Genomic DNA, 52,824 nt, shown 5'->3' with positions numbered 1-52,824 from the left:
CGGTTTCCGCGTCGCCCTCGGCGGTGCGCAGGCCTATTACGGCGTCACCCCGGACTTGTCGACCTTCGGCAAGATCATCGGCGGCGGCATGCCGGTCGGCTGCTTCGGCGGCAAGCGCGCGATCATGCAGTGCATCGCCCCGCTCGGCCCGGTGTATCAGGCAGGCACGCTGTCCGGTAACCCGCTGGCGATGGCCGCCGGCCTGACCACGCTGAAGCTGATCAGCCGGCCGGGCTTCCACGCCGAGCTGAGCGAGTTCACCAGCCGCCTGCTGCAGGGCCTGCAGGAGCGCGCCGATGCCGCCGGCATCGCCTTCGTCACCACCCAGGCCGGCGGCATGTTCGGCCTGTACTTCAGTGGCGCGGACGACATCGTCACCTTCGACGACGTGATGAGCAGCGATGCCGAACGCTTCAAGCGCTTCTTCCACCTGATGCTGGACGGCGGCGTGTACCTGGCCCCGAGCGCCTTCGAGGCTGGCTTCACCTCGATCGCCCACGGCACGCAGGAGTTGCAGATCACCCTGGATGCCGCCGAGCGCGCCTTCGCCGCACTGCGCGATTGAGCATGCAGTACAGCACTGCCTTGAGTGATGCCATCCTCGCCCTCGCCTGCCTGGCCTGCCTGCTGCAGCCGGGCCTGCGCCAGGTGCTCGGCGCGGCGGGCGCAGGCCCGCGACGATTCTGCATCCAGCTCGGCTTTGCCCTGCCGGCGGCCGCCGCGGCAGTCGGGGCGGTGCGTTTCGGCCTGACTGCGGATGCCCGCGAACTGCATGGCTGGCTTAGCCGCGCCAGCAGCTTCCTCGGCCTGCCGCTGCTGGGCCTGGCGGCACTCAGCCTGAGCCGTGGCTGGGACTGGCAGGGGCCGGCCTGGGGCCGCTTGCTGCTGGGCCTGTGTGCCGGCTTCGAACTGTTCCGCCAGCTCGGCTGGAGTGACGAGTACCGGCTGCTGCTGCAACTGGGCAGCCTGCTGCTGATCCTGTATGCCGGCCTGAGCCAGTGGCCGTGGCGCCGCCCCGCGCTGCTGGCCCTCGGCGTGACCAGCCTGTTCATCGTCGCCGGATTGCTGGTGGGTACCGAGGGATTTGCCGGCCCGTTTCGGCGAGTCGACCTGTTCCATGCCCTGCTCACGCCGGCCTATCCGCTGCTGGCCTGGCTGCTGGGCGGGCTGGCTGCTGGCAAAAGCCCGGCAAAGCCTTTGTAAGAAGGCCGGCGCTTCATCCATAATGCGCAACACAGCGCACCGCGCCGGCCGGGCAGGCAGGCAGTCCGCAATCGCTTCCGAGGCACCAGGATCACATGAACCGCACCAGTCGCACCCTGCTCACGGGTTGCCTGCTGCTTCTGGCTTCGCTGCCAGTCAAGGCAGCGGATAACTCGTTGCTGGTGCCGATCACGGGCAGCTGCATGCTCAACACCCCGCCCGAGCAACTGGCCGAAGCCGTCAACGCCTGCCAGCGGGCTGCCCAGGCTGGCGACATCGAAGCTCAGTTCGAACTCGGGGTTTTTCATTACAACGGCGAGTACAAGGGCGAGCTGCGGCAGCGCGACCTGTCCCAGGCGCTGTTCTGGTTCGAGCAAGCCTCGCTCAAGGGCCACGCCCAGGCCCAGTACTATCTGGGGCTGATGTTTTACCGCGGCGAAGGCGTACCGGAAAACCCGGTCCAGGCCTACATCCTGCTGAAGATGTCCGCGGTCAATGGCGCGGAAGAGGCGCTGGACGCTGCCGACCAGGTCTATCAGCAGATGTCGCGCAGCCAGGTCGAGATCGCCAACCAGGTGCTCGGCGAGATTTTTCGCGACTACCTGCTCGAACTGCAGGGCCTGGAGCAATCCACCCAGCCGGGCTTCCCCGCCGAGCCGCCGCTCAACTAGCGTTCAACTAGCGCTCAGGCATCGGCATGGGAAACGGCATGACATTGCCGCTACCCTTGGCCTCGCTGATCTTGGGGGTGCCCAGGCGTTCCACTTCATCGATGCGCACGATGGCATGCATCGGCACGAAGCTGCGCACCACGCCATCGAACTGCGCCTTGAGCTTTTCTTCGCTGGGGTCGACGACCATCTGCGTGCGTTCGCCGAAGACAAATTCCTCGATTTCCAGGAAGCCCCACAGATCGCTCTGGAAGATTTGCTTGGCGTACATCTCGTACACCTGGCCCTGGTTGAGGAAAATGACCTTGTAGAGTGGCTCTGGCTTGCTCATGGATGGCAGTGGACTGAAGAAAGGGGGTGCGCAGCTTAGCACAGGCTCCCGACGCACGACGCTAGGAAGCTGCCGGCGACGCCCCTATAATCGCTGCCCCTTGCACACTTCCGACGACCAGCATGACCAAGAAGCTCTATATCGAAACCCACGGCTGCCAGATGAACGAGTACGACAGCTCGCGCATGGTCGACCTGCTGGGCGAGGATCAGGCGCTGGAAGTCACGCAGGATCCGGCGGAAGCCGACCTGATCCTGCTCAACACCTGCTCCATCCGCGAGAAGGCCCAGGACCGGGTGTACTCGCAACTGGGGCGCTGGCGTGAGCTCAAGCTGGAAAATCCGGACCTGGTGATCGGTGTCGGCGGCTGCGTGGCCAGCCAGGAAGGCGCGGCGATCCGTGACCGCGCCCCCTATGTGGACGTGGTGTTCGGCCCGCAAACGCTGCATCGCCTGCCGGAAATGATCGCTGCCGCGCGCAGCACGCGCCTGCCGCAGGTGGATGTCAGCTTTCCCGAGATCGAGAAATTCGACCGCCTGCCCGAGCCGCGCATCGACGGCCCGAGCGCCTTCGTTTCGGTGATGGAAGGCTGCAGCAAGTACTGCACCTTCTGCGTGGTGCCCTATACCCGTGGCGAGGAAGTCAGCCGGCCACTGGCCGATGTGCTGCAGGAAGTGACCCACCTGGCCGAGAACGGCGTGCGCGAAGTCAACCTGCTCGGGCAGAACGTCAACGGCTACCGCGGCAGCCGCCCCGACGGGCAGATCGCCGACTTTGCCGAACTGCTGTATGCGGTGGCGGCGATCGACGGCATCGACCGCATCCGCTACACCACCTCGCACCCGCTGGAGTTCTCCGACGCGCTGATCCGGGCGCATGCGGAAATCCCGCAGCTGGTAAAGTTCGTGCACCTGCCGGTACAGGCTGGTTCCGACCGCATCCTGGCGGCGATGAAGCGCAACCACACGGCACTCGAATACAAGTCGCGGATCCGCAAATTGCGCGCAGCGGTGCCGGATATCTGCGTCAGCTCCGATTTCATTGTCGGCTTCCCCGGCGAGACCGAGAAGGACTTCGAGCAGACCATGCAGCTGATCGAGGATGTCGGTTTCGACTTTTCCTACTCTTTCGTCTACAGCGCCCGCCCCGGCACCCCGGCGGCTGACTTGCCGGACGAGACCCCGGAAGAGCTGAAGAAACAGCGCCTGCAGATCCTGCAGAACCGCATCAACCAGCAGGGCTTCGAGATCAGCCGGCGCATGGTCGGCAGCACCCAGCGCATCCTGGTCACCGACTTTTCCAAGCGCGACCCGGGCAAGCTGCAGGGCCGTACCGAGAACAACCGCATCGTCAATTTCCCCTGCAGCAATGCACGGCTGATCGGCCAGTTCGTCGACGTGCGCATCGACGATGCCCTGCCGCATTCCCTGCGCGGCACGCTGCTCGCATAGCGCGACGCGCCGCCAATCCGCCCGGCCGGGCACGCCTGTGACTTCCCGCAGGGCCCGCCGAGGTTTATTCTTGCCACTCCTTTTCTGCCTGCAGGCGGCCAGCACACCACCTTGAACGCGACCCTGGAACTCCACAGATTCACCCTAGAACCCTTCGATGCACAGCGCTTCGCCAACCTGTGCGGGCAACTCGACGAGCACCTGCGCCTGATTGAACAGCGCCTGGCCATCGAGATCCGCAACCGCGGCAACCAGTTCGAACTGATCGGCGATGCGCGCCGCACCCAGGCCGCCGAGTTTCTCCTGCGCCGCCTGTACCGGGAAACCAGCGCCAGCCAGCTGAGCCCCGACCTGGTGCACCTGTTCCTGCAGGAGTCTGCCGTCGAGGACCTGGGCAGCGAAAAGAACGACGCCAGCGTCAGCCTGAAGACGCGCAAGGGCATGATCCGCCCGCGCGGCACCAACCAGCAGCGCTACGTCAAATCGATCCTCGAGCACGACATCAATTTCGGCATCGGCCCGGCCGGCACCGGCAAGACCTACCTGGCGGTAGCCTGCGCGGTGGACGCCCTGGAGCGCGAGCAGATCCGCCGCATCCTGCTGGTGCGCCCGGCGGTCGAGGCGGGCGAAAAGCTCGGCTTCCTGCCCGGCGACCTGTCGCAGAAGATCGACCCCTACCTGCGCCCGCTGTACGACGCGCTCTATGAAATGCTCGGCTTCGAGGCCGTGGCCAAGCTGATCGAGCGCCAGGTCATCGAAGTCGCGCCGCTGGCCTACATGCGCGGGCGCACCCTGAACAACAGCTTCATCATCCTCGACGAGAGCCAGAACACCACCGTCGAGCAGATGAAGATGTTCCTCACCCGCATCGGCTTCGGCTCCACCGCGGTGATCACCGGCGACATCACCCAGGTCGACCTGCCGCGCGGCACCAAGTCCGGGCTGAGCCACGTGATCGACGTGCTGCGCGACGTGCCCGGCATTGCCTTCACCCATTTCCAGCCCAAGGATGTGGTGCGCCATCCGCTGGTGCAGCGCATCGTCGAAGCCTACGAGCGTCACGAGAACCGCCTGCACGGCAAGCACGACAAACAGACGGGCACCCCGGAAGCAGGCAGCGGGCATGCTTGAACTGGACCTGCAGCTGGCCAGCACGGCGCCCGACCTGCCGAGCGCTGCCGACTTTCGCCGCTGGTGCGAACTGGCCCTGCGCCAGCGCACGGCCGACTCGGAACTGACTATCCGCCTGGTCGACGAAGCCGAAGCCCGCGAGCTCAACCACACCTGGCGGCACAAGGACTACGCCACCAACGTGCTGTCTTTCCCGGCCGACATTCCCGACGGCCTGCTCGACATTCCGCTGCTCGGCGACCTGGTGATCTGCGCCCCGGTGGTGGCCCGCGAGGCTGCCGAACAGGGCAAGACGCTGCCCGCGCACTGGGCCCACCTGGTGATCCACGGCTGCCTGCACCTGCTCGGCTATGACCATATCGACGAGGCCGAAGCCGAGGAAATGGAAACCCTGGAACGGGAATTGCTGGCTGAACTGGGCCACCCTGATCCGTACGATGACGAATAACCACCAATACAGTAGGTACCCGGGTAAAACACCATGAGCGAAGACCGATCGAGCAACGAGCACAAATCCTGGCTGGGCAAGCTGAGCCAGGCCTTTGCGCACGAGCCGAGAAACCGCAAGGAACTGCTGGACATCCTGCGCGACGCGCATCACAACAAGCTGCTCGACAGCGATGCGCTGGCGATTGTCGAAGGCGCCATCCAGGTCGCCGACCTGCAGGTCCGCGACATCATGGTGCCGCGCTCGCAGATGATGAGCATCAAGGTCGAGCAGAGCCCGGCCGAATTCCTCCCCGCGGTGGTCGAAGCCGCCCACTCGCGCTATCCGGTCACCGGCGAAAGCCTGGACGAGGTGCTCGGCATCCTCCTGGCGAAGGATCTGCTGCCGCTGATCCTGCAAGGCTCCGAGCAGCGGTTCGACATCCGCCAGCTGCTGCGCCCGGTAACCTTCGTGCCCGAATCCAAGCGCCTGAATGTGCTGCTCAAGGAGTTCCGCGCCAAGCGCCAGCACATGGCCATCGTCATCGACGAATACGGCGGCGTGGCGGGCCTGGTGACCATCGAGGACGTGCTGGAGCAGATCGTCGGCGAGATCGAGGACGAGCACGACGTCGAGGAGGACAGCTACATCAAGCCGCTGCCCAGCGGCGACTTCATCGTCAAGGCGCTGACCCCGATCGACAGCTTCAACGACTTCTTCGAATGCGACTACTCCGAAGACGAGTTCGACACCATCGGCGGCCTGGTCATGAGCGCCTTCGGCCACCTGCCGATGCGCAACGAAGTGACCGAGATCGGCGCCTTCCGCTTTCGCATCATCAACGCCGACAGCCGCCGCATCCACCTGCTGCGGGTAACCCCGCTGAACAGCTGAGCCGCCGCGCTGCCCCGCTGTGACAGCGCCTCCGCGGCCGGCAGCGGGCTGGCCCGGCCAAACCGACCTCTCCAAGGATTTCCAATGCAGTGGATTACCAGACCCGGCTGGCCGGGCAACCTGCTGGCGCTGGCTGCCGGCGCGCTCACCCCGCTGAGCATGGCCCCGTTCGACTACTGGCCGCTGGCCCTGCTGTCGCTCGGCCTGTTCTACCTGGGCCTGCGTGAACTGGCGCCGAAGGCCGCCCTGTGGCGCGGCTGGTGCTATGGCTTCGGCCTGTTCGGCGCCGGTACCAGCTGGATCTACGTCAGCATCAATGTCTATGGCAATGCTTCGCCGCTGCTGGCGGGCTTTCTCATGCTGCTGTTCAGCGCGGCCGTGGCGCTGTTCTTCGCCCTGCCGGCCTGGCTGTGGAGCCGCTGGCTGCGCAACGGCCGCGGGCCGGGCGATGCGCTGGCCTTCGGCGCCCTGTGGGTGGCACAGGAGGCTTTTCGCGGCTGGTTCCTCACCGGCTTTCCCTGGCTGTATGCCGGCTACAGCCAGCTGGACGGCCCGCTCGCCGGGCTGGCCCCGCTGGGCGGGGTCTGGCTGATCGGCTTCGTGCTGGCCGGCAGCGCCGCGCTGCTGGTCAATCTGCCGCGCGTGCGCACCCGGCCGCGCGCCTTCAGCGCCAGCCTGCTCGTTCTCCTGCTGTTCTGGGCCGGCGGCTGGAGCCTGCAGCAGCACAGCTGGACCACGCCAGCCGGCCCGGCCCTGTCGGTGGCGGCGATCCAGGGCAATGTCGAGCAGAACATGAAATGGGACCCGGCACAGCTCAATGCGCAACTGGCGCTGTACCGCGACCTGAGCATCGGCGCCCGGCGGGTCGACCTGATCGTCTGGCCGGAAACCGCCGTCCCGGTACTCAAGGACTATGCCAGCGACTACCTGGCCGGCATGGCCGGCTTCGCCCGCAGCCGCAACAGCGCACTGCTCACCGGAATACCGGTGCGCGAAGTCGATAGCGCCGGCAACAAGCGCTACTACAACGCCATCACCGTGGCCGGCCAGGGCGACGGCACCTACCTCAAGCAGAAGCTGGTGCCCTTCGGCGAATACGTGCCGCTGCAGGACCTGCTGCGCGGATTGATCGCCTTCTTCGACCTGCCCATGTCCGATTTCGCCCGCGGCCCGGCCGACCAGCCATTGCTGCAGGCCCGCGGATACCAGATCGCCCCCTACATCTGCTACGAAGTGGTCTATCCGGAATTTGCCGCCGGCCTGGCCGCCCGCAGCCAACTGCTGCTGACGGTGAGCAACGACGCCTGGTTCGGCCGCTCGATCGGCCCGCTGCAGCACCTGCAGATGGCGCAGATGCGTGCGCTGGAAGCCGGCCGCTGGATGATTCGCGCCACCAACACCGGGGTGACCGCGCTGATCGACCCGTTTGGCCAGATCAGTACCCGCCTGGCGCAATTCGAGCAGGGCGTGCTGTATGGCGAAGTCCTGCCGATGCAGGGCCTGACGCCCTACCTGCGCTGGCGCAGCTGGCCGCTACTGCTGCTCTGCGCCGTGCTGCTGCTGACGGCGGCGCGGGGCCGCAAGGCTTCTAGAGCAGCCGATAAGCCAGCTGGCCGAGCGCCTCGTTGAGCAGCAGGCTGCTCTGCCAGAAGGCCCGCGCCTCGGGCAGCCAGCCGCCCAGCGGGCGGCCATTGGGCACGCCCAGATAACCGAAGGGGGCGGGCAGCACCTGCAGTCCGACCTGCTCGAAACTCCGGCGCGCCCGCGGCATGTGCCAGGCCTGGGTCACCAGCACCACGCGGCTGATACCTTCGGCCTGCAGCAGCCGCGCCACTTCCCGGGCATTTTCTGCGGTGGTGCGGCTCCGCCCTTCCTGCCAGCGCACCACCAAGCCGTAGTCACGCTGCAGCACCTGTGCCAGCAGGGCGGCCTCGCTGGGCGGCGCGCCGAAATGCAGGCCGCCGGAAGTCAGCAGCGGCAAGTCGCTGGCCCTGGCCAGGCGTGCCGCATAGCGCAGGCGTTCCAGCGACAGCAGGCTGGGCTGCTCGCCGCCCCAGGCCGGATCGGCCATTTCCCGCCCGCCGCCAAGCACCACGATGACCTGTGCCCGCTCCGCCAGCTGCGCCCAGCCCGATGCGACCAGCGGCGGCTCCTGCTCCAGGGCGCGCGCCGTCCACTCGACAGCTACCGGCAGGCTCATCAGCCAGAGTCCCGCCAGACCGCCGATAAAGCAGCCGCGTGCCAGGCCCGGATAGCGCCGGCGCAGCACCCAGCCGGCCAGCAGCAGGAGCAGCAGGCCGGAAGGCGGCAAGAGTAATTGCTTGAAGATGTAACGCAGGGGCATTGGCCACCTCCCCACAGGAGGCCGCCAGACTAGCGGGGATTGCCTGCCCGGAACAACTGCGAGCCGCAGGTCTTGCAGGCTTGTGCGCCTTTGCCGTACTTCCAGTCGGCCAGGCTGCCGCACAGGGCACAGCTCAGTGGCTGGCGTTTCCTGGCCAGTAGCGGCCGGCGCACGCTGGTCTTGAGCGGCTGTCGGCCCTCGGCCGGCGGGCGCAGCGAACGCGGCTCCGCCTGCGCCAACTCCTCGGCCGCCGCATGCCAGCCGCGCAACCACGGCAGGTCACGCTCGGTGTAGGCGCGGATCAACTCCAGCTCGGCGCGGCTCAGGCCGCTGAGTTCCAGCTCGACCGGGGGCTCGCGGTGCAAGTGGCTGGCCGTATCCACCTCTTCCAGTGCCAACGCCAAGCGCTGCAGCAGGTGCCCATAAGGCCCTGTCTCCGCTGCGTCCAGCCTTGATCGCCGCATCCCGCACCCCCAGTTGCATTCGCCATGACTCTTTTCTGAAGCGTAGTCGCCAGCGCGGGCATACCAATGCCTCGCGACCAACGGCGGCCACCATTCGTCGCAGACAATCAGGGTTTCCCCCGGGCAGGGGCGCTCATGTATGCTACGGCGCTTCCCGCAAGCCATTATTCCCAGCAAGAATCCCAGCAAACCGCCATGCACGAACAGTATCAACCCCGCGAAATCGAAGCCGCCGCGCAGTCCCTGTGGGACGCGCAGAAATCCTTTGTCGTCAGCGAGCAGCCGGGCAAGGACACCTTCTATTGCCTGTCGATGTTCCCTTACCCGAGCGGCAAGCTGCACATGGGCCATGTGCGCAACTACACCATCGGTGACGTGATCGCCCGCTACCAGCGCATGCAGGGCAAGAACGTACTGCAGCCAATGGGTTGGGACGCCTTCGGCATGCCGGCGGAAAACGCCGCGATGAAAAACAACGTCGCGCCGGCCAAGTGGACCTACGAGAACATCGACTACATGAAGAGCCAGCTGAAAAGCCTGGGCCTGGCAGTCGACTGGACACGTGAAGTCACCACCTGCAAGCCGGACTACTACCGCTGGGAACAATGGCTGTTCACCCGCCTGTTCCAGAAGGGTGTGATCTACCGCAAGAACGGCAGCGTCAACTGGGATCCGGTGGACCAGACCGTACTGGCCAACGAACAGGTGATCGACGGCCGGGGCTGGCGCTCCGGCGCGCTGGTCGAGAAACGCGACATCCCCATGTACTACTTCAAGATCACCGCCTATGCGGATGAACTCCTGAGCGGTCTGGACGACCTGGACGGCTGGCCGGAACAGGTCAAGACCATGCAGCGCAACTGGATCGGCAAGTCGCGCGGCATGGAAATCAGCTTCCCCTACGACGAGGCCAGCATCGGCAGCGCAGGGGTGATGAAGGTTTTCACCACCCGCCCGGACACCCTGATGGGTGCCACTTACGTCGCCGTGGCGGCCGAACACCCGCTGGCCACCCTGGCCGCGCAAGATAATGCCGAACTGCAGGCCTTCATAGACGAATGCAAGCGTGGCGGCGTGGCGGAAGCCGACATTGCCACTCAAGAAAAGAAAGGCGTGGCCACCGCTTTGCGCGTGCAGCACCCGCTGACCGGCGAACTGCTGCCAGTCTGGGTCGCCAACTACGTGCTGATGAACTACGGCGAAGGCGCGGTGATGGCTGTGCCGGCCCACGACGAACGCGACTTCGAGTTCGCCAGCAAGTACGGCCTGCCGATCAAAACCGTGGTGCGCACCAGCGCTGGCGATGAAACTCCAGCCCCGTGGCTGGACGCCTATGGCGAGCATGGCCAGCTGATCAACTCGGGGGATTTCGACGGCCTGGATTTCGACGGCGCCTTCGATGCCATCGAAGTAGCGTTGCAGAAGAAGTCCCTCGGTCAGGCACGCACCCAGTTCCGTCTGCGCGACTGGGGCATCAGCCGCCAGCGCTACTGGGGCTGCCCGATCCCGATCATCCACTGCGATAGCTGTGGCGATGTGCCGGTGCCGGAAGACCAGTTGCCCGTCGTGCTGCCCGAAGACGTGGTGCCGGATGGCGCCGGTTCGCCGCTCGCGCGCATGCCCGAGTTCTACCAGTGCCAGTGTCCGAAATGCGGTGCCGACGCCAAACGCGAAACCGACACCATGGACACCTTTGTGGAAAGTTCCTGGTACTACGCCCGCTACGCCTCGCCGCACTACACGCAAGGTCTGGTCGACCCGGCTGCGGCCAACCACTGGCTGCCGGTGGACCAGTACATCGGCGGTATCGAACACGCCATCCTGCACCTGCTGTACGCGCGCTTCTTCCACAAGCTGATGCGCGACGAAGGCCTGGTGTCATCGAATGAGCCGTTCAAGAACCTGCTGACCCAGGGCATGGTGATTGCCGACACCTACTACCGCACCCTGGAAAACGGTGGCAAGGACTGGTTCAACCCGGCCGACGTCGAAGTCGAGCTGGATGCCAAGGCCAAGGTGATCGGCGCCAAACTGAAGTCCGACGGCCTGCCGGTGGAAATCGGCGGCACCGAGAAGATGTCCAAGTCGAAGAACAACGGTGTCGACCCGCAAGCGATGATCGATGCCTACGGCGCCGACACCTGCCGCCTGTTCATGATGTTCGCCTCGCCGCCCGACATGAGCTTGGAATGGTCCGACTCCGGCGTCGAGGGTGCCAGCCGCTTCCTGCGCCGCGTCTGGCGCCTGGCCCACAGCCATGTCAGCGCCGGCCTGCCGGGCGCTCTGGGCAAGCACGCCCTGAACGACGGGCAGAAGGCCGTGCGCCGCGCCATCCACCTGGCGATCAGGCAGGCCAGCCAGGATATCGGCCAGCACCACAAGTTCAACACCGCCATCGCCCAGGTGATGACCCTGATGAACGTGCTGGAGAAGGCTCCGCAGGACAGCCCGCTGGATCGCAGCCTGCTGCAGGAAGGCCTGCAGACCGTGGCCCTGCTGCTGGCGCCGATCACCCCGCATATCAGCCACGCCATCTGGCTGCAGCTGGGCCATAACGACGCCATCATCGATGCCCACTGGCCGCAGGTCGACGAATCCGCCCTGCTGCAGGACAGCCTGACCCTGGTGATCCAGGTCAACGGCAAACTGCGCGGCCAGATCGAAGTGCCGGCCAGCGCCAGTCGCGAAGCCATCGAAGCCGCGGCACGCAGCAACGAGAACGTACAGCGCTTTACCGAAGGCCTGAGCATCCGCAAGGTCATCGTGGTGCCGGGTAAACTGGTCAACATAGTCGCAAGCTGATTGAACCGGGCGCCTAACCCGCGCACCGCAGCTTTCCAGGGAGAACACACATGATGAAACGCAACCTGCTGCTCCTCGGCCTGAGCGCCCTGATCTCGGCCTGCGGCTTCCAGCTGCGCGGCACTGGCGACATGCAGTTCGGTCTTACCGAACTGGGCCTGAGTGCGCGCAATGCCTATGGCCAGACCGTACAGCTGACCCGCAAGGGCCTGGAAAGCAACGGCGTGCAGGTTACCGATACGGCGCCCTATACGCTGGCACTGACCCGCGAACAGCAATTCTCGCGCACGGTCAGCTTCACCTCCAAAGCGCAGGGCGCCGAAACCGAGCTGACCAAGACGCTGGAGTACGCCATCCTCGGCAAGAACCGGCAACCGCTGCTGAGCAACCAGCTGGAAATCCAGCGCACCTACGTAACCGACGAGAACAACATCGCCGGCGCCAGCGAAAGCCGAATTCAACTGGACAATGAGATGACTGCCGCCATGGTGCAGCAGTTGCTGACCCGCGTGCAGATGCTCACCCCGGCGCAGCTGGATGCGCTGCAAGCCAAGGCGGACGCCCGCGCCCAGGCCGAGGCGGACGCGCTGGAAGCCGCGCGCAAGGCCGATGCAGCCCTGCAACAGCAGCAATCGCCGATCGAACTGCCGCAGATTCCCCTGCAACTTCCGGCCGAATAAGCCGCCCGGGGCCGCCCGCGAGGCCCCGCAGACCTGCCGCCAATGAAGCTCAACAGCGCACAACTGACCAAGCACCTTCAGGGCAACCTGGCTGCAGTCTATGCGGTCAGCGGTGACGACCCGCTGCTCTGCCAGGAAGCCTGCGACGCCATTCGCCAGAGTGCGCGCAGCAAAGGCTTCAGCGAACGCCAGGTGTTGCAGGTCGATGCCAGCTTCGACTGGAACCTGCTCTACCAGGCTGGCGCCAGCCTGTCGCTGTTCGCCGAGCAGCGCCTGCTGGAGCTGCGCATCCCCGGCGGCAAGCCGGGGGACAAGGGGGCCGCCGCACTGCTCGACTACCTGGCCCGCCCCGCCGCAGACACCCTGCTGCTGATCAGCCTGCCGAAACTGGATGGCAGCGCACAGAAGACCAAGTGGGCCAAGGCCCTGATCGACGGCGGCGATTGCCAGTTCGTGCAGATCTGGCCTGTGGAAACCAGCCAGCTGCCGCAGTGGATTCGCCAGCGTCTGGCCCAGGCAGGGCTGAATGCCAGCCAGGCGGCCGTCGAACTGATCGCCGAGCGGGTCCAGGGCAACCTGCTGGCTGCCGCCCAGGAGATCGAGAAGCTCAGGCTGGTGGCGGACGGCCAGCAGATCGACGTTGCCCAGGTCCTGGCTGCCGTCGCCGACAGCGCGCGTTTCGATGTCTTCGGCCTGCTCGACGCCACCCTCAACGGTGCCGCCACCCAGGCCCTGCGCATGCTCGAAGGCCTGCGCGGGGAAGGCGAGGAGCCGCTGTTCATTTGCGCCATGCTGGCCCGCGAGATCCGCCTGCTGGCCGGGCTGGCCCTGCAAGTCAGCCAGGGCACGGCGCTGGAGCGCGCCTTTGCTGCGGCCCGGCCGCCGGTCTGGGACAAGCGCAAGCCGCTGCTCGGCAAAGCCCTGCAACGCCACACGGCCCGGCAGCTCAACCACCTGCTGCTGGATGCCCAGCAAATCGATGCGCAGATCAAGGGCCAGGCGCCCGGCGATCCGTGGAACAGCCTGGCGCGACTGTGCCTGAAGCTGGCCGGGCAGCGCCTACCCCTGGAGGCATGAACCCATGCAGCAACGCCATACTTTCAACCGCTCCGCCCGCACCCTGCTGGCCAGCCTGGCCCTGCTGTGCAGCGCCTGTGCCGAACAGCCGGCCAATCCCGCGGCCGCAGCCAGTCCGCCAGCCATGGCGGTCAGCAGCCAACCCCCCAGCCAACCGGCGGCAGCGCCGCAGCCCCAGCCGGCCTTGAGCTTTGCCGAGTGGCGCAGCCAGTTGCGCAGCGAGGCGCTGGCCCAGGGCATCAGCGCGCAGACCTTCGACCAGGCCTTTGCCGGCATCACGCCAGATCCCTCGGTGCTGCGCGCGGACAGCAGCCAGCCGGAGTTCGCCCGGCCGGTCTGGGAATACCTGGCTGGCGCTACCTCGCCAGTTCGGGTGCGCAACGGCCAGGCAAAGCTGGCGCAGGAACAGGCCAGCCTGGCCGCGATTCACCGCCAGTTCGGCGTGGACGCGGCCTACCTGGTGGCAGTCTGGGGCATGGAGAGCAGCTATGGCCAGTTCATGGGCGAGCAATCGGTGATTCGTTCGCTGGCCACCCTGGCCTATTCCGGCCGTCGCCAGCAATTCGCCCGCAGCCAGTTGCTGGCGGCGCTGAACATCCTGCAACGGGGCGACATCAGTGCCGCCCGCATGCGTGGCTCCTGGGCTGGCGCCATGGGCCAGACCCAGTTCATCCCCACTACCTACAACAGCCATGCCGTGGATTTCGATGGCGATGGCCGGCGCGACATCTGGAACTCGTCGGCGGACGCACTGGCTTCCGCGGCCCACTACCTGGGTGCTTCAGGCTGGCAGAGCGGCCAGCCCTGGGGCCTGGAAGTCCGGCTCGAGCACAACTTCGACTACGCCCTGGCCGACCCCGACAACCGCCGGCCGCTGCGCGAGTGGCAGCACCTGGGCGTGCAGGTCAGCGACGTGGCGGGCCTGCCGGGCGATGCCCAGGCCGCACTGCTCCTGCCAGCCGGTTATCGTGGCCCGGCATTCCTGGTGTTCGACAACTTTCGCGCCATCCTCAAGTACAACAACTCGACGGCCTACGCGCTGGCGGTTGGCTTGCTCGGTGACCGGCTGCTGGGCAAGGCTCCGCTACAAGCCGCCTGGCCGCTGGACGAGCCGATGCTCGGGCGCAGCCAGCGCATTGCCCTGCAGCAAGCACTCAGCGAGCAGGGCTACGATCCGGGACCGGCCGACGGCATCATCGGCGCCAACACCCGCAAGGCAGTGCGCGCCTTCCAGCAGGCCCAGGGCTGGCCGGCCGACGGCTACCCGACCATCAAGTTGCTGCAGCAGTTGCAACCCGCACCATAACCATCCGGAGCTGCCGACCCACAGGCTGGCTTGAATTCCGCGAAGCGCGGCATGCCGGCGCATTTGCCGCCTCCAGGCAGAAGGTTATCCAGCGCGCAGGGGGTCCGGGGCGTAGCTGTTTCAGCGCGCCTGCTGCAGCTGCCGGCAGAGCTTCTCCACGGCATCCAGCATCTGCAGGCTCGGCCGCTCCAGCCCCGCATCCGGGATCGTCCACACCTGCTGGCGCTGCACCGCAGCGAGTTGCGGCCAGGCCTGCCAGGCGGCCGCCTGTTGCGGCGTGCTGAGCAGGATCACCGCCGGGTTCGCCTGCAGCACCGCCTCCACGCTGACTTGCGGCGCCGGCAGGTCCAGCCCGGCAAACACGTTCCGCGCGCCACACACCTGCAGCGCATCGCTGATGATCTGCCGGCCGCCGAGGGTATACAGCGGGCGCTCCCAGACCTGATAGAACACCCGCAGCGACGGCTGGCGCCGGTACTGCTGGCGCAGGGCCTGCACGCGGCGGGCGAACTGCGCGCCGAGGCGCTGGCCCTGCTCGGCGCGGCCGACCCGCTCACCCAGCGCCACCAAGGCCGCGCCCAGATCCGCCAGGCTGCGCGGCGCCATCTCGAACAGCGGAATACCCAGGCGCTGCAACTGCCGCCGGCGCTCCCCGCTCAGGCTGTCCGACCACGCCAGCAGCAGGTCGGGCTGCAGATTGAGCAGGGTTTCCAGTTCCAGCTGGTCATGGCGGCCAACCGCCGGCAGCTGCGCCAGGACTGCCGGGCGCGCAGCTCCGTCGACCACCCCGACCAGCTGATCGGCAGCCCCCAGTTCGAGCATCATCTCGGTGAGCGAGGGGGCCAGCGAGACCACCCGCTCGGCAGCGCCGGCCAGGGGCAGACAGAGCAACCAGCACGCCACCGGCAGCAGACCGCTGAGCAGCCGGCGCATGCGTGTCAGCCCAGTTGCGGGGGAATGCGGTACAGGCTGCAGATCACCACGCTGGCCAGCGCCAGCAGGATCAGCGCCACGGCATTGAGGCCGCCGAGCAGGGCCAGCGCCGCGATCCACGCCGGCAGCGCCGCAGCCAGCAGGCCACGGCGGCGGACCCGGGCCAGGTTCAGCCAGGCGTCGGGCTCGGCGGGGCTGTCGAGCGAGGCCTGGGTGGCGACCAGTTGGCGCTTGTAGTGGCCGAACGGGCGCAGGCTGACAAACATCGACAGCAGGCCGGCAATGAACAGCGGCATGTGCAGCGCCGGCCAGCCTGGCGTGGCGGCGCCGAAGAACAGGCCGAGCAGGCTCAGCGGCGCCAGTGCGGCGGCCAGCAACAGCCACCACTCCAGCGCCAGGCGACGGCGCAGGCTGCCGCGGGTCACGGTTGCTCGACCTCGCCCTGGTGCAGGGAGCCGAGCAGATGGCCGAGCTTGCCGGCCTTGGTCGCCAGATACAGCTTGTTGTGCGGATTGCTGCCAACCTGCAGCGGCACGCGCTTGCTCACCTGCACGCCGAACCCCTGCAGGGCCTTGACCTTGCGCGGATTGTTGGTCATCAGCTTGATTGTGGCGATGCCCAGATGCGCGAGCATCGGCTGGCAGATCGAATAGTCGCGCTGATCGGCGCCGAAACCCAGTCGCTCGTTGGCTTCCACCGTGTCCGCGCCGCCATCCTGCAGCTCATAGGCGCGGATCTTGTTCAGCAGGCCGATGCCCCGGCCTTCCTGGCGCAGATAAAGCAGGACCCCGCGACCCTCCTTGGCGATGGCACGCATCGCCGCCTCCAGCTGGAAGCCGCAATCGCAGCGCAGACTGAACAGCGCATCGCCGGTCAGGCACTCGGAATGCATGCGTCCGAGGACCGGCTGGCCATCGGCCACATCGCCCAGGGTCAGTGCCACGTGTTCCTTGCCCGTGGCCTCGTCGAGGAAGCCATGCAGGGTGAACACGCAGAACGGCGTAGGCAGCTGGGATGCAGCAACAAACACGACAGACACCGGAAAACTCCTGCACGGGCAAAGGCGCGCATTGTAACAGCTGGCCAGCGCGCCCGGTCAGCCTGAATATCCGGGCATCAGCCGCCGGCTGCGGCAGCCGGGTCAGTACTTGGCCTCGAGCTGCAGCATGCCCTGCTCTTCACGCCAGCGCACCCGGTTGAGAAAACTCATGCCCAGCAGCACCTCGGTCGGCGCCTCGCCCTCGAGCACGGCGGCGTCGACACCGAGAACCTCTATGGCACCGACCTTCACGCTGCCCAGCTTGACCCGCCAGGCCTGCGCCGTGCCACTGGCGGTGTTGACCACCACCGGCTGGCCGACGATCCGGTAATCGATGCCCAGGCGGCGTGCCGCAGCCTCGTTCATCGCGACCGCGGTGGCCCCGGTATCCACCAGGAACTGCATGCTGGTGCCGCTGATCGAGCCGGCCACCCAGTAGTGGCCGCCCAGCCCTTTGGCGATGCTGACCTTGGCCGGCGCGGCCGCCTGGCCACTGGTGGCGCTGTAGTCGCGGCTGAGGGTATAGCGGCTTTCCACGCCTTCGACGCGCAGCACCGCACTGCGACTGTCGGCGCTGATCAGCTGCACGCCGGCGGGGCCGCTCTGCCCGACCTTGAGCAGTTTGCGCTGGCCGTCGACGCTGATCACCGCCGCCCCGGGGAATAGCCCGACCACCTGTACCTGCGGTGCCGCCTGGCCCTGCGGGTGGAGAGCAAGCAGGCAAATGGCCATAAAAATTTGAAAACGAGCCATGAAAGTGTCGCAACTCCTTGTCGAAGGATACGCCCGCTGGCACTGATTACCGGCCGCCGTGGCCCGGTTTCAGTGCAGCGCTGGCTGACCCTCAGCGGCATCGAACGGATAGGGTTTGTTCCAGCCGGCAAAAATCGCCCGCAGCTGGCCACTGTTGACCAGTTCGCTCATGCGCTGATCGAACAGGGCGGCGAACGCACGCCCACGGGCATTCGGCGCAAAGCCCATGTACAGCGGCAGGCTGGTTAGCCTGGTGACGCGAAATGCCGACTGGTCAGCCGCTTTGGCCAGGACACCGTCAATTTCCTCGACGGCATCGATATAGAAGTCCGCCCGCCGGTTCTGCAGCATTTCCAGCACCACCTCCCGGCGCTGGATTTCGCTGTAGATACTGACGTTGGCCAAATGGTCCTGGTAGTCATAGCCACGCATCCAGAACAGGCGGAACCGGCCAATGCTTGCGGCGTCCGGTTGCGGGCTGGCGGCCAGCCCCAGGGCAAATACCTGATCGGTATCATAATGCCAGCGGGGATAGATCACCCCGGACACCTCATCCTGGTAGGAGCCCAGCCAGACATCCGCCTTGCCCCGCTGAACCAGGCCGATGGCCCGCGTATAGGGCATGGCTTCGGTCCGCACCCTGACGCCAGCCGGCTGGAAAATCTTGCGCAGCAGTTCCCAGCCCAGGCCGCTGCCATCGGCATTGGTATAGCCTTCCCAGGCCTCGCTGACCGCCAGGATTTCCGCCGGCAGCGGATCCTCCGCCGCGCGCGCAGGCAGCGCAGCGAATATCCCGCAAAGCAGCACGCTGATCACCAGGCCAACTCGCATCGGAATCTCCCGCCTCATTCAGCCCAGGTAATAGAGCAACCCATGCATGGCCAGCCAGGCAAACACTCCGGCCAGCACATCGTCGAGCATGATCCCCAGCCCGCCATGCACATGCCGATCAATCCAGCGGATCGGCCACGGCTTGAGAATATCCATAAAACGGAACACCACAAACCCCAGCAACAGCCATTGCCAGCCTGCCGGCACCAGCCAGAGCGTAATCCACATGCCGACGATTTCGTCCCAGACGATGCCCTCATGGTCCTGCACACCAAGGTCTTCCGCGACCCGGCCGCACAGCCAGAAGCCGAACAGCATGCTCACGCCGAGCACCAGCCAGTAACCCCAGCCCGGCAGCAGTTGCAGCAGCGGGATGAACGGCAGGGCCACCAGCGACCCCCAGGTGCCGGGCGCCTTGGGCAGCGTCCCGGAGCCGAAGCCGAATGCCAGAAAATGCCAGGGGTCACGCCATACCGATGGCGGGGACCGGCGCGAATCAACCATGGATGCTCCCGAAGTGCTGGTAACCGTTGTGCGGTGGATTGATCAATTGGCCTGCGGCATCTGTCAGCTGTACACCCGCGCCGGGCAAAATGCGACCGATAACCCTCACCTCCGGCCAGGCGGCCTGCACCGTGGCCAGTTCGCCGGGCGGCAGGCTGAAGACCAGGCGATAGTCGTCACCGCCGCTCAGCGCACACTCCAGCGCGCGTTGATCACCGAGCAAGGCCCGGCCCGGGGCGGACAAGGGCAGACGTGCCAGCTCGATATGCACGGCCACCCCCGACGCCGACGCCAGGTGGCCACAGTCGGCCAGCAGGCCGTCGGAGATGTCCAGTGCGGCGCCGGCCTTGCCGCGCAGGGCCTGGCCCAGCGCCAGCTGCGGCTGCGGCGTCCAGTAGCGCGCCAGCAGCGGCTCGGCCAGCGCTGGCGCGGCACTCAGCTGCCCCAGCACCAGCGGCAGGGCGGCCGCCGCATCGCCCAGCACACCGCCGACACACAGCAACTCGCCCGCCCGCGCACCGCTGCGGGTCAGCGCCTGCCCGGCCGGTACCCGGCCGAACACGCTGAAGGTCATGCTCAGCGGCCCGCGGGTGGTATCGCCCCCGACCAGCGCCAGCCCGCAGGCGCGCGCCATCACGTCCAGGCCACGGGCAAATGCCTGCAGCCAGGCTGGTTCAGCCTGTGGCAGGGTCAGGGCGAGGGTAAAACCCAGCGGGGTGGCACCCATCGCCGCCAGGTCGCTGGCGGCTGCGGCGAGACCGCGCTGGGCCAGCAGAAAGGCATCCGCACCTTCTGGAAAGTGCACGCCGGCCAGCAAGGTGTCGGTGGAAACCGCCAGCTGCTCGCCGGCTGGCAGCGCCAGCAGGGCGCAGTCATCGCCGATACCCTGCACCACGCCAGGGGCGGCCTGTGCGCAGCCGGCAGCGGCAAAGAAACGGCGGATCAGCTCGAACTCACCCATGAAAATGCCTTCGTAGAGCGGGTTAGCCATGCTGCGGCGCAACCCGCCATGGATGTCGCCAGACATCCCCACGGCCGCCCCTGCGGGCCGGTCGGCGGGTTACGGCCTGCGGAGACACGCCCAGCCAGCTTCAGCGCTTGGCGCCGCGCAACTCGGCTTCGCGCAAGCGCGGTGCCAGCTTGTCCAGCACGCCGTTGACGAACTTGTGCCCGTCGGTGGCGCCGTAGACCTTGGCCAGCTCGATGCCTTCGTTGATCACCACCCGGTAAGGTACATCCACACGGTTGCGCAGCTCGAAGGCGGACAGGCGCAGGATCGCCAGCTCGACCGGATCCAGCTCGTCCAGCGGGCGATCCAGGCACGGCACCAGCAGCTCGTCCAGCTCGGTCTTCAGGCTTGGCACGCCATGCAGCAGTTCGCGGAAGTAGGCACCATCGACGGTGGCGAAATCATTGTCGACGCGAAACTGCGCTTCGATTTCGTTGATCGACTGGCCGGCCATGTGCCACTGATACAGCGCTTGCATCGCCAGGCTGCGGGCCTTGCGGCGGGTTGCAGTGCGGCCCTTGGCCGGCTTGGCGTCCGGCTCGGGCGGATTGTCGAGATCGCTGTTAAAGCTCACTTGGCCTCCAGGGCGGCCAGCAGGCTGACCATTTCCAGGGCGGAAAGCGCCGCTTCGGCGCCCTTGTTGCCGGCCTTGGTGCCGGAACGCTCGATGGCCTGTTCGATCGAATCGACGGTCAGCACGCCAAAGGCCACCGGCACGCCGAACTCCATGGACACCTGGGCCAGGCCCTTGGTGCATTCGCCGGCGACGTATTCGAAGTGCGGGGTCCCGCCACGGATCACGGCACCGAGGGCGATGATCGCGGCGAACTCGCTGCGCTGGGCGACTTTCTGCGCCACCAGCGGAATCTCGAAGGCGCCGGGGGCGCGGATCAGGGTGATGTCGCTTTCGCTCACGCCATGGCGAACCAGGGCGTCAACTGCGCCACTGACCAGGCTTTCGACGACAAAGCTGTTGAAACGGCCTACCACGAGGGCGAATTTGCCCTTGGGGGCGATGAAGGTACCTTCGATGGTCTTCAGGGTCATGTGACGAGTCTCAGTCTGTGTAAAGAGCCGGGACACCTGCTGGCATCCCTGTGGATCGATGTTGAGCCGGGCCCTGGCGGGCCGCCTTACTCAGCGGGCAGGTATTCTACTACCTCCAGATCAAAACCGGATATCGCATTGAACTTCATCGGCGAACTCATCAGGCGCATCTTGCGCACGCCGAGGTCGCGCAAGATCTGCGAACCGGCGCCCACCGTGCTGTACGTCGCCGGTGTGGCCTGCTTGTTGTCCTGGCCCAGCTGGCGATCCAGATGCGCCAGCAACTCCGGCCCGTTGATCGGATTGCCCAGCAGCAGCACCACGCCACTGCCGGCTTTCGCCACCGCCGCCATGGCCGCGCGCAGACTCCAGCGCCCCGGCTGGTTGACCATGAACAAGTCGCGCAGCACATCCATGTTGTGTACCCGCACCAGGATCGGCTGTTCCGCGCAGATGCTGCCCAGGGTCAGGGCCATGTGCACGTTGTCGTCCAGCGCATCGCGGTAGGTCACCAGCTGGAACTGGCCCAGCTCGCTGTCCAGGCTCTGCTCGCTGACCCGCTGCACGGTGCGTTCGTGGATCAGCCGGTAGTGGATCAGGTCGGCGATGGTGCCGATCTTCAGCCCGTGCTCGGCGGCAAACACTTCCAGTTCCGGGCGTCGGGCCATGCTGCCGTCATCGTTCATGATCTCGCAGATCACCCCGGACGGCTCGAAGCCGGCCATCCGCGCCAGATCGCAGGCCGCCTCGGTGTGCCCGGCACGCACCAGCACGCCACCGGGCTGGGCCATCAGCGGGAACACATGGCCCGGGCTGACGATGTCGTCGGCCACCACATTCTTCGCCACGGCAGCCTGCACGGTGCGCGCGCGGTCGGCGGCGGAAATGCCGGTGGTCACGCCCTCGGCGGCCTCGATGGAAACGGTGAACTTGGTGCCGAAGCCGGAGCCGTTGCGCGGCGCCATCAGCGGCAGCTTGAGCAGCTCGCAACGCTCGCGGCTCATCGGCATGCAGATCAGGCCACGCGCGTGCTTGGCCATGAAGTTGATGTGTTCGGCCTGCACGCATTCGGAGGCGATGATGATATCGCCTTCGTTTTCGCGGTCTTCGTCATCCATCAGGATGACCATCTTGCCGGCGCGGATATCGGCGATCAGTTCTGCTGCGGTATTCAGAGCCATGGAGCGATTCCTCAATTCTTCAGGTAGCCGTGCTCGGCCAGAAAGCGTTCATCCAGGCCGGAGGACTTGCCGTCCGCCGCCTTGTCGCCGAGTAGCAGGCGCTCGAGATAGCGCGCCAGCAGGTCGACCTCGAGGTTGACCAGGCGTCCCGGCCGGTAGTCGGCCATGATGGTTTCGCCCAGGGTGTGCGGCACGATGGTCAGCTCGAACTCGGCGCCGTTCACGCCGTTTACCGTCAGGCTGGTGCCGTCCACGGTGATCGAGCCCTTCAGCGCGATGTAGCGGGCCAGCTCGCGCGGGGCGCGGATGCGGAACTGCACGGCGCGGGCATTTTCTTCCCGCACCACGACCTCGCCGACGCCATCGACATGCCCGCTGACCAGGTGACCACCGAGGCGGCTGGTCGGCGTCAGGGCCTTTTCCAGGTTGACCCGGCTGCCGAGCTTCAGCTCGCTGAAGGCACTGCAAGCCAGGGTCTCGCGGCTGACGTCGGCCCAGAAGCCGTCGCCGGGCAGTTCTACCGCAGTCAGGCACACGCCATTCACGGCAATGCTGTCGCCGAGCTTCACATCGCCGAGGTCGAGCTTGCCGGTAGCCACGTGCACGCGCACATCACCGCCCTTGGGGCTGAGTGCGCGGATGTTGCCGATGGCTTCGATTATGCCGGTGAACATGGCTGCTCCCGGTCAAGGATTCGGTAAATGTGCATGGTCGAACTCCTGTTTTGGTTAAAAACAGGGCTGGATCGAAAGGGATGCGCACGGGCGCGCGCAGCGCGCCCGACAAGGCTATCCCGCTCTCTCTTTATCCGGACTCTAACCGTCGGCTCCGGAATCACACCGGCTCTGCTGACCTTGCCCGCATGCAGAAGACTGCCGGCAAGCGCTCGCGGGCTACCCGCATTGCGCAGGATTACCGCCGGTGGGGAATTTCACCCCGCCCTGAGAACGTTGCAGCCACACCCGGCTGCGGCGGGCATTCTAACCCTATTTGCCAGGCCGGTGCAGGGCCAGGCAGTCTGCCGCAGGTTCGCTGCGCGCGGCTCAAGCCGGCACGGGTACGGCGATAATCCGCCAGTCATCGCCGACGGCGCGCATCTCGACGATTTTCAGCTGTGGCGTCTCCGCCATGCGTCCCAGCGGCCAGTCCAGCAGCGGCCGCGCACTGGAGCCGAGAAACTTGGCGGCGACGAACAGCTGATACTCATCCACCAACCCGGCCCGGGCAAAAGCCCCGGCCAGCCGCGGTCCGGCTTCGACCAGCACTTCATTGGCACCGCGCGCGGCGAGCTCCAGCAGCAACTTGTGCAGGTCAACGTGGCCATTATTGCCTGGGATCGCCAGCAGCTCATGACCGTCATCGAGAAACCGCTCGCGTGCCGCAGCCGCCGCGCAGGTCGCCACCAGCACCTTGCCGGCCTGGTAGAAGGGTGCCTCCAGCGGCACCCGCAAGCGCCCGTCGACCAGCACCCGCAGCGGCGGGCGGGTCATGGCCAGGGCGCTGAGCTCGGCATTCAGGCCCAGCTCCTCGGGGCGCACGGTCAGCCGCGCACCATCGCTCAGCACACTGTCGGCGCCACTGAGCACCACACTGGCGCTGGCGCGCAGGCGCTGTACCGCGGAACGCGCTGCCGGGCCGGTAATCCACTGGCTTTCGCCGCTGGCCATGGCCGTGCGGCCGTCCAGACTCATCGCCAGCTTGACCCGCACGAAGGGCAAGCCGCACTCCATGCGCTTGATGAAGCCGGCGTTGAGGCTGCGCGCCTCGCCTTCGAGCATGCCGGACTGCACCTCGATACCGGCCTGGGCTAGGCGCAGCAGGCCGCTGCCGGCCACCTGCGGATTGGGGTCCTGGATGGCCGCCACCACCCGGCCAACCTGCGCGGCGATCAGCGCATCGGCACAGGGCGGGGTGCGCCCGTGATGGCTGCAGGGTTCCAGCGTCACGTAAACCGTCGCGCCCCTGGCCAGTTGGCCGGCCTGACGCAACGCATAGACCTCGGCATGCGGCTCGCCGGCGCGCGCATGCCAGCCCTCGCCGACGATCTGCCCGTCACGCACGATGACACAACCGACCCGCGGATTGGGATGCGCGGAGTACAGCCCCTTGCGCGCCAGCTGCAGCGCGCGGGCCATGTAGGCCTGGTCGGCCTGGATCATGGCTTGGCCGGCTCGCGGGACAGGCGGTCGATTTCTTCGCGGAACTCGTTGAGATCCTGGAAACGCCGGTACACCGAGGCAAACCGGATATAGGCGACTTCATCGAGTTTCTGCAGCTCAACCATCACCAGCTCGCCAAGCACCCGGGACTTGATCTCGCGTTCGCCGGTGGCGCGCAGCTGGTGCTTGATATGCGCGATCGCCTCCTCCAAGCGCTCGATGCTCACCGGGCGCTTCTCCAGCGCCCGCTGCATGCCGGCACGCAGCTTGTCTTCGTCGAACGGCTGGCGGCTGCCGTCGGACTTGATCAGCCGCGGCATGACCAGTTCGGCGGTCTCGAAGGTGGTGAAGCGCTCCTCGCAGGCCATGCATTCACGCCGCCGGCGCACCTGATCGCCTTCGGCAACCAGGCGCGAATCGATAACCTTGGTGTCATGGGCACCACAGAAGGGACAATGCATGGCGGTTTACTGCTGAGGGCGGGAGCTCATGGTAGAGCGCATCACGCAGGCAAGACAAGCCAGCGACTTTGCGCTATACAGGCGCGGGTTTCGCCCATCTGCCTGCAGGAATTGCCCATGCGCCTCGTGCCCCTGATCCTCCTCAGCTGCCTGCTGCCCGGCTGTTCGTCCGCGCCCGCGCCTGCGGCGCCAATGCCCGCACCCGCAGTCGCCACGCTAGCGGTCGCCCCACCTGCCGCTGTTACGCGCTTCCAGCTGAGCGGCTCCCTGCTGACGCCACCGGCCGGCAGCGTGGTCGAACTGGCGCTGCTGCTGGTCGACGCGAAAGGCCGGCCGCAGGCACTGCTGGCCAGCAGCACGCTGACCGGCACCGGGCAGCCCTTGCCGTTTACCCTGGGTTTTTCCCACGACACCCTGCCGGCCGACCTGCGCCCGCAATTGCGCGCCCGCGTCAGCCTGTCCGGCCAACTGGTGCAGCGCCTGCCGGGCCAGCCCCTGGCCTCGCTGCAGAGCAGCCATCTGGGCGCGCTGCAGCTGGTCAGGGCGCCATGACCGCGCCGCCCAGCCTGAGCCTGCCACTTCGGCAGCTGCTCGGTGACGCGCGCCTGAGCGCACAGCATCTGCCGGGTACCGACCTGCAGCTCTGGCTGATCGACATCGACAACATGGACCGCGCCTTCGACCCGGACGAAACCCGGCGCATTCTTGCCGCGCCGCCCTACTGGTGTTTCTGCTGGGCCAGCGGGCTGGCACTGGCGCGCTGGATTGCCGACCAACCGCAGCAGGTCCGCGGCCTGCGCGTGCTCGACTTCGGCGCCGGCTCCGGGGTGGTTGCCATTGCCGCGGCCAAGGCCGGCGCAGCGGAAGTGGTGGCTTGCGACCTCGATCCGCTGGCGCTGGCGGCCTGCCGGGCGAATGCCGAACTGAACCGGGTCACGCTCGGCTACAGCGCCGACTTCTTCGCCGAAGAGGATCGCTTCGATCTGATCATCGTCGCCGACGTGCTGTATGACCGCGCCAACCTGCCGCTGCTCGACCAGTTTCTCAGCCGTGGCCGCGCCGCGCTGGTGGCCGACTCGCGGGTCCGCGATTTCCAGCATCCGCTGTACACCCGGCTGCAGATGCTGCATGCCAGAACCTGGCCGGACCTTGGCGAGCCGGCCGAATTTCGCCACGTCAGCCTGTACCAGGCGCGGCGCTGAAACCGCCGCCGACTTGTATCCAGCCGGCGGCGCCCGCATTTATAGTCGCAACGATTGCGCACAACGAGACCTCACATGAGCGACTGCCCTTACATTTTCGACATCTCCGGTAGCGCCAGCTTCGAACAGCTGGTCATCGAGAACTCCTTCCACAAGCCGGTACTGGTGGATTTCTGGGCCGACTGGTGCGCCCCGTGCAAGGCGCTGATGCCGCTGCTGGCGCAGATTACCGAGGGTTATCGCGGCGAGCTGCTGTTGGCCAAGGTCAACTGTGACATCGAACAGGACATCGTCATGCGCTTCGGCATTCGCAGCCTGCCGACCGTGGTGCTGTTCAAGAATGGCCAGCCGGTGGACGGCTTTTCCGGCGCGCAGCCGGAATCGGCGATTCGCGCCCTGCTGCAGCCGCATGTGGCCGAGCCACCGCCGGTGGCCGCCGACCCGCTGGAAAGCGCCCGGGCACTGTTCGGCGAAGGCCGTATCGGTGACGCCGAGCGCGTGCTGAAAGACTGCCTCAGCGAAGACAACGAAAACGCGGCGGCGCTGATCCTGTATGCCCGCTGCCTGGCCGAACGCGGCGCGCTGGGTGAAGCCGAGACCGTGCTGCATGCGGTCAAGGGCGATGCGCACAAGCCAGAGCTGGCGGCAGCCCGCGCGCAACTGACCTTCCTGCGCCAGGTCAACAGCCTGCCGGAAGCTGCCTTGCTCAAGTCGCGCCTGGCGCAGAACGGCGAAGATGACGAGGCCGCCTATCAGCTGGCGATTCACCAGCTGGCCCGCCAGCAATACGAGCCGGCGCTGGACGCCCTGCTGCGCCTGTTCGTGCGCAACCGCAGCTATGCCGACGGCCTGCCGCACAAGACCCTGTTGCAGGTATTCGACCTGCTGGGCAACGCGCATCCGCTGGTGACCAGCTACCGGCGCAAGCTGTACCAGGCCATCTACTGAGGAAGCTAGCGAATTCCGCCACTGGCCCGGCGGGAACGGACAGCGTCCGCTTGCCCGCCCTTCGCCAACTTGTTACAACATAACAAATCAATCGCGGAGGCTCTCATGCGCACCCTTCTCCTCGCCCTGCCTTTAACCCTGCTGCCCCTGGCGGCGGCAGTGGCTGACGACCACCAGCACGGCAGCCTGGACAAACACCAGCATGGCGTTGCCAGCCTCAACCTGGCACTGGACGGCAACACGCTGGAGATTGAGCTGGAAAGTCCGGCGATGAACATCCTCGGCTTTGAGCACGCGCCCAGCAGCCCAGCAGATCTGGCCAGCGTTGCGGCGGCACGCGCTGTTCTGGAGCAGCCGCTGCAACTGTTCAGCCTGCCGCCAGGCGCCGCCTGCACAGTGCACAAGGTCGAGGTCGAGAGCCCGCTGTTCGGCCATGCGGAACATGACGGGGGGCCCGCCACTGTGGAAGGGCTGGCTCATAACGATATTGCTGCCGACTACGCCCTGACCTGCAGCGCGCCCGAGGCCCTGACCTCGATCAGCCTGGCGCCACTGTTCAGGCAATTCCCGGGGACCACGGCCATCGTCGTGCAGCTGATCGGTCCGAGCGGCCAGAAAGGTGCCGAACTGAGCGCAGACTCGCCGGCCATCGACTTCTGACACCAACCTACACTGCCGAAGCGCGTGCGCCTCGAGCGCCCTGCTGAATCCCGCCGACAAGCCAGGCAATCCTCCCTATGCTGTCGGCATCTACCCGCCCCCTGGATCACCATGTCGCCAGCCCTGATCGAAATTACCAACCTGGGTTTTACCTGGCCGGGCCAGCCCGAGTTGCTGGACATCCCCGCCTTCACCCTGAAGCGCGGCGCCAGCCTGTTTCTCAAGGGCCCGAGCGGCAGCGGCAAGACCACCCTGCTCGGCCTGCTGAGCGGTGTACAGCAACCCAGCCGCGGCAGCGTAAAACTGCTGGGCACCGAACTGGGCAAACTGTCAGCCAGCGCGCGCGACCGCTTCCGGGTTGACCACACCGGCTACATCTTCCAGCAGTTCAACCTGCTGCCCTTCCTGCCGGTACTGGAAAACGTCGCGCTGCCCTGCCGTTTTTCTGCCAGCCGCGCCCAGCGGGCGAGCCAGCGCCACGGCAGTGTCGAGCAGGCTGCCACTGTGCTGCTGGCACACCTGGGGATTCGTCACGAGCTGCTGCAACGCCGTGCCGACGCACTCTCCATCGGCCAACAGCAGCGCGTGGCCGCGGCGCGTGCGCTGATTGGCCAACCGGAACTGGTGATTGCCGATGAACCAACCTCGGCACTCGACGCTGACAGCCGCGAGACCTTCCTCCAGCTGCTGTTCGCCGAATGCCGCGAGGCCGGTGCCAGCCTGCTGTTCGTCAGCCATGACCAGAGCCTGGCCCCGCTGTTCGATCACAGCCTGTCGCTGAGCGACCTGAACCGCGCCAGCCGCGCGCCGGAGCAATGACATGTTCCTCTTGCGCCTGGCCCTGGCGAGCCTGAACAACCGCCGCTTCACCACCTTGCTTACCGCACTGGCGATCGCCCTCTCCGTGTGCCTGCTGCTGGCCGTTGAGCGCGTCAGAACCGAAGCCCGCAGCAGTTTCGCCAGCACCATCAGCGGCACCGACCTGATCGTCGGAGCACGCTCTGGCTCGGTCAATCTGCTGCTCTATTCGGTCTTTCGCATTGGCAATGCCACCAACAATATTCGCTGGAGCAGTTTTGAATGGCTGGCGGATAACCCCAAGGTGAAATGGGCGATCCCGATTTCGCTCGGCGACTCTCACCGTGGCTACCGGGTCATGGGCACGGATACCGGCTATTTCGAACACTACCAATATGGCCGCGGCCAAGCCCTGCAACTGGCACAGGGCAAACCTTTCGCAGACCTGTTCGACGTGGTACTGGGCGCCGAAGTAGCGGCAGCACTGAACTACCAGCTGGGGCAGGAGCTGGTGCTGGCGCATGGTGTCAGCGAGGTCAGCCTGAGCAAGCATGACGACAAGCCGTTTCGCGTCAGCGGCATTCTGGCGCGCACCGGCACGCCGGTTGACCGCACCCTGCATATTTCCCTGGCCGGCATGCACGCCCTGCATGTCGACTGGCAGAACGGCATGCCGGCACAGGGCGCAGGGCGCGTCAGTGCCGAACAGGCGCGCGCCATGGGCCTGCAGCCGACAGCCATCACCGCAGTACTGCTGGGGCTGAACAGCAAGGTTGCCACCTTTGCCGTGCAACGGCAGATCAACGAGTTCAGCGGCGAGCCGCTGCAAGCGATCCTGCCCGGGGTTGCCTTGCAGGAACTCTGGAGCCTGATGGGCACCGCGGAAAAGGCGCTGTTCGTGGTCTCGCTGTTTGTGGTGCTGACGGGCCTGATCGGCATGCTCACGGCGATCCTCACCAGCCTCAACGAGCGCCGCCGCGAGATGGCCATCCTGCGCTCGGTCGGCGCCCGCCCCTGGCATATCGCCAGCCTGCTGGTGCTGGAGGCTTTCAGCCTGGCACTGGCGGGAATTCTGCTTGGCCTGTTGCTGCTGTACCTGGGCATCAGCGCCAGCCAGGGCTACGTGCAGGCCAACTACGGGCTCTACCTGCCGCTGCGGCTGCCGAGCAGCTATGAGTGGTCGCTGCTTGGCGCTATCCTTGCGGCCGCCTTGCTGATGGGTAGCCTGCCTGCCTGGCGCGCCTACCGTCAGTCGCTGTCCGATGGTCTTTCGATTCGCCTGTGAGGTTCTGTATGTTGCGCCGCCTGCTGATCTTGTTGCTTCTCTCCTCCAGCCCCCTGTGGGCAGCTGAGGTGCGCGAGCTGACCTGGAACGAAATGATTCCTGCCGATGCTGCGCCGCAGGAGATGCAGGGCGCGCCCATCCACGACCTGGCCAAGCTGGGCGATACCCTTTCGGCGGAGATGGCGCCAGCCGTTGCACAGCAATCCCCGGCCGCCCCGGTGGTAAAGGCTCTGGGCGGTCAGCGGGTCAAGCTGCCCGGCTATGTAGTCCCGCTGGAAGTCACCGATGACGGCAAGGTGACCGACTTCCTGCTGGTGCCGTTCTTCGGCGCCTGCATCCACGTACCACCACCGCCATCCAACCAGATCGTGCTGGTCAAATACCCGCAAGGCGTGCAACTGGATGCGCTCTACGAGCCGTTCTGGATTCAGGGCCCGCTTGAGGTCGAGGCGGCGAGCAGCGAACTGGCCGAAGCCGGTTACCAGATGACTGCCGAAGACGTATACCCCTACCAGCAGGCTGCCGAGTAAGTTCAACGGACCTGGCAGGGCAGATCAGATTCCATTGAGCTGGATCAAGAAGTACCCCGCTGAAGCATTTAGTATCATGTCTGCCAACATTATTAATGACCCATCGGGAGTTTCTCATGCGCAAGTCCATTTTCGCCGTCTCGCTGCTGGCTGCAGCACTGGTTTCGCCACTGGCTCATGCCTACAAGGAAGGCGATGTAATTGTTCGCGCCGGTGCGGCGACTGTTAGCCCTAATGACAGCAGTGGGAATATTTCTGTAAACGGCGCTGATCTGCCTGGTGGCGGTGATGTCACAGTCGGAAGTGACACTCAGCTCGGCCTGACTTTTGCGTTCATGCTGCAAGACCATTTGGGTCTTGAACTGCTGGCCGCCACACCCTTCACCCATGAAGTAAAAGTAAAAAATAGTACTTTCCTGGGAGGCCCATTAAACGGGAAGGTCGCGGATGTTTCGCACCTGCCGCCAACCCTGTCATTGCAGTACTACCCAATGGATCCGGCGTCCAAGTTTCAGCCCTATGCCGGCATTGGCGTGAACTACACCACCTTCTTCGACGAAGACCTGAGCTCGCAGTACGAAGCCTTGGGCTTTAGCAATCTGGAGCTGGATGACTCTTGGGGAGTTGCCGGCCAGCTGGGTATGGATTACCTGATAACCGACAATGTCCTGCTGAACGCTGCCGTCTGGTACATCGATATCGATACCACAGCCACCATGGATGGCCCTTCTGCCTTGGCTCCAGGCCTCAAGACCTCCGTTGACGTCACCATCGACCCATGGGTCTACATGGTCGGTGTCGGCTACAAGTTCTGATCGCCACAGGCTTCATCGCACAGGCGCCGCAAGGCGCCTGTTGCGTTTCTGGCCTGGGAAAATGTGCGCTCAGTGCGCCAGCAGTTGCTGCAGACCAGCGGTCAGGGTGGTCGGCTCCGGCAGCTGGAAGCGTTGCAACAGGCGACGGTTATCCGCCCGGGAATGGCGGATGTCGCCTGGACGGGCAGCCACATGACTGACCGGCGGCAAGCGGCCGAGAAGACTTTCGATGGCCGCCAGCAATTGCAGCAGGCTGGTTGCCCGGTTCAGGCCAACATTGACTGCGCCAGCCTCCACCTGCGGCCTGAGCAGTGCCTGCAGCAGCACCGCCACCAGGTCGGCGACATAGACAAAATCCCGGGTCTGCTCGCCATCCCCGAACAGCGTGATCGGCAACCCGGCCTGCGCCCGCTCGGTGAAAATGCTGATAACCCCGGAATAGGGTGAAGACGGATCCTGACGCGGGCCGAAGATGTTGAAGAAACGAAACACTGCAGGCTCCAGGCCATGCTGGCGCCGATAGAAATCCAGGTAGTGCTCACTGGCCAGCTTGTCGGCGGCATAGGGGGTCAGCGGCGCCAGCGGAGTGGCCTCGTCAATCGCCACGCCTTCGCCATTGTTGCCATAGACCGCAGCGCTGGAGGCGAACAGCACCCGTTTCACGCCGTGCTGACGCATGGCTTCGCAGACATTCAGGGTGCCGATGAAGTTGCTCTGGTGGGTCGCCACCGGATCATCCACCGATGCCTGTACCGAAGCCACCGCCGCCAGGTGCGCCACCGCGCGGCAACCGGCCACGGCCCTGGCGACCAGCGCGCCATCCGCCACGTCGCCCTCGATCAGCTCAAACCGCGGATCGTGCAGTGGCACATTGCTGCGTTTGCCTGTCGACAGATTGTCCAGCACGCGCACCCGCAGCCCTTGCGCCAGCAACGCATCAGCAAGGTGGGAGCCGATGAAGCCGGCGCCCCCGGTGATCAGCACAGGTGCGTCAGACATGACGGTAGTACCGTTCGATCAGGCTGTGCAGGCCGCTGCGCCAGGCCCGCGGCTTGACGCCAAAGGTGTGCAGGATCTTCTTGCAGGCCAGCACCGCATATTGCGGCTCGTCTTCGATATCGGGGCGCTCGGCATGCGCTTGCGCCAGCACCGTCTCAACCCGGATCGCGCCCAGGGTGCGCGCCTCTGCCAGAATACTCTCGCCCAGCACCAGCGGCGTGGTGGTTTCCTGGCCGCCATAGTGGTAGGTGCCCCACAAGGGGGCCTGGCAATCCAGTTGTTTGAGCACCGCCAGAATCACCCGCGCAGCATCATCGACCAGCGTCGGGTTGCCGCGCCGGTCATCCGCCAGGCGCAACTCGCCAACTTCGGCTGATCGACGCAAGAAGCGATCCAGCGCACCGCCGGGGCTGTCATCGAGCAACCAGCCAAAGCGCAGCAGCACATGCCGGGGGCACATGGCACGCACGCCCTGCTCGATCTGTAGCAGGGCCTTGCCCCGCGCACCTGCCGGAACCGGCTCATCTTTCTCGCTATAGGCGGTTGCCCGCGCCCCGTCGAACACGCGGTAACTCGAGGGCTGCAGCAAAATGGCCCCCAAGTGATCACACAATCCGGCCAGCCGCTCGACGGCGCGCTGCTGCGCGGCAAACCGCGCGTTATCAATGTTTTCGCTCTGGAACCAGTCGAAGTAATAGGCCAGATTGACCACCGCGTCAGGACGCGTCTCGTCCAGCAATTGCGTCAGGCTGGCCGCATCCCAGCCACCCTCGGGCGGGCGCGGCGCCAGGAAGTTGATACCTTCCTCGGCGCCCTGCCGGATCAGGGATTGCCCCAAGGCACTCCCTCCTCCCAACAGCAGCAAACGCATATGCATGTGCAGTCAATCCGAGGCCGGCGGGTTTAGAACGGAATGTCGTCGTCGAAGCTGTCGTAGTCAGCCGCCGGTTGCGCGGCTGCGGGCTGGGCCGCAGGACGCGAATCGTTCTGCGCCGGACGCGGGGTTGCCGCAGGGCGAGCAGCACGCGGGGCCTGATCGCCATCACCACGACCACCCAGCAACTGCATGGTGCCACCCATATCTACCACGATCTCGGTGGTATAGCGCTTGACGCCATCCTTTTCCCACTCGCGGGTCTGCAGGCGCCCCTCGACGTAGCACTGCGAGCCCTTGCGCAGGTATTCGCCGGCGATCTCCGCAACCTTGCCGAAGAACACCACGCGGTGCCATTCCGTGCGTTCCTGCTGCTGGCCAGTCTGCTTGTCTTTCCAGCTGTCCGTCGTGGCAAGGGTGATATTGGTCACCGCATTGCCATTGGGCAGGTAACGGGTTTCTGGATCACCGCCGACATTACCGATCAGAATGACTTTGTTAACCCCACGGGCCATTTGCGTTCTCCTAGGCTGATTGCGTAACCGGCGCGTCTTCGAGCTCCCGCTCAAGCAATGCACGGTCCAGTTGCTGGGTGTCTATCTTGATATACAACGCCGCTTCCTCGGCAACCACGATGGCGTCGGTAACGCCGGGAATGGCCAGAAGGCGCGCGCTCAAGCCAGTATCTGCCAGCGCCCCGGCACTCAATGCTCGGCGCAGGCTGGTCACATACGGCGGTTCGCGCATAGTAGCAGCAAAGCCCAGCCAGAAAAGCGCGAGCACTGCGCAACCGGCGAAAACCGCAGCCTGACCGCCGAGTTGATAGAGCCAGCCGCCCAGCATGCCGCCGGCGGCGGCGCCAAGAAACTGGCTGGTCGAATAAATGCCCATGGCCGTGCCTTTGCCACCCGCCGGCGCGACCTTGCTCACCAGCGACGGCAGGGACGCCTCCAGCAGGTTGAACGCGGTAAAGAACAGGACATTGCCTACCACCAGCGCACGCAGGCTGTGGCCGAACTGCCAGAAAAACAGCTCGCAGAGCAGCAACATGCCCACCGCTCCGGCCAGCACACGCTTCATCTGCCGGCGCTTCTCGGCATAGATGATGAATGGCACCATGCCGAAAAAGCCGACCAGCAGGGCGGTCAGATACACCCACCAGTGCTGCTCCTTGGGCAGCTCGCCAAACTCGACCAGGGCCAGCGGCAAGGCAACGAAGCTGGCCATCAGAATCGCGTGCAGCACGCCAATACCAATGTTCAACCGCAACAGTTCGGGATTGCGCAGGGTTATTCGCAGCGACTCGCGGGCCACGCTGGACTCCCGGTGCGCCAGCGTCTTCGAGGCGCGCGGGACGATCAGCAGCACGATCAGCAGGCCCAGCAAGGCCATGCCGGCGGTCACCCAGAACAACCCGGACAGACCGAACGCGCTGGTCAGCAAGGGGCCGATGACCATGGCTACGGCAAAGGACAAGCCAATGCTCATGCCAATTACCGCCATGGCCTTGGTGCGATGCTGTTCGCGGGTCAGGTCCGAGAGCAGGGCCATGACCGCCGCCGAAATGGCTCCGGCACCCTGCAGTACCCGCCCGGCGATAACGCCCCAGATCGAGTCAGCCTCGGCTGCCAGCGCGGCGCCCGCGGCAAACACCAGCAAGCCGACGACAATCACCGGCATCCGTCCGATGCGGTCGGACAGCGTGCCAAAAGGTATCTGCAGGACTGCCTGGGTCAGCCCATATGCGCCAATGGCGACACCAATCAGAAACGGGGTAGCCCCGGCAAGTTCCTGCCCGTAGGTGGCCAACACCGGCAGCACCATGAACATGCCGAGCATACGGAACGCATAGACCAGTGCCAGGCCACCGACGGCACGCGCTTCACGAGCACTCATGTGCTCGCCGTGGAGATCTTGCATAGCCACACCCTGATGATGAAGTGGCGATTCTACCAGCCTGCAAGACGCTGTCACAGGCACGCTTTGCCGCGAAACTCGCCACGGCCGTATACTTCCCTGTTTACGCTCGCCGCCAGAGGCACGCTGTGGACAAGATACTGATTCGTGGGGCCCGCACCCATAACCTGAAGAACATCGACCTCACACTGCCACGCGATAAACTGATCGTGATTACCGGCCTCTCCGGCTCCGGTAAATCGTCCCTGGCGTTCGATACGCTGTATGCAGAAGGCCAGCGGCGCTACGTCGAATCGCTCTCGGCCTATGCCCGGCAGTTCCTGTCGATCATGGAAAAGCCCGACGTCGACACCATCGAGGGGCTGTCTCCGGCCATCTCGATTGAACAGAAATCCACGTCACACAACCCGCGCTCCACCGTCGGCACCATTACCGAGATCTACGACTACTTGCGCCTGCTCTATGCCCGCGCTGGCATCCCGCGCTGCCCGGAGCATGACCTGCCACTGGAGGCACAGACCGTCAGCCAGATGGTTGACCAGGCCCTGTCACTGCCCGAAGGCAGCAAGCTGATGCTGCTGGCGCCGATCATTCGCGAGCGCAAAGGCGAGCATCTGGCGGTCTTCGAAGAGATGCGCGCACAGGGCTTCGTCCGCGCCCGCGTCAACGGCAAGCTCTGTGAACTGGATGAACTGCCCAAGCTGGACAAGCAGAAGAAGCATTCCATCGACGTGGTGGTGGATCGCTTCAAGGTGCGTAGCGATCTCCAGCAACGCCTCGCCGAATCCTTTGAAACGGCACTGAAGCTCGCCGACGGCCTGGCCCTGATTGCCCCGATGGACGACGAAGCAGGCCAGGAAATCATCTTTTCCGCGCGCTTTGCCTGCCCGCAATGCGGGCATTCAATCAGCGAACTGGAACCCAAGCTGTTCTCCTTCAACAATCCGGCCGGGGCCTGCCCTACCTGCGACGGCTTGGGCATCAAGCAGTTCTTCGACATCAAGCGCCTGGTACACGGCGAACTCACCCTGGCCGAGGGCGCCATCCGCGGCTGGGACCGGCGCAACCTGTATTACTTCCAGATGCTCACCTCGCTGGCAGAGCACTACGGTTTCAGCCTGGAGGTCGCCTTCGACGACCTGAGCGTGTCACAACAGAAGTGCGTGCTCTACGGCTCCGGCAAGGAGAACATCGACTTCCGCTACCTGAACGATCGCGGCGATATCGTCAAACGCGCGCATCCCTTTGAGGGCATAGTGCCCAATCTGGAGCGGCGCTATCGGGAAACCGAGTCGCCGACCGTGCGCGAAGAGCTGGCGAAATTCCTCAGCACCCAGCATTGTCCGGACTGTGATGGCACGCGCTTGCGCCGCGAGGCCCGGCATGTCTGGGTGGGCGAGCGCACGCTGCCGCAAGTCACCTCGCTACCGGTCGGCGATGCCTGCGAGTACTTCAGCAGCCTCGCCCTGCCTGGCCGGCGCGGTGAAATCGCCGACAAGATCCTCAAGGAAATCCGCGAGCGCCTGCAGTTCCTGGTCAATGTCGGACTCGACTACCTGACGCTGGATCGTAGCGCCGACACCCTGTCCGGTGGCGAGGCGCAGCGAATCCGCCTGGCCAGCCAGATTGGTGCAGGCCTGGTTGGGGTGATGTATATCCTCGACGAGCCTTCCATCGGTCTGCATCAGCGTGACAATGAGCGCCTGCTCGGCACACTCACCCATCTGCGCGACATCGGCAATACGGTGATCGTGGTCGAGCATGACGAGGACGCCATCCGCCTGGCCGATTACGTGGTCGATATCGGCCCCGGCGCGGGCGTCCACGGCGGCCGGATTGTTGCTGAAGGCACACCCGATGAAGTCATGAACCATCCGGACTCCCTGACCGGCAAATACCTCTCCGGCCGTGTACGGATCCCCGTACCACGCAAGCGTACGCCCCGCGAGGCCAGCAAGACATTGCGGCTCAAGGGTGCCACGGGGAACAATCTGCGCGACGTCGACCTGGAAATCCCCACCGGATTGCTGACTTGCGTGACGGGCGTGTCAGGCTCGGGCAAGTCGACACTGATCAACAACACCCTGTTCCCGATCACGGCGACCGCACTGAATGGCGCCACCACGCTGGAAGCCGCACCTTACCGGTCGTTCGAAGGCATGCAGCATCTGGACAAGGTCGTCGATATCGACCAGAGCCCGATCGGTCGCACGCCACGCTCCAATCCGGCAACCTACACCGGGCTGTTCACCCCGATCCGCGAATTGTTTGCCGGCGTGCCAGAGGCCCGTTCGCGCGGGTACGGGCCGGGACGCTTCTCGTTCAACGTCAAGGGCGGACGCTGCGAGGCCTGCCAGGGTGATGGCGTGATCAAGGTCGAGATGCACTTCCTGCCAGACATCTACGTGGCTTGCGATGTCTGCAAGAGCAAGCGTTACAACCGCGAAACGCTGGAAGTGAAGTACAAGGGCAAGAGCATCACCGAAGTTCTGGACATGACCATCGAGGAAGCCAGGAGCTTCTTCGACGCGGTCCCGGCACTCGCCCGGAAACTGCAAACGCTGATGGATGTAGGCCTGTCCTATATCAAGCTTGGGCAAAGCGCGACAACCCTGTCCGGCGGCGAAGCGCAGCGGGTCAAGTTGTCACGCGAACTGTCCAAGCGTGACACCGGCAAAACCCTCTACATCCTCGACGAACCAACAACCGGCCTGCACTTTGCCGATATCCAGCAACTGCTCGATGTACTGCATCGCCTGCGCGATCACGGCAACACGGTAGTGGTCATCGAGCACAATCTGGACGTGATCAAGACCGCCGACTGGGTCGTCGACCTGGGGCCGGAGGGCGGCTCCAAAGGCGGGCAGATCATTGCCTGTGGTACACCCGAACAAGTGGCCGCGATGCCACAATCACACACCGGGCACTTCCTCAAACCTCTGCTTGAACAGGATCGTCAGTAACCCGCCGCGCGAGCGTTGCAAACGGCACCGCGCGGCCGACTCACGACGATTACGCCTTAGCAAACAGCGGACAACAAAAAGCCGGGCAAGCCCGGCTTTTTGACGACTCGAAAGTCTTACTCGGCAGCTTCCACCTGGCCAGTGACCGGACGGTCGACTAGCTCAACGTAGGCCATCGGCGCATTGTCACCAGCACGGAAACCGCACTTGAGGATGCGCAGATAGCCGCCATTGCGGGTGGCATAACGCTTGCCCAGATCGTTGAAAAGCTTGCCTACGGCTTCTTTTGAACGAGTCCGGTCAAACGCCAGACGACGATTGGCGACGCTGTCTTCCTTGGCCAAAGTGATCAGCGGCTCGGCAACGCGGCGCAGTTCCTTGGCTTTCGGCAGGGTGGTTTTAATCAGTTCGTGCTCGAACAGCGACACCGCCATGTTCTGAAACATGGCCTTGCGGTGTGAACTGGTCCGGCTGAGGTGACGGCCACTTTTACGATGACGCATGATTGAAATTCCTTACCAAACTTTAGGTTCGGTGATTACGGATGATCAGGCGATAGCCTTATCATCCTTCTTCAGACTTGCCGGCGGCCAGTTATCCAGGCGCATGCCGAGCGACAGACCGCGGGAGGCCAGGACGTCTTTGATTTCGGTCAGAGACTTCTTGCCCAGATTCGGCGTCTTCAACAACTCGACTTCGGTACGCTGAATCAGGTCACCGATGTAATAGATGTTTTCTGCCTTGAGGCAGTTGGCCGAACGTACGGTCAGTTCCAGATCATCCACAGGGCGCAACAGGATCGGATCGATCTCGTCTTCCGGTGCAGAAGCAACAGGCTGAATATCACCCTTGAGGTCGACGAATGCAGCCAACTGCTGTTGCAGGATGGTTGCAGCACGACGAATAGCCTCTTCAGGATCAAGAGTACCGTTGGTTTCCAGATCGATTACCAGCTTGTCCAGGTTCGTGCGCTGTTCAACGCGCGCGTTCTCGACAACATAGGCAATACGGCGAACCGGGCTGAAAGTTGCATCAAGCTGAAGACGACCAATGCTGCGCGTTTCGTCTTCTTCTGTCTGACGGGAGTCTGCCGGCTCGTAACCACGACCGCGGCAGATCTTCAGACGCATGCTCAATGCACCATTGCTGGCCAGATTGGCGATGACGTGATCGGGGTTAACGATCTCGACATCATGATCCAGCTGAATGTCTGCAGCAGTGACAACGCCCGAACCTTTCTTGACCAGATTCAGAGTCACCTCATCGCGGCCGTGCAGCTTGATGGCGAGACCTTTCAGGTTCAACAGGATCTCAATGACATCCTCTTGCACGCCTTCAATGGCACTGTACTCGTGCAGCACGCCATCAATCTCGACCTCGACTACAGCCGCACCTGGCATCGAAGACAACAGAATACGCCGAAGCGCGTTACCCAGCGTATGACCAAAACCACGCTCGAGAGGCTCGAGGGTGATCTTGGCGCGGGTCGAACTGACCACCTGAACGTCGATATGACGGGGTGTCAGGAACTCATTTACCGAACTCTGCATGGATACACCTATGTTCTAGCCCTTACTTGGAGTAGAGCTCGACAATCAGGTTTTCGTTGATGTCGGCGGACAAATCACTACGAGCCGGCACGTTCTTGAACACACCAGACTTCTTCTCGGAATCCACTTCGACCCACTCAACACGGCCGCGCTGTACACACAGATCAAGCGCCTGTGCGATACGCAGCTGATTCTTCGACTTGTCGCGAACGGCAACTACGTCACCAGGCTTGACCTGATACGAAGGGACGTTGACGGTGCTGCCGTTGACGCTGATGGTTTTGTGGGATACCAGCTGACGAGATTCAGCGCGGGTAGCGCCAAAGCCCATGCGGTAAACGACGTTGTCCAGTCGGCATTCGAGGATCTGCAGCAGGTTCTCGCCGGTAGCGCCTTTCTTACGGGCAGCTTCCTTGTAGTAACCGCTGAACTGACGCTCAAGCACACCGTAGATACGGCGAACTTTCTGCTTTTCACGCAACTGCAGACCGTAATCAGACAGACGACCACGGCGTGCGCCATGGATACCGGGAGCCGATTCGATATTGCACTTGGATTCAAGCGCGCGCGCACCACTCTTCAGAAAGAGGTCGGTGCCTTCACGACGGGACAGTTTGCATTTGGGACCAATGTAACGAGCCATCTTTCACTGTCTCCTATTACACGCGACGCTTTTTCGAAGGACGGCATCCGTTATGCGGGATGGGCGTCACATCGGTGATGCTAGCGATCTTGTAGCCGCAAGCGTTCAAAGCACGCACAGCGGATTCGCGACCCGGACCGGGGCCTTTGACGTTCACGTCGAGATTCTTGAGTCCGTATTCCAACGCAGCCTGACCGGCACGTTCAGCTGCAATCTGCGCAGCAAACGGGGTACTTTTGCGGGAACCACGGAAACCTGAACCACCGGAGGTAGCCCAAGACAGCGCATTACCTTGACGGTCAGTGATGGTCACAATGGTGTTGTTAAAAGAAGCGTGGATGTGGGCGATCCCATCAACCACTGTCTTTTTGATTTTCTTACGGGGACGAGCAGCTGGCTTAGCCATGACTTAATTCCTGTCGATTCGCGGGCGCAATTACTTGCGGATCGGCTTACGCGGGCCCTTACGGGTGCGCGCGTTAGTCTTCGTACGCTGGCCACGAACAGGCAAGCCACGACGATGACGCAGGCCGCGGTAGCAGCCAAGGTCCATCAAGCGCTTGATGTTCATGTTGATTTCACGGCGCAGATCACCCTCTGTTGTCAGCTTGGTGACTTCGCCGCGCAGCAGTTCGATCTGCTCGTCAGACAGATCCTTGATTTTCGCTGCCGGGTTTACCCCGGTAGCAGCACAGATAGTCTGTGCAGTAGTGCGACCAACACCATAGATGTAGGTCAGCGAGATAACAGTATGCTTGTTATCCGGAATGTTAACGCCTGCAATACGGGCCATTCAGTGGAACTCCAATTGACAGCTATCTACGCCCAGGAAGCCAAGAAAAGGGCGCGCGATATTAACGCTGTAATAAACAAGAATCAACCCGACAGCGCACTAGCTGTCGAGCTCAAACGCTTAACTCACACTCAGCCTTGGCGCTGCTTGTGACGCGGTTCCGCGCTGCAAATCACGCGAACAACACCTTCGCGGCGAACAATCTTGCAGTTGCGGCACATCTTCTTGACCGATGCACGAACTTTCATCAGTAACTCCTAGAACCTTACGGAACCATGTCAGCGGAGCATTCCGCTGCCGTAGCCCTTCAGGTTTGCTTTCTTCATCAGGGAATCATATTGGTGCGAAACGAGGTGCGATTGGACCTGAGACATGAAGTCCATGACAACCACAACAACGATCAGCAACGAGGTCCCGCCGAGGTAGAACGGTACGTTTGCTGCAACCACGAGGAACTGTGGCAGCAGGCATACGGCCGTCATGTACAGGGCACCGAACATGGTAAGACGAGTCAGAACGCCATCAATGTAGCGAGCCGATTGCTCACCCGGACGAATACCCGGAATAAATGCACCAGATTTCTTCAGGTTCTCTGCAACATCTTTCGGGTTGAACATCAACGCCGTATAGAAGAAGCAGAAAAAGATAATGCCGGCACTAAACAGCAGGATGTTCAGCGGCTGCCCTGGGGCAATCGACTGAGAAATATCCTGAAGCCAACCCAGACCTTCCGACTGCCCAAACCAGGAGCCAAGCGATGCGGGGAAAAGCAGAATGCTGCTGGCGAAAATCGCCGGAATCACGCCGGCCATATTCACCTTCAGCGGAAGGTGGCTGGTCTGCGCAGCAAATACCTTGCGGCCCTGCTGGCGCTTGGCGTAATGAACGGCAATTCGCCGTTGGCCACGTTCGATGAACACGACAAACCCGATAATCGCAACCGCAAGCATCCCAACCGCAACCAAGGCAAAAATGTTGATGTCGCCCTGACGGGCAGACTCGAACGATTGTCCTATGGCGCGCGGCAAGCCAGCGACGATCCCGGCAAAGATCAGCATCGAAATGCCATTTCCAACGCCGCGCTCGGTGATCTGCTCACCCAGCCACATCATGAACATGGCACCCGACACAAAGGTCGTTACAGCGACAAAATGGAAGCCAAAGTCACTGGCAAACGCAACGCCCTGGCCGGCCAGTCCGATAGACATGCCGATAGCCTGCAACAGCGCCAAGGCCAATGTGCCATAACGCGTGTACTGGCTAATCTTGTGGCGACCTGACGCCCCTTCCTTTTTCAACTGCTCCAGTTGCGGGCTGACCGCCGTCATTAACTGCATGATGATCGATGCCGAAATGTACGGCATGATCCCCAAAGCAAAGATCGACATGCGCTCGAGCGCGCCACCGGAAAACATGTTGAACAGGCTAAGGATGGTTCCCTCATTTTGCTTGAACAGTGCAGCCAGCCGATCCGGGTTGATACCTGGAACCGGGATATGCGCACCAATCCGATAGACAACTATCGCCAGCAACAGAAAACGCAGCCGCGCCCAAAGCTCGGACAGCCCACCATTGCTTAGCGAAGAGAGAGCACCTTGCTTGGCCATTTATTCCTCGAACTTACCGCCAGCTGCTTCGATAGCCGCACGCGCACCTTTGGTGGCAGCGATACCTTTAAGGGTGACCGCACGACCAACCTCACCAGACAGCATCACTTTTACACGCTGAATGTGTTGGTTGATTACGTTGGCATCCTTGAGCGACTGCAGAGTTACTACATCGCCATCCACCTTGCCCAGCTCGGACGTGCGCACTTCTGCGCGATCCATTGCCTTCAGGGAGACAAAACCAAACTTTGGCAGGCGACGGTGCAAAGGCTGCTGACCGCCCTCGAAGCCCGGAGCAATAGTGCCACCGGAGCGAGAGGTTTGACCCTTGTGGCCACGGCCACCGGTCTTGCCCAAGCCGCTACCAATACCACGGCCCGGACGATGCTTTTCACGACGGGCACCTGGCGCAGAACGCAAATCGTTCAGTTGCATGGATTAACCCTCCACACGAAGCAGATAGTAGGCCTTGTTCATCATCCCGCGATTTTCAGGAGTGTCCTGAACCTCGACAGAATGACCAATGCGCCGAAGGCCGAGACCCTTGACACAAGCCTTGTGATTAGCCAGTCGGCCACTCACGCTCTTGATGAGCGTTACTTTGACTGTATTAGCCATGATCAGAGAATCTCCTCGACACTCTTGCCACGCTTGGCCGCAATACTTTCAGGCGACTGCATGTGCTTGAGGCCCTTGAAAGTGGCATACACCACGTTCACCGGATTGGTTGAGCCATAACACTTGGCAAGTACGTTCTGCACGCCCGCCACTTCCAGGACTGCACGCATTGCACCACCAGCGATGATGCCGGTACCGTCGGATGCAGGCTGCATGTACACCTTGGACGCGCCATGACCAGACTTGATGGCGTACTGCAAGGTAGTGCCATCCAGATCAACTTGAATCATGTTGCGACGCGCTGCTTCCATTGCTTTCTGGATTGCAGCCGGAACTTCGCGCGACTTACCGCGCCCGAATCCAACACGGCCCTTGCCATCACCAACAACAGTCAACGCTGTGAAGGTGAAGATACGGCCGCCTTTAACGGTCTTAGCAACGCGGTTCACCTGAATCAGCTTCTCGATGTACCCTTCGTCGCGCTTCTGCTCGTTATTTGCCATAACTTAGAACTCCAGCCCGCCTTCACGAGCAGCATCAGCCAGCGCTTTTACGCGGCCGTGGTACTTGAAGCCAGAACGATCGAACGCCACTTGAGTGACGCCAACTGCTTTCGCACGCTCTGCCACCAATTGACCAACCTTCTTGGCCGCCTCAACGTTGCCGGTGGCAACATCACGCAGTTCTTTGTCCAAAGTCGAGGCGCTTGCCAGAACTTTGCCGCCGTCGGCCGAAATGACCTGGGCGTACATGTGCTGCGAAGAGCGGTACACACAGAGGCGTACGGCTTGCAGCTCGTGCATTTTCAGGCGTGCCTTGCGAGCACGACGCAGACGAGTTTCTTTCTTTACGCTCATTTGCTATGCCCTACTTCTTCTTAGCTTCTTTACGGCGCACGACTTCATCCGAGTAACGGACGCCTTTGCCTTTATAAGGCTCTGGCGGACGGAAATCGCGGATCTCGGCAGCCACTTGACCAACCAGTTGCTTGTCGATGCCCTTGATCAGGATATCGGTCTGGCTTGGCGTTTCAGCGGTTACACCCTGCGGCAACTCATAATCAACAGGGTGCGAGAAACCCAGAGCAAGTGACAGCACCTGACCCTTGGCTTGCGCCTTGTATCCAACACCAACCAGCTGGAGCTTGCGCTCAAAGCCCTGGCTGACGCCGAGTACCATGTTGTTTACGAGTGCTCGGGTGGTTCCGGCCATTGCACGGTTTTGCACATCGCCATTGCGGGCAGCAAAACGCAGCTCACCAGAGTCCTGGATCACTTCAACAGACGGATGAACATTCAGTTCGAGAGCACCTTTGGAGCCCTTTACCGAAAGCTGCTGGCCAGCAATGTTGATTTCAACACCAGCGGGCAGCTTGACGGGGTTTTTAGCAACGCGAGACATGCTTACTCCCCCTTAGAACACTGTGCAAAGCACTTCGCCACCAACGCCAGCAGCGCGGGCCGAACGATCGGTCATCACACCCTTGTTGGTGGAGACAATCGAAACACCCAGACCACCACGAACTTTCGGTAGCTGATCGACGGATTTGTACTGGCGCAAGCCAGGACGACTGACGCGCTTAATTTCTTCAATGACCGGACGGCCTTCAAAATACTTAAGCTCGATGGACAGCAGCGGCTTGGCTTCGCTGGTCACTTGGTATCCCGAAATATAACCCTCGTTCCTCAGAACGCTGGCTACAGCCACCTTCAGCTTGGAAGACGGCATGCTTACGACGGACTTTTCAGCCATCTGGGCATTACGGATACGAGTTAGCATGTCCGCTAACGGGTCCTGCATACTCATGGGCTAGGTGCTCCTGATAAATAATGACCTTACGGTCCCATTCGCCAACTAACAGGCTCGGAAATAGCCAGAGCCCGGCGAGCCGGCGATTCTAGTCAATAACTGAAAATGAATCAAGCCCCAATAAGGGGCTTGATTCATTAATGCGCGCCATAGCGACGGTTAACCCGCCGCCAGACCGTCGCCGTTACCAGCTGGCCTTCACCAAGCCTGGAACGTCGCCACGCATTGCCGCTTCACGCAGCTTGTTCCGGCCGAGGCCGAACTTGCGATACACACCATGCGGACGACCGGTAATACGGCAACGATTACGCAGACGCGATTTGCTTGCATCACGCGGCTGCTTCTGCAGTGCTACCTGAGCTTCCCAACGCGCTTCCGGAGTGGAATTCGGATTGGCGATGGTAGCTTTCAGCTCGGCACGCTTCTTAGCGTACTTGGCTACCGTGAGCTGACGCTTAAGCTCGCGGTTTTTCATGCTCATTTTGGCCATGTGCCTACTCCAATCAGTTGCGGAACGGGAATTTGAAGGCGCGCAGAAGCGCACGACCTTCATCATCGTTACGGGCAGTGGTGGTCAGGGTAATGTCCAGACCGCGCAATGCATCGATTTTGTCGTAATCGATTTCCGGGAAGATGATCTGCTCTTTCACGCCCATGCTGTAGTTGCCACGACCATCGAAGGATTTGGCATTCAACCCGCGGAAGTCACGCACTCGCGGCAGGGAGATCGACAACAGGCGATCCAGGAACTCATACATACGATCACGGCGCAGAGTAACCTTTACGCCAATCGGCCAACCTTCACGTACCTTGAAGCCTGCAATCGACTTGCGAGCGTAGGTCACAACGGCTTTCTGACCGGTGATCTTTTCGATATCAGCAACCGCATGTTCGATAATTTTCTTATCGCCAATAGCTTCGCCAATACCCATGTTCAAAGTAATTTTGGTAACGCGCGGAACTTCCATCACGTTTGCCAGCTGGAGTTCTTCCTTCAGCTTGGGCGCGAGTTCTTTCCGGTAAATCTCTTTTAGTCGTGCCATGGTGTTCTACCTAGCAGTGCTCAAGCATCAACCGGCTTTTGGGTCGACTTGAAGACACGAATTTTTTTGCCTTCTTCTACTTTGAAACCAACACGATCAGCCTTGTTGGTTGCACCATTGAAGATGGCGACGTTAGAGACGTGCAATGGCGCCTCTTTCTCGACGATACCGCCTTGTACGCCAGACATCGGGTTAGGCTTGGTATGACGCTTGACGATGTTAATCCCACCCACGACCAGACGGTCGTCAGCGAGCACCTTCAGCACCTTACCGCGCTTGCCTTTGTCCTTGCCGGCGATGACGATGATCTCGTCGTCACGACGAATCTTTTGCATGACGGCTTCTCCTTACAGCACTTCAGGGGCGAGCGATACGATCTTCATGAACTTCTCAGAGCGAAGTTCACGAGTCACCGGCCCGAAAATGCGGGTACCGATCGGCTCTTGCTTGTTGTTCAACAGAACAGCAGCGTTACCGTCGAAACGGATGATCGAGCCGTCCGGGCGACGGACGCCGTGCCTGGTACGGACCACAACTGCGGTCATTACCTGACCTTTCTTAACTTTACCGCGAGGAATCGCTTCCTTGACAGTTACCTTGATGATGTCACCAATGCCGGCATAGCGGCGATGGGAACCACCCAGGACTTTGATACACATGACACGGCGTGCACCGCTGTTATCGGCCACATCGAGCATGGATTGAGTCTGAATCATGGTTTCTCACCTCAAACTTCAACAGCGCGCTCGACGACTTCAACCAAGGCCCAAGCCTTAGTCTTAGCCAGCGGACGGGTCTCGCGAATGGTGACAAGGTCACCAATGCGGCACTGGTTGCTTTCGTCGTGTGCGTGCAACTTGGTCGAACGCTTGACGTACTTACCGTAGATCGGGTGCTTAACGCGACGCTCGATCATTACGGTGATGGTTTTGTCCATTTTGTCGCTGACCACACGGCCTGTCAGCGTCCGGACGGTTATCTGAGCTTCACCCATAATCACTTACCTGCCTGCTGGTTGAGCACAGTCTTCACGCGAGCAATGTCGCGCTTAACTTGCAAGAGCAGGTGAGACTGCCCCAACTGGCCAGTTGCCTTCTGCATACGCAGATTGAACTGGTCGCGCAGAAGACCGAGCAACTGCTCGTTCAATTGCTGCGCTGATTTACCACGAAGTTCATTCGCTTTCATCACATCACCGTCCGCTTAACAAAGGAGGTGGCGAGAGGCAGCTTCGCAGCAGCCAGAGCAAATGCTTCACGCGCCAGCTCTTCGGAAACACCCTCGATCTCGTAGAGGACCTTGCCCGGCTGAATCTGGGCTACCCAGTACTCAACGCTACCCTTACCTTTACCCATACGAACTTCGAGCGGCTTCTTGGTAACAGGCTTGTCCGGGAATACGCGAATCCAGATCTTGCCGCCACGCTTTACGTGACGCGTCAGCGCACGACGCGCCGACTCAATCTGCCGCGCAGTCAGGCGACCACGAGCAACAGCTTTCAAGGCGAACTCGCCGAAGCTGACTTTGCTACCGCGCTGAGCCAAGCCACGGTTGTGGCCTGTCATCTGCTTGCGGAATTTTGTACGCTTAGGTTGCAACATTTTGCGTACTCCTTACTTGGCAGCTTTCTTACGAGGCGCAGGTGCCTGAGGCTTCAGCTCTTCACGCAGGCCACCAATGACCTCGCCCTTGAAGATCCAAACCTTCACACCGATCACACCATAAGTGGTGTGAGCTTCGTAAGTTGCATAGTCAATGTCTGCACGCAGAGTGTGCAAAGGTACACGACCTTCGCGATACCACTCAGTACGGGCAATTTCAGCACCGCCAAGACGACCGCTTACCTGGATCTTGATGCCCTTGGCACCAATACGCATCGCGTTCTGCACGGCACGCTTCATGGCGCGACGAAACATTACACGGCGTTCCAGCTGCTGAGCTACGCTCTGTGCAACCAGCAGACCGTCGAGTTCCGGCTTGCGGATCTCTTCGATGTTGATGTGCACAGGCACACCCATTTGCTTGGTCAGGTCCTGACGCAGCTTCTCAACATCCTCACCTTTCTTCCCAATCACGATACCTGGGCGAGCAGTGTGGATGGTGATCCGTGCGGTTTGAGCCGGGCGAGCAATGTCGATACGGCTTATGGACGCGCTTTTTAATTTGTCTTGGAGATACTCTCGCACCATCAGATCTGCGTACAAATAGTCCGCATAAGTCCGACCGCTGGCATACCAGACGGAGGTGTGATCCTTGACGATTCCCAGGCGTATGCCAGTGGGATTTACTTTCTGACCCATCTGTTCGACTCCGTTACTTGTCCGCAACCTTGACAGTAATATGGCAAGACCGCTTGACGATGCGATCAGCGCGGCCTTTGGCACGCGGCATGATTCGCTTCAGCGAACGCCCCTCGTTTACGAAGACTGTGGAGACCTTGAGATCATCCACATCTGCGCCTTCGTTGTGCTCAGCGTTGGCCACAGCCGACTCCAGCACTTTCTTGATAATCTCGGCGGCTTTCTTACTGCTGAAAGCCAGGAGATTGAGCGCTTCGCCCACCCTCTTCCCGCGGATCTGGTCTGCGACCAAGCGGGCTTTCTGGGCAGATATGCGAGCGCCCGACAACTTAGCGGCTACTTCCATTTCCTAACCCCTTAACGCTTGGCTTTCTTGTCCGCAGCGTGCCCACGATAAGTGCGGGTAGCAGCGAACTCGCCGAGTTTGTGGCCGACCATGTCTTCGTTCACCAGAACCGGGACATGTTGACGACCGTTATGCACGGCGATGGTCAGACCGACCATCTGCGGCAGAATCATGGAACGACGCGACCAGGTTTTAACCGGCTTGCGATCATTCTTTTCCACCGCAATTTCGACCTTCTTCATTAGGTGAAGATCAATAAACGGACCTTTTTTCAGAGAACGCGGCACTGTCGTATCCCTCTATTTACTTGCGGCGACGAACGATCATGTTATCGGTACGCTTGTTAGCACGGGTCTTCGCACCCTTGGTTGGGAAGCCCCATGGCGATACCGGATGACGTCCACCAGAGGTACGGCCTTCACCACCACCATGCGGGTGATCGACCGGGTTCATTGCCACACCGCGAACGGTTGGCCGAACACCACGCCAGCGCTTGGCACCAGCTTTACCCAGCGAACGCAGGCTGTGCTCGGAGTTCGAGACTTCGCCCAAGGTCGCACGGCATTCAGCTAGAACTTTACGCATTTCCCCAGAACGCAGACGCAGGGTCACATACGCACCCTCGCGAGCGACCAGCTGAGCCGAAGCACCAGCCGAACGAGCAATCTGAGCACCTTTGCCAGGCTTCAGCTCGATACCGTGAACGGTCGAACCAACCGGGATACTGCGCAACGACATGCTGTTACCAGCCTTGATCGGGGCAGCTGTACCAGCGATCAGCTGATCGCCAGCGCTTACACCTTTAGGAGCAATGATGTAGCGGCGCTCACCGTCTGCATACATTAGCAATGCAATGTGTGCGGTACGGTTCGGGTCATATTCAATACGCTCGACAGTGGCGGGAATGCCATCTTTGTCGTTGCGGCGGAAATCGACCAGCCGATAATGCTGCTTGTGACCACCACCAATATGCCGCGTAGTAATACGGCCATTGTTGTTACGACCGCCAGTCTTCGACTTTTTCTCGAGCAGCGGGGCGTAAGGTGCGCCCTTGTGCAGGTCCTTGGTGACCACCTTGACCACAAAACGGCGGCCAGCGGAAGTCGGTTTGCATTTAACGATTGCCATGATGCACCCCTTTACTCAGCGCTGCTGGCGAAATCGAGATCTTGACCCGGCTGGAGAGCGATGTACGCCTTCTTCCAATCGTTACGCTTGCCCAGGCCGCGAGCAGTGCGCTTGGTCTTGCCCTTGACATTCAAGGTGCAAACACCAGCGACTTTCACGCTGAACAGGCTTTCTACGGCCTTCTTGATTTCCAGCTTGGTTGCATCAGTAGCAACCTTGAAAACGAATTGGCTCTTGCCGTCAGCCAGCACGGTAGCCTTCTCGGAAACGTGCGGACCAAGCAGCACTTTGAATACGCGTTCCTGGTTCATGCCAGCAGCTCCTCAAATTTCTTCACGGCGGACACGGTGACCAGCACCTTGTCGTAGGCGATCAGGCTGACTGGATCCGAACCCTGCACATCACGAACATCTACGTGCGGCAGATTGCGCGCAGCCAAGTAAAGATTTTGATCGATGGCATCAGAAACAATCAGCACATCAGTCAGACCCATACCATCAAGCTTGCCCAGAAGCGCCTTAGTCTTTGGCGACTCAACGGCGAAGTCCTGCACAACAACCAGACGACCAGTACGCGCCAGTTCGGCAAGAATGGAACGCATCGCAGCGCGATACATCTTCTTGTTCAGCTTTTGCTCGTGATCTTGCGGGCGAGCAGCGAACGTTGCACCACCACCGCGCCAGATGGGGCTACGGATGGTGCCTGCACGAGCGCGACCAGTACCCTTTTGACGCCATGGCTTCTTGCCACCACCACGCACATCGGAACGATTCTTTTGCTGCTTGCTGCCCTGACGACCGCCGGCCATATAGGCGACTACCGCCTGGTGAACCAGCGTCTCATTGAACTCGCCGCCAAAAGTACGCTCGCAGACTTCAATAGCCGGAGCGCCATTTACATTAAGTTGCATCTCAGCTTCCTCTCTTAACCGCGAGCCTTGGCTGCCGGACGCACAACCACATCGCTACCGGTTGCGCCAGGAACGGCACCCTTAACCAGCAACAGATTGCGTTCTGCATCGACGCGCACAACTTCCAGGGACTGAACCGTCACACGCCTATCGCCCATGTGGCCGGACATTTTCTTGCCCTTGAAGACCCGACCTGGGGTCTGGCACTGGCCAATCGAACCCGGAACGCGGTGGGAAAGGGAGTTACCGTGGGTGTTGTCTTGACCACGGAAGTTCCAGCGCTTGATGGTACCGGCAAAGCCTTTACCCTTGGACTGGCCGGTGACATCCACCAGTTGTCCAGCCTGGAACAGCTCAACTTTGACTTCATCGCCCGCCTGATAGTCGCCATCCTCAAGACGGAACTCCAGAACATTGCGACCGGCAGCCACTTTTGCTTTTGCAAAGTGACCAGCCTGCGCCTTGGTAACACGGGAAGCACGACGCTCGCCCACAGTTACCTGAATTGCACGATAGCCATCAGTTTCTTCGGACTTAAACTGGGTGACTCGATTCGGCTCGACCTCAATGACCGTAACCGGAATGGAGACACCTTCTTCGGTAAAAATGCGGGTCATGCCGCATTTACGACCGACTACACCAATAGTCATGTTGTAAACCTCTTGAGTGTACGGGGCTTTCACCCGCTATGGCCGCCCATTTCAGAGCGTTACACGACTAAGACCGCAAGGTCTTAGCCGAGGCTGATCTGCACTTCAACACCAGCTGCAAGATCAAGCTTCATCAGCGCATCGACGGTTTTGTCGGTTGGCTGAACGATATCCAGCACACGCTTGTGTGTACGTATTTCATACTGATCGCGCGCATCTTTATTGACGTGCGGAGAAATCAGTACGGTGAAACGCTCTTTGCGAGTAGGCAAAGGAATCGGCCCACGCACCTGAGCACCAGTACGCTTAGCGGTTTCCACGATTTCGTGGGTGGATTGATCAATCAGACGATGATCAAAAGCCTTCAACCGAATTCTAATTTGTTGGTTTTGCATTTGAGCTCTGACTCCAAGTTGCCATTCCCATCGCGCGCAATACGCCCGATAAAAGGAGGCGCAATTGTACGGATGCACCCTGCAGGTGTCAATCTTTGATCAGCAAATAGAAAGGGCCCCGAAGGGGCCCTTCCATCCAAGAAGATCCGATTACTCGATGATCTTGGCAACCACGCCCGCACCAACCGTACGACCGCCTTCGCGAATCGCGAAACGCAGGCCATCTTCCATGGCGATTGGCTTGATGAGGGTAACAACCATCTTGACGTTGTCGCCCGGCATTACCATCTCAACGCCCTCTGGCAGCTCGCAGCTCCCAGTAACGTCAGTGGTACGGAAGTAGAACTGCGGACGGTAGCCCTTGAAGAATGGCGTGTGACGACCACCCTCCTCCTTCGACAGCACATACACTTCGGACTCAAACTTGGTGTGCGGCTTGATGGTGCCCGGCTTGGCCAGCACCTGGCCGCGCTCGACGTCATCACGCTTGGTGCCGCGTAGCAGCACGCCACAGTTCTCGCCAGCACGACCTTCGTCCAGCAGCTTGCGGAACATCTCAACGCCAGTGCAGGTGGTCTTGGTAGTAGGACGCAGACCAACGATCTCGATCTCTTCCTGGATCTTGACGATACCGCGCTCAACACGACCAGTCACAACAGTACCGCGGCCGGAGATCGAGAAAACGTCTTCGATCGGCATCAGGAAAGGCTTGTCGATGGCGCGAACAGGCTCAGGGATGTAGCTGTCCAGGGTCTCGACGAGCTTCTTGACGGCCGTGGTGCCCATCTCGTTGTCATCCTGACCGTTCAGAGCCATCAGCGCGGAACCGATAATGATCGGGGTGTCATCGCCCGGGAAGTCATAAGTCGACAGAAGATCACGAATCTCCATTTCGACCAGCTCCAGCAGCTCAGCGTCGTCCACCATGTCCGCCTTGTTCATGAAGACGACGATGTAAGGAACGCCTACCTGGCGGGACAGCAGGATGTGCTCACGGGTTTGCGGCATCGGACCATCAGCGGCCGAGCAAACCAGGATCGCGCCGTCCATCTGAGCAGCACCGGTGATCATGTTTTTTACGTAGTCAGCGTGACCCGGGCAATCAACGTGTGCGTAGTGGCGCACGGCCGAATCGTATTCAACGTGAGCGGTGTTGATGGTGATACCACGAGCCTTCTCTTCTGGAGCGCTGTCGATCTTATCGAAGTCAACGCGAGCCGAACCGAAAACCTCGGAGCAAACACGGGTCAGAGCCGCAGTCAGAGTGGTCTTACCATGGTCAACGTGACCGATGGTACCTACGTTGACGTGCGGTTTGTTACGTTCAAATTTTTCTTTAGCCA

General features: G+C 62.5%; 70 protein-coding genes and 1 riboswitch (1 of these 71 only partly in view). Of the genes, 21 read left to right on the top strand and 49 right to left on the bottom strand.

The window, feature by feature from the left end:
- The 3 genes from hemL to ISX93_RS12690 form a co-directional block, all read left to right on the top strand.
- Positions 1-565 carry the 3' portion of a glutamate-1-semialdehyde 2,1-aminomutase gene (gene hemL / locus ISX93_RS12700; RefSeq protein ID WP_195779104.1) on the top strand. It extends 722 nt beyond the left edge of the window, so the window shows 565 of its 1,287 coding nt (coding positions 723-1,287); its start codon lies off the left edge, out of view; the stop codon is at positions 563-565.
- Between the two features lie 2 nt (positions 566-567).
- Positions 568-1,203: a hypothetical protein gene (locus ISX93_RS12695; RefSeq protein WP_195779103.1), complete on the top strand. Its 636-nt coding sequence runs from the start codon at positions 568-570 to the stop codon at positions 1,201-1,203.
- 95 nt (positions 1,204-1,298) lie between these two features.
- Positions 1,299-1,874, top strand: coding sequence for a tetratricopeptide repeat protein (locus ISX93_RS12690; protein ID WP_195779102.1), 576 nt, complete (start codon positions 1,299-1,301; stop codon positions 1,872-1,874).
- A gap of 7 nt (positions 1,875-1,881) precedes the next feature.
- Here ISX93_RS12690 and ISX93_RS12685 read toward each other — a convergent pair whose 3' ends face one another.
- Positions 1,882-2,205 (bottom strand): DUF1820 family protein, encoded by a 324-nt coding sequence (locus tag ISX93_RS12685; RefSeq protein ID WP_195779101.1) that lies wholly within the window; start codon positions 2,203-2,205, stop codon positions 1,882-1,884.
- A 122-nt stretch (positions 2,206-2,327) separates the two neighbouring features.
- On the opposite strand from ISX93_RS12685, the gene miaB reads away from it, so the two are divergent.
- From miaB to lnt, 5 genes are all read left to right on the top strand, one after another.
- A complete protein-coding gene (gene miaB, locus ISX93_RS12680; protein WP_195779100.1) occupies positions 2,328-3,656 on the top strand; it encodes a tRNA (N6-isopentenyl adenosine(37)-C2)-methylthiotransferase MiaB in 1,329 nt (442 codons plus the stop codon).
- A gap of 111 nt (positions 3,657-3,767) precedes the next feature.
- Positions 3,768-4,787, top strand: coding sequence for a PhoH family protein (locus tag ISX93_RS12675; RefSeq protein ID WP_195779099.1), 1,020 nt, complete (start codon positions 3,768-3,770; stop codon positions 4,785-4,787).
- On the top strand, positions 4,780-5,235 hold the full coding sequence (gene ybeY / locus ISX93_RS12670; RefSeq protein WP_195779098.1) for an rRNA maturation RNase YbeY: 456 nt from the start codon (positions 4,780-4,782) through the stop codon (positions 5,233-5,235). Before ISX93_RS12675 ends, ybeY begins: the two co-directional genes overlap by 8 nt.
- 33 nt (positions 5,236-5,268) lie before the next feature.
- Complete coding sequence (locus ISX93_RS12665) at positions 5,269-6,108, top strand: HlyC/CorC family transporter (RefSeq protein WP_195779097.1); 840 nt, start codon at positions 5,269-5,271, stop codon at positions 6,106-6,108.
- Positions 6,109-6,192: 84 nt separating this feature from the next.
- Positions 6,193-7,737: an apolipoprotein N-acyltransferase gene (lnt, locus tag ISX93_RS12660; protein WP_195779096.1), complete on the top strand. Its 1,545-nt coding sequence runs from the start codon at positions 6,193-6,195 to the stop codon at positions 7,735-7,737.
- On the opposite strand, the gene ISX93_RS12655 is transcribed toward lnt, so the two are convergent.
- Both ISX93_RS12655 and ISX93_RS12650 read right to left on the bottom strand, forming a co-directional pair.
- On the bottom strand, positions 7,697-8,452 hold the full coding sequence (locus ISX93_RS12655; protein WP_195779095.1) for a YdcF family protein: 756 nt from the start codon (positions 8,450-8,452) through the stop codon (positions 7,697-7,699). The genes lnt and ISX93_RS12655 overlap by 41 nt on opposite strands.
- Positions 8,453-8,481: 29 nt before the next feature.
- Entirely contained in the window at positions 8,482-8,916 is a 435-nt protein-coding gene (locus ISX93_RS12650) for a hypothetical protein (protein WP_195779094.1), read from the bottom strand.
- A gap of 195 nt (positions 8,917-9,111) precedes the next feature.
- On the opposite strand from ISX93_RS12650, the gene leuS reads away from it, so the two are divergent.
- The 4 genes from leuS to ISX93_RS12630 are packed head-to-tail and all read left to right on the top strand — an operon-like array spanning position 9,112 to position 14,781.
- Complete coding sequence (gene leuS, locus ISX93_RS12645; protein ID WP_195779093.1) at positions 9,112-11,718, top strand: leucine--tRNA ligase; 2,607 nt, start codon at positions 9,112-9,114, stop codon at positions 11,716-11,718.
- Between the two features lie 50 nt (positions 11,719-11,768).
- Positions 11,769-12,398 (top strand): LPS-assembly lipoprotein LptE, encoded by a 630-nt coding sequence (locus ISX93_RS12640; RefSeq protein WP_195779092.1) that lies wholly within the window; start codon positions 11,769-11,771, stop codon positions 12,396-12,398.
- Positions 12,399-12,440: 42 nt separating this feature from the next.
- A complete protein-coding gene (gene holA, locus ISX93_RS12635) occupies positions 12,441-13,475 on the top strand; it encodes a DNA polymerase III subunit delta (protein WP_195779091.1) in 1,035 nt (344 codons plus the stop codon).
- A 4-nt stretch (positions 13,476-13,479) separates the two neighbouring features.
- Positions 13,480-14,781 carry a lytic murein transglycosylase gene (locus ISX93_RS12630; protein WP_195779090.1) on the top strand — a complete coding sequence of 434 codons (1,302 nt, stop codon included), beginning with the start codon at positions 13,480-13,482 and terminating at the stop codon, positions 14,779-14,781.
- Between the two features lie 120 nt (positions 14,782-14,901).
- Here the strand turns inward: ISX93_RS12630 and ISX93_RS12625 are convergent, their stop codons facing one another.
- The 13 genes from ISX93_RS12625 to nrdR form a co-directional block, all read right to left on the bottom strand.
- The gene (locus ISX93_RS12625; RefSeq protein WP_195779089.1) at positions 14,902-15,714 is read right to left on the bottom strand and encodes a cobalamin-binding protein; all 813 of its coding nucleotides are present in this window, start codon (positions 15,712-15,714) and stop codon (positions 14,902-14,904) included.
- Between the two features lie 5 nt (positions 15,715-15,719).
- Positions 15,720-16,139, bottom strand: a complete 420-nt coding sequence (locus tag ISX93_RS12620) for an MFS transporter (RefSeq protein WP_195779088.1) — start codon at positions 16,137-16,139, stop codon at positions 15,720-15,722.
- Positions 16,136-16,753, bottom strand: coding sequence for a GTP cyclohydrolase II (gene ribA / locus ISX93_RS12615; protein WP_195779087.1), 618 nt, complete (start codon positions 16,751-16,753; stop codon positions 16,136-16,138). Before ribA ends, ISX93_RS12620 begins: the two co-directional genes overlap by 4 nt.
- A 102-nt stretch (positions 16,754-16,855) precedes the next feature.
- Positions 16,856-17,506: a retropepsin-like aspartic protease family protein gene (locus ISX93_RS12610; protein ID WP_195779086.1), complete on the bottom strand. Its 651-nt coding sequence runs from the start codon at positions 17,504-17,506 to the stop codon at positions 16,856-16,858.
- Positions 17,507-17,575: 69 nt separating this feature from the next.
- Positions 17,576-18,337 (bottom strand): substrate-binding periplasmic protein, encoded by a 762-nt coding sequence (locus ISX93_RS12605; RefSeq protein WP_195779085.1) that lies wholly within the window; start codon positions 18,335-18,337, stop codon positions 17,576-17,578.
- Between the two features lie 18 nt (positions 18,338-18,355).
- The gene (locus tag ISX93_RS12600; RefSeq protein WP_195779084.1) at positions 18,356-18,841 is read right to left on the bottom strand and encodes a phosphatidylglycerophosphatase A family protein; all 486 of its coding nucleotides are present in this window, start codon (positions 18,839-18,841) and stop codon (positions 18,356-18,358) included.
- Complete coding sequence (thiL, locus tag ISX93_RS12595; protein WP_195779239.1) at positions 18,834-19,802, bottom strand: thiamine-phosphate kinase; 969 nt, start codon at positions 19,800-19,802, stop codon at positions 18,834-18,836. Before thiL ends, ISX93_RS12600 begins: the two co-directional genes overlap by 8 nt.
- A gap of 130 nt (positions 19,803-19,932) precedes the next feature.
- Positions 19,933-20,424, bottom strand: coding sequence for a transcription antitermination factor NusB (nusB, locus tag ISX93_RS12590; RefSeq protein WP_195779083.1), 492 nt, complete (start codon positions 20,422-20,424; stop codon positions 19,933-19,935).
- The gene (gene ribH / locus ISX93_RS12585; protein ID WP_195779082.1) at positions 20,421-20,897 is read right to left on the bottom strand and encodes a 6,7-dimethyl-8-ribityllumazine synthase; all 477 of its coding nucleotides are present in this window, start codon (positions 20,895-20,897) and stop codon (positions 20,421-20,423) included. Before ribH ends, nusB begins: the two co-directional genes overlap by 4 nt.
- Before the next feature lie 86 nt (positions 20,898-20,983).
- Positions 20,984-22,078, bottom strand: coding sequence for a bifunctional 3,4-dihydroxy-2-butanone-4-phosphate synthase/GTP cyclohydrolase II (gene ribBA, locus ISX93_RS12580; protein WP_195779081.1), 1,095 nt, complete (start codon positions 22,076-22,078; stop codon positions 20,984-20,986).
- Positions 22,079-22,089: 11 nt separating this feature from the next.
- Positions 22,090-22,752 carry a riboflavin synthase gene (locus tag ISX93_RS12575; RefSeq protein WP_195779080.1) on the bottom strand — a complete coding sequence of 221 codons (663 nt, stop codon included), beginning with the start codon at positions 22,750-22,752 and terminating at the stop codon, positions 22,090-22,092.
- A 117-nt stretch (positions 22,753-22,869) separates the two neighbouring features.
- A riboswitch (FMN riboswitch) is annotated at positions 22,870-23,031 on the bottom strand.
- Between the two features lie 90 nt (positions 23,032-23,121).
- Positions 23,122-24,237 carry a bifunctional diaminohydroxyphosphoribosylaminopyrimidine deaminase/5-amino-6-(5-phosphoribosylamino)uracil reductase RibD gene (gene ribD / locus ISX93_RS12570; protein WP_195779079.1) on the bottom strand — a complete coding sequence of 372 codons (1,116 nt, stop codon included), beginning with the start codon at positions 24,235-24,237 and terminating at the stop codon, positions 23,122-23,124.
- The gene (gene nrdR, locus ISX93_RS12565; protein ID WP_195779078.1) at positions 24,234-24,698 is read right to left on the bottom strand and encodes a transcriptional regulator NrdR; all 465 of its coding nucleotides are present in this window, start codon (positions 24,696-24,698) and stop codon (positions 24,234-24,236) included. The genes ribD and nrdR overlap by 4 nt, the downstream gene beginning before the upstream one ends.
- A gap of 117 nt (positions 24,699-24,815) precedes the next feature.
- Here nrdR and ISX93_RS12560 point away from each other — a divergent pair, with 117 nt between their 5' ends.
- The 8 genes from ISX93_RS12560 to ISX93_RS12525 all read left to right on the top strand — a co-directional run bounded on the left by ISX93_RS12560 (position 24,816) and on the right by ISX93_RS12525 (position 30,936).
- Complete coding sequence (locus ISX93_RS12560; RefSeq protein WP_195779077.1) at positions 24,816-25,250, top strand: YbaY family lipoprotein; 435 nt, start codon at positions 24,816-24,818, stop codon at positions 25,248-25,250.
- Positions 25,247-25,900: a class I SAM-dependent methyltransferase gene (locus tag ISX93_RS12555; protein ID WP_195779076.1), complete on the top strand. Its 654-nt coding sequence runs from the start codon at positions 25,247-25,249 to the stop codon at positions 25,898-25,900. The genes ISX93_RS12560 and ISX93_RS12555 overlap by 4 nt, the downstream gene beginning before the upstream one ends.
- Positions 25,901-25,975: 75 nt before the next feature.
- On the top strand, positions 25,976-26,848 hold the full coding sequence (gene trxA, locus ISX93_RS12550; RefSeq protein WP_195779075.1) for a thioredoxin: 873 nt from the start codon (positions 25,976-25,978) through the stop codon (positions 26,846-26,848).
- 105 nt (positions 26,849-26,953) lie between these two features.
- Positions 26,954-27,508 carry a DUF2796 domain-containing protein gene (locus ISX93_RS12545; protein WP_195779074.1) on the top strand — a complete coding sequence of 185 codons (555 nt, stop codon included), beginning with the start codon at positions 26,954-26,956 and terminating at the stop codon, positions 27,506-27,508.
- A gap of 111 nt (positions 27,509-27,619) precedes the next feature.
- Positions 27,620-28,327, top strand: coding sequence for an ABC transporter ATP-binding protein (locus ISX93_RS12540; protein WP_195779073.1), 708 nt, complete (start codon positions 27,620-27,622; stop codon positions 28,325-28,327).
- Between the two features lies 1 nt (position 28,328).
- Positions 28,329-29,591 (top strand): ABC transporter permease, encoded by a 1,263-nt coding sequence (locus ISX93_RS12535; protein WP_195779072.1) that lies wholly within the window; start codon positions 28,329-28,331, stop codon positions 29,589-29,591.
- An 8-nt stretch (positions 29,592-29,599) separates the two neighbouring features.
- Complete coding sequence (locus ISX93_RS12530) at positions 29,600-30,121, top strand: DUF3299 domain-containing protein (RefSeq protein WP_195779071.1); 522 nt, start codon at positions 29,600-29,602, stop codon at positions 30,119-30,121.
- A 116-nt stretch (positions 30,122-30,237) separates the two neighbouring features.
- Positions 30,238-30,936 carry an OmpW family outer membrane protein gene (locus tag ISX93_RS12525; protein ID WP_195779070.1) on the top strand — a complete coding sequence of 233 codons (699 nt, stop codon included), beginning with the start codon at positions 30,238-30,240 and terminating at the stop codon, positions 30,934-30,936.
- Between the two features lie 69 nt (positions 30,937-31,005).
- Here the strand turns inward: ISX93_RS12525 and ISX93_RS12520 are convergent, their stop codons facing one another.
- The 4 genes from ISX93_RS12520 to ISX93_RS12505 are packed head-to-tail and all read right to left on the bottom strand — an operon-like array spanning position 31,006 to position 34,729.
- On the bottom strand, positions 31,006-31,935 hold the full coding sequence (locus ISX93_RS12520) for an NAD-dependent epimerase/dehydratase family protein (RefSeq protein ID WP_195779069.1): 930 nt from the start codon (positions 31,933-31,935) through the stop codon (positions 31,006-31,008).
- Complete coding sequence (locus tag ISX93_RS12515) at positions 31,928-32,812, bottom strand: sugar nucleotide-binding protein (protein WP_195779068.1); 885 nt, start codon at positions 32,810-32,812, stop codon at positions 31,928-31,930. The genes ISX93_RS12520 and ISX93_RS12515 overlap by 8 nt, the downstream gene beginning before the upstream one ends.
- A gap of 26 nt (positions 32,813-32,838) precedes the next feature.
- Positions 32,839-33,324 carry a single-stranded DNA-binding protein gene (locus ISX93_RS12510; RefSeq protein ID WP_195779067.1) on the bottom strand — a complete coding sequence of 162 codons (486 nt, stop codon included), beginning with the start codon at positions 33,322-33,324 and terminating at the stop codon, positions 32,839-32,841.
- Between the two features lie 10 nt (positions 33,325-33,334).
- Positions 33,335-34,729, bottom strand: coding sequence for an MFS transporter (locus tag ISX93_RS12505; RefSeq protein WP_195779066.1), 1,395 nt, complete (start codon positions 34,727-34,729; stop codon positions 33,335-33,337).
- Between the two features lie 125 nt (positions 34,730-34,854).
- Between ISX93_RS12505 and uvrA the strand changes: the two genes are divergently transcribed.
- Positions 34,855-37,689, top strand: a complete 2,835-nt coding sequence (gene uvrA, locus ISX93_RS12500; RefSeq protein WP_195779065.1) for an excinuclease ABC subunit UvrA — start codon at positions 34,855-34,857, stop codon at positions 37,687-37,689.
- 116 nt (positions 37,690-37,805) lie between these two features.
- Here the strand turns inward: uvrA and rplQ are convergent, their stop codons facing one another.
- The 29 genes from rplQ to tuf all read right to left on the bottom strand — a co-directional run.
- Positions 37,806-38,192 carry a 50S ribosomal protein L17 gene (rplQ, locus tag ISX93_RS12495; RefSeq protein ID WP_195779064.1) on the bottom strand — a complete coding sequence of 129 codons (387 nt, stop codon included), beginning with the start codon at positions 38,190-38,192 and terminating at the stop codon, positions 37,806-37,808.
- Positions 38,193-38,237: 45 nt separating this feature from the next.
- The gene (locus ISX93_RS12490) at positions 38,238-39,239 is read right to left on the bottom strand and encodes a DNA-directed RNA polymerase subunit alpha (RefSeq protein WP_195779063.1); all 1,002 of its coding nucleotides are present in this window, start codon (positions 39,237-39,239) and stop codon (positions 38,238-38,240) included.
- A gap of 22 nt (positions 39,240-39,261) precedes the next feature.
- Complete coding sequence (gene rpsD / locus ISX93_RS12485) at positions 39,262-39,882, bottom strand: 30S ribosomal protein S4 (protein WP_195779062.1); 621 nt, start codon at positions 39,880-39,882, stop codon at positions 39,262-39,264.
- Positions 39,883-39,898: 16 nt separating this feature from the next.
- Entirely contained in the window at positions 39,899-40,288 is a 390-nt protein-coding gene (gene rpsK / locus ISX93_RS12480; protein ID WP_195779061.1) for a 30S ribosomal protein S11, read from the bottom strand.
- Positions 40,289-40,318: 30 nt separating this feature from the next.
- Positions 40,319-40,675: a 30S ribosomal protein S13 gene (rpsM, locus tag ISX93_RS12475; RefSeq protein WP_195779060.1), complete on the bottom strand. Its 357-nt coding sequence runs from the start codon at positions 40,673-40,675 to the stop codon at positions 40,319-40,321.
- Between the two features lie 131 nt (positions 40,676-40,806).
- Positions 40,807-40,923, bottom strand: a complete 117-nt coding sequence (gene rpmJ, locus ISX93_RS12470; RefSeq protein WP_195779059.1) for a 50S ribosomal protein L36 — start codon at positions 40,921-40,923, stop codon at positions 40,807-40,809.
- Between the two features lie 30 nt (positions 40,924-40,953).
- Positions 40,954-42,282, bottom strand: a complete 1,329-nt coding sequence (gene secY / locus ISX93_RS12465) for a preprotein translocase subunit SecY (RefSeq protein ID WP_195779058.1) — start codon at positions 42,280-42,282, stop codon at positions 40,954-40,956.
- Positions 42,283-42,717 (bottom strand): 50S ribosomal protein L15, encoded by a 435-nt coding sequence (gene rplO, locus ISX93_RS12460; protein WP_195779057.1) that lies wholly within the window; start codon positions 42,715-42,717, stop codon positions 42,283-42,285.
- A gap of 3 nt (positions 42,718-42,720) precedes the next feature.
- Positions 42,721-42,900: a 50S ribosomal protein L30 gene (gene rpmD / locus ISX93_RS12455; protein ID WP_195779056.1), complete on the bottom strand. Its 180-nt coding sequence runs from the start codon at positions 42,898-42,900 to the stop codon at positions 42,721-42,723.
- Positions 42,901-42,902: 2 nt separating this feature from the next.
- Positions 42,903-43,403 (bottom strand): 30S ribosomal protein S5, encoded by a 501-nt coding sequence (gene rpsE, locus ISX93_RS12450; protein ID WP_195779055.1) that lies wholly within the window; start codon positions 43,401-43,403, stop codon positions 42,903-42,905.
- A 3-nt stretch (positions 43,404-43,406) separates the two neighbouring features.
- Complete coding sequence (rplR, locus tag ISX93_RS12445; protein WP_195779054.1) at positions 43,407-43,757, bottom strand: 50S ribosomal protein L18; 351 nt, start codon at positions 43,755-43,757, stop codon at positions 43,407-43,409.
- A gap of 10 nt (positions 43,758-43,767) precedes the next feature.
- Positions 43,768-44,301, bottom strand: coding sequence for a 50S ribosomal protein L6 (gene rplF, locus ISX93_RS12440; RefSeq protein WP_195779053.1), 534 nt, complete (start codon positions 44,299-44,301; stop codon positions 43,768-43,770).
- A 12-nt stretch (positions 44,302-44,313) separates the two neighbouring features.
- Positions 44,314-44,706: a 30S ribosomal protein S8 gene (rpsH, locus tag ISX93_RS12435; RefSeq protein WP_195779052.1), complete on the bottom strand. Its 393-nt coding sequence runs from the start codon at positions 44,704-44,706 to the stop codon at positions 44,314-44,316.
- Between the two features lie 187 nt (positions 44,707-44,893).
- Positions 44,894-45,199 (bottom strand): 30S ribosomal protein S14, encoded by a 306-nt coding sequence (gene rpsN, locus ISX93_RS12430; protein ID WP_195779051.1) that lies wholly within the window; start codon positions 45,197-45,199, stop codon positions 44,894-44,896.
- 13 nt (positions 45,200-45,212) lie between these two features.
- The gene (gene rplE, locus ISX93_RS12425) at positions 45,213-45,752 is read right to left on the bottom strand and encodes a 50S ribosomal protein L5 (RefSeq protein WP_195779050.1); all 540 of its coding nucleotides are present in this window, start codon (positions 45,750-45,752) and stop codon (positions 45,213-45,215) included.
- Positions 45,753-45,772: 20 nt separating this feature from the next.
- Positions 45,773-46,087, bottom strand: a complete 315-nt coding sequence (gene rplX / locus ISX93_RS12420) for a 50S ribosomal protein L24 (RefSeq protein WP_195779049.1) — start codon at positions 46,085-46,087, stop codon at positions 45,773-45,775.
- Positions 46,088-46,099: 12 nt separating this feature from the next.
- Positions 46,100-46,468 carry a 50S ribosomal protein L14 gene (rplN, locus tag ISX93_RS12415; RefSeq protein WP_003289207.1) on the bottom strand — a complete coding sequence of 123 codons (369 nt, stop codon included), beginning with the start codon at positions 46,466-46,468 and terminating at the stop codon, positions 46,100-46,102.
- 11 nt (positions 46,469-46,479) lie between these two features.
- Positions 46,480-46,746 carry a 30S ribosomal protein S17 gene (gene rpsQ, locus ISX93_RS12410; RefSeq protein WP_195779048.1) on the bottom strand — a complete coding sequence of 89 codons (267 nt, stop codon included), beginning with the start codon at positions 46,744-46,746 and terminating at the stop codon, positions 46,480-46,482.
- Positions 46,747-46,748: 2 nt separating this feature from the next.
- On the bottom strand, positions 46,749-46,940 hold the full coding sequence (gene rpmC / locus ISX93_RS12405; protein WP_195779047.1) for a 50S ribosomal protein L29: 192 nt from the start codon (positions 46,938-46,940) through the stop codon (positions 46,749-46,751).
- Complete coding sequence (gene rplP, locus ISX93_RS12400) at positions 46,940-47,353, bottom strand: 50S ribosomal protein L16 (protein ID WP_195779046.1); 414 nt, start codon at positions 47,351-47,353, stop codon at positions 46,940-46,942. Before rplP ends, rpmC begins: the two co-directional genes overlap by 1 nt.
- A 12-nt stretch (positions 47,354-47,365) precedes the next feature.
- Positions 47,366-48,052 carry a 30S ribosomal protein S3 gene (gene rpsC, locus ISX93_RS12395; protein ID WP_195779045.1) on the bottom strand — a complete coding sequence of 229 codons (687 nt, stop codon included), beginning with the start codon at positions 48,050-48,052 and terminating at the stop codon, positions 47,366-47,368.
- A gap of 13 nt (positions 48,053-48,065) precedes the next feature.
- Entirely contained in the window at positions 48,066-48,398 is a 333-nt protein-coding gene (gene rplV, locus ISX93_RS12390; protein WP_131182241.1) for a 50S ribosomal protein L22, read from the bottom strand.
- 11 nt (positions 48,399-48,409) lie between these two features.
- Positions 48,410-48,685 carry a 30S ribosomal protein S19 gene (rpsS, locus tag ISX93_RS12385; RefSeq protein WP_195779044.1) on the bottom strand — a complete coding sequence of 92 codons (276 nt, stop codon included), beginning with the start codon at positions 48,683-48,685 and terminating at the stop codon, positions 48,410-48,412.
- Positions 48,686-48,701: 16 nt separating this feature from the next.
- Positions 48,702-49,526 (bottom strand): 50S ribosomal protein L2, encoded by an 825-nt coding sequence (gene rplB / locus ISX93_RS12380; RefSeq protein ID WP_195779043.1) that lies wholly within the window; start codon positions 49,524-49,526, stop codon positions 48,702-48,704.
- 11 nt (positions 49,527-49,537) lie between these two features.
- Positions 49,538-49,837 carry a 50S ribosomal protein L23 gene (gene rplW, locus ISX93_RS12375; protein WP_195779042.1) on the bottom strand — a complete coding sequence of 100 codons (300 nt, stop codon included), beginning with the start codon at positions 49,835-49,837 and terminating at the stop codon, positions 49,538-49,540.
- Positions 49,834-50,436, bottom strand: a complete 603-nt coding sequence (rplD, locus tag ISX93_RS12370; protein WP_195779041.1) for a 50S ribosomal protein L4 — start codon at positions 50,434-50,436, stop codon at positions 49,834-49,836. The genes rplW and rplD overlap by 4 nt, the downstream gene beginning before the upstream one ends.
- 14 nt (positions 50,437-50,450) lie before the next feature.
- On the bottom strand, positions 50,451-51,086 hold the full coding sequence (rplC, locus tag ISX93_RS12365; RefSeq protein WP_195779040.1) for a 50S ribosomal protein L3: 636 nt from the start codon (positions 51,084-51,086) through the stop codon (positions 50,451-50,453).
- Positions 51,087-51,169: 83 nt separating this feature from the next.
- On the bottom strand, positions 51,170-51,481 hold the full coding sequence (gene rpsJ, locus ISX93_RS12360; protein WP_195779039.1) for a 30S ribosomal protein S10: 312 nt from the start codon (positions 51,479-51,481) through the stop codon (positions 51,170-51,172).
- Positions 51,482-51,631: 150 nt separating this feature from the next.
- Positions 51,632-52,824: elongation factor Tu (gene tuf / locus ISX93_RS12355; RefSeq protein ID WP_195779038.1), on the bottom strand; the 1,193-nt coding region annotated here is incomplete at its 5' end.

The organism is Pseudomonas sp. N040 (assembly GCF_015637705.1).
Taxonomy (GTDB): Bacteria; Pseudomonadota; Gammaproteobacteria; order Pseudomonadales; family Pseudomonadaceae; genus Aquipseudomonas.
This window is presented reverse-complemented; position numbering and strand designations above follow the sequence as displayed.

Bases quoted from the DNA above. Each gene is read 5' to 3' on its own strand.
- ISX93_RS12610 (WP_195779086.1), bottom strand. From the start codon at position 17,506: ATGGCTCGTTTTCAAATTTTTATGGCCATTTGCCTGCTTGCTCTCCAC.
- ISX93_RS12505 (WP_195779066.1), bottom strand. From the start codon at position 34,729: ATGCAAGATCTCCACGGCGAGCACATGAGTGCTCGTGAAGCGCGTGCC.
- rplB (WP_195779043.1), bottom strand. From the start codon at position 49,526: ATGGCAATCGTTAAATGCAAACCGACTTCCGCTGGCCGCCGTTTTGTG.
- ISX93_RS12555 (WP_195779076.1), top strand. From the start codon at position 25,247: ATGACCGCGCCGCCCAGCCTGAGCCTGCCACTTCGGCAGCTGCTCGGT.
- rplF (WP_195779053.1), bottom strand. From the start codon at position 44,301: ATGTCTCGCGTTGCTAAAAACCCCGTCAAGCTGCCCGCTGGTGTTGAA.
- ISX93_RS12695 (WP_195779103.1), top strand. From the start codon at position 568: ATGCAGTACAGCACTGCCTTGAGTGATGCCATCCTCGCCCTCGCCTGC.
- ISX93_RS12540 (WP_195779073.1), top strand. From the start codon at position 27,620: ATGTCGCCAGCCCTGATCGAAATTACCAACCTGGGTTTTACCTGGCCG.
- ISX93_RS12690 (WP_195779102.1), top strand. From the start codon at position 1,299: ATGAACCGCACCAGTCGCACCCTGCTCACGGGTTGCCTGCTGCTTCTG.
- ribH (WP_195779082.1), bottom strand. From the start codon at position 20,897: ATGACCCTGAAGACCATCGAAGGTACCTTCATCGCCCCCAAGGGCAAA.
- rplO (WP_195779057.1), bottom strand. From the start codon at position 42,717: ATGCAACTGAACGATTTGCGTTCTGCGCCAGGTGCCCGTCGTGAAAAG.
- holA (WP_195779091.1), top strand. From the start codon at position 12,441: ATGAAGCTCAACAGCGCACAACTGACCAAGCACCTTCAGGGCAACCTG.
- ISX93_RS12545 (WP_195779074.1), top strand. From the start codon at position 26,954: ATGCGCACCCTTCTCCTCGCCCTGCCTTTAACCCTGCTGCCCCTGGCG.
- rplR (WP_195779054.1), bottom strand. From the start codon at position 43,757: ATGAGCGTAAAGAAAGAAACTCGTCTGCGTCGTGCTCGCAAGGCACGC.
- rpsE (WP_195779055.1), bottom strand. From the start codon at position 43,403: ATGGCAAATAACGAGCAGAAGCGCGACGAAGGGTACATCGAGAAGCTG.
- ISX93_RS12525 (WP_195779070.1), top strand. From the start codon at position 30,238: ATGCGCAAGTCCATTTTCGCCGTCTCGCTGCTGGCTGCAGCACTGGTT.
- ISX93_RS12625 (WP_195779089.1), bottom strand. From the start codon at position 15,714: ATGCGCCGGCTGCTCAGCGGTCTGCTGCCGGTGGCGTGCTGGTTGCTC.
- ISX93_RS12605 (WP_195779085.1), bottom strand. From the start codon at position 18,337: ATGCGAGTTGGCCTGGTGATCAGCGTGCTGCTTTGCGGGATATTCGCT.
- ybeY (WP_195779098.1), top strand. From the start codon at position 4,780: ATGCTTGAACTGGACCTGCAGCTGGCCAGCACGGCGCCCGACCTGCCG.
- rpmC (WP_195779047.1), bottom strand. From the start codon at position 46,940: ATGAAAGCGAATGAACTTCGTGGTAAATCAGCGCAGCAATTGAACGAG.
- rpsN (WP_195779051.1), bottom strand. From the start codon at position 45,199: ATGGCCAAAATGAGCATGAAAAACCGCGAGCTTAAGCGTCAGCTCACG.
- rplD (WP_195779041.1), bottom strand. From the start codon at position 50,436: ATGCAACTTAATGTAAATGGCGCTCCGGCTATTGAAGTCTGCGAGCGT.
- ISX93_RS12665 (WP_195779097.1), top strand. From the start codon at position 5,269: ATGAGCGAAGACCGATCGAGCAACGAGCACAAATCCTGGCTGGGCAAG.
- rpmD (WP_195779056.1), bottom strand. From the start codon at position 42,900: ATGGCTAATACAGTCAAAGTAACGCTCATCAAGAGCGTGAGTGGCCGA.
- rpsC (WP_195779045.1), bottom strand. From the start codon at position 48,052: ATGGGTCAGAAAGTAAATCCCACTGGCATACGCCTGGGAATCGTCAAG.
- rpsD (WP_195779062.1), bottom strand. From the start codon at position 39,882: ATGGCTCGTTACATTGGTCCCAAATGCAAACTGTCCCGTCGTGAAGGC.
- rplE (WP_195779050.1), bottom strand. From the start codon at position 45,752: ATGGCACGACTAAAAGAGATTTACCGGAAAGAACTCGCGCCCAAGCTG.
- thiL (WP_195779239.1), bottom strand. From the start codon at position 19,802: ATGGGTGAGTTCGAGCTGATCCGCCGTTTCTTTGCCGCTGCCGGCTGC.
- ISX93_RS12685 (WP_195779101.1), bottom strand. From the start codon at position 2,205: ATGAGCAAGCCAGAGCCACTCTACAAGGTCATTTTCCTCAACCAGGGC.
- lnt (WP_195779096.1), top strand. From the start codon at position 6,193: ATGCAGTGGATTACCAGACCCGGCTGGCCGGGCAACCTGCTGGCGCTG.
- ISX93_RS12560 (WP_195779077.1), top strand. From the start codon at position 24,816: ATGCGCCTCGTGCCCCTGATCCTCCTCAGCTGCCTGCTGCCCGGCTGT.
- secY (WP_195779058.1), bottom strand. From the start codon at position 42,282: ATGGCCAAGCAAGGTGCTCTCTCTTCGCTAAGCAATGGTGGGCTGTCC.
- rpsQ (WP_195779048.1), bottom strand. From the start codon at position 46,746: ATGGGTGAAGCTCAGATAACCGTCCGGACGCTGACAGGCCGTGTGGTC.
- rplX (WP_195779049.1), bottom strand. From the start codon at position 46,087: ATGCAAAAGATTCGTCGTGACGACGAGATCATCGTCATCGCCGGCAAG.
- ISX93_RS12650 (WP_195779094.1), bottom strand. From the start codon at position 8,916: ATGCGGCGATCAAGGCTGGACGCAGCGGAGACAGGGCCTTATGGGCAC.
- rpsK (WP_195779061.1), bottom strand. From the start codon at position 40,288: ATGGCTAAGCCAGCTGCTCGTCCCCGTAAGAAAATCAAAAAGACAGTG.
- rplV (WP_131182241.1), bottom strand. From the start codon at position 48,398: ATGGAAGTAGCCGCTAAGTTGTCGGGCGCTCGCATATCTGCCCAGAAA.
- ribBA (WP_195779081.1), bottom strand. From the start codon at position 22,078: ATGGCTCTGAATACCGCAGCAGAACTGATCGCCGATATCCGCGCCGGC.
- ISX93_RS12655 (WP_195779095.1), bottom strand. From the start codon at position 8,452: ATGCCCCTGCGTTACATCTTCAAGCAATTACTCTTGCCGCCTTCCGGC.
- rpsJ (WP_195779039.1), bottom strand. From the start codon at position 51,481: ATGCAAAACCAACAAATTAGAATTCGGTTGAAGGCTTTTGATCATCGT.
- rpsM (WP_195779060.1), bottom strand. From the start codon at position 40,675: ATGGCCCGTATTGCAGGCGTTAACATTCCGGATAACAAGCATACTGTT.
- ISX93_RS12490 (WP_195779063.1), bottom strand. From the start codon at position 39,239: ATGCAGAGTTCGGTAAATGAGTTCCTGACACCCCGTCATATCGACGTT.
- ISX93_RS12535 (WP_195779072.1), top strand. From the start codon at position 28,329: ATGTTCCTCTTGCGCCTGGCCCTGGCGAGCCTGAACAACCGCCGCTTC.
- trxA (WP_195779075.1), top strand. From the start codon at position 25,976: ATGAGCGACTGCCCTTACATTTTCGACATCTCCGGTAGCGCCAGCTTC.
- ribD (WP_195779079.1), bottom strand. From the start codon at position 24,237: ATGATCCAGGCCGACCAGGCCTACATGGCCCGCGCGCTGCAGCTGGCG.
- rplC (WP_195779040.1), bottom strand. From the start codon at position 51,086: ATGACTATTGGTGTAGTCGGTCGTAAATGCGGCATGACCCGCATTTTT.
- ISX93_RS12530 (WP_195779071.1), top strand. From the start codon at position 29,600: ATGTTGCGCCGCCTGCTGATCTTGTTGCTTCTCTCCTCCAGCCCCCTG.
- leuS (WP_195779093.1), top strand. From the start codon at position 9,112: ATGCACGAACAGTATCAACCCCGCGAAATCGAAGCCGCCGCGCAGTCC.
- ISX93_RS12640 (WP_195779092.1), top strand. From the start codon at position 11,769: ATGATGAAACGCAACCTGCTGCTCCTCGGCCTGAGCGCCCTGATCTCG.
- rplW (WP_195779042.1), bottom strand. From the start codon at position 49,837: ATGAACCAGGAACGCGTATTCAAAGTGCTGCTTGGTCCGCACGTTTCC.
- rpmJ (WP_195779059.1), bottom strand. From the start codon at position 40,923: ATGAAAGTTCGTGCATCGGTCAAGAAGATGTGCCGCAACTGCAAGATT.
- rplN (WP_003289207.1), bottom strand. From the start codon at position 46,468: ATGATTCAGACTCAATCCATGCTCGATGTGGCCGATAACAGCGGTGCA.
- ISX93_RS12510 (WP_195779067.1), bottom strand. From the start codon at position 33,324: ATGGCCCGTGGGGTTAACAAAGTCATTCTGATCGGTAATGTCGGCGGT.
- ISX93_RS12630 (WP_195779090.1), top strand. From the start codon at position 13,480: ATGCAGCAACGCCATACTTTCAACCGCTCCGCCCGCACCCTGCTGGCC.
- ISX93_RS12575 (WP_195779080.1), bottom strand. From the start codon at position 22,752: ATGTTCACCGGCATAATCGAAGCCATCGGCAACATCCGCGCACTCAGC.
- ISX93_RS12600 (WP_195779084.1), bottom strand. From the start codon at position 18,841: ATGGTTGATTCGCGCCGGTCCCCGCCATCGGTATGGCGTGACCCCTGG.
- rpsH (WP_195779052.1), bottom strand. From the start codon at position 44,706: ATGAGTATGCAGGACCCGTTAGCGGACATGCTAACTCGTATCCGTAAT.
- ISX93_RS12520 (WP_195779069.1), bottom strand. From the start codon at position 31,935: ATGTCTGACGCACCTGTGCTGATCACCGGGGGCGCCGGCTTCATCGGC.
- miaB (WP_195779100.1), top strand. From the start codon at position 2,328: ATGACCAAGAAGCTCTATATCGAAACCCACGGCTGCCAGATGAACGAG.
- ISX93_RS12515 (WP_195779068.1), bottom strand. From the start codon at position 32,812: ATGCATATGCGTTTGCTGCTGTTGGGAGGAGGGAGTGCCTTGGGGCAA.
- rplQ (WP_195779064.1), bottom strand. From the start codon at position 38,192: ATGCGTCATCGTAAAAGTGGCCGTCACCTCAGCCGGACCAGTTCACAC.
- rplP (WP_195779046.1), bottom strand. From the start codon at position 47,353: ATGTTGCAACCTAAGCGTACAAAATTCCGCAAGCAGATGACAGGCCAC.
- nrdR (WP_195779078.1), bottom strand. From the start codon at position 24,698: ATGCATTGTCCCTTCTGTGGTGCCCATGACACCAAGGTTATCGATTCG.